This is a genomic window from Polycladomyces subterraneus, assembly GCF_030433435.1.
GTDB classification, from domain to species: domain Bacteria; phylum Bacillota; class Bacilli; order Thermoactinomycetales; family JIR-001; genus Polycladomyces; species Polycladomyces subterraneus.
Genome location: NZ_JANRHH010000028.1, coordinates 1 through 57,671, shown reverse-complemented (window position 1 = coordinate 57,671; position 57,671 = coordinate 1). Strand labels below are relative to the sequence as shown.

Below are 57,671 nucleotides of genomic sequence, written 5' to 3'. Positions count from 1 at the left end.
CCTGTCACAAGGACAGGATGGGCTGGGTGATCATTTCGCTTACTGTTGGTTTTGCTGTTTACGGCTTTGGGACTGTTGGTTTTGTTGACGAACTTGTTGAGCGTTCGTTTGAGCACCAGCAGCACCGGCCGATTCAGTAGCGAATTCGGTTTGGAACGCCTGACGGCCCGCAGACTGTTGGTTTTGTTGGCGCACGCGTTGAGCGTTCGTTTGGGCACCAGCAGCACCGGCCGATTCAGTAGCGAATTCGGTTTGATACGCTTGGCCCGCAGACTGACGGTTTTGCTGACGGACCTGTTGAGCGTTGGTTTTCGGCGTACCTTTTTGGTACATGGATGATCACCTCCGATCAGTATTCTCCCCGTCCAAACGCGATTCAGTCATGGAATATCGAACCACAAACAGGAAATAAGCGGAAATTCACTACGGGTATTTGAGGAGGACATAATGAAAGACCGGATGTTGTTGACCTTGTTGCATGCATTGCCCAAAAAAACGATATCCCGGTGGATGGGGCGTTTCGCACGCAGTCCGGTAAGCAAACGCTTTATTCCTTATTACATCAAACGATTTGACATCAACCTGTCAGAAATCGAAAAGCCATGGGAAGAATATGAAAGCTTGATGGAGTTTTTCGTTCGACGACTGAAACCGGGAGCGCGGCCGGTCGATCCTTCTCCTGATACGGTAGTGAGCCCGGTGGACGGTACCATTTCCCAGCTCGGAACAATCACCCGAGACACGCTGATCCAGGCAAAGGGGTTGGATTATCAGTTGGAGGACCTGTTGGGGGGAGATGGTGAGCGGGCTAAACAATTTGAAAACGGAACATTTGTTACCATTTATCTGAGTCCGCGCGACTATCATCGGATTCATGCCCCGATTAAAGGGCGTATCCAGGGTTTGACCTACATTCCGGGCACGCTGTTTCCGGTCAATACATTCGGTGTTCGAGCCGTTCGCGGTTTGTTCGTGCGCAATGAACGTTTGATCACCTATCTGACTTCCCCGGAATTGGGAACGGTGGCCGTTATCAAAGTGGGTGCGACTAACGTGGGGAGTGTCAAAGTGACATACGACCCGGAAATCGTCACCAATCGGCCACGCCAAAAGCAATTGGAGAAGAAATCATACGATCCCGAACCGGAATTGGAAAAAGGGGAAGAAATGGGACGGTTTGAGTTTGGTTCCACTGTCATTTTGTTGTTTGAAAAAGGAAAGATACAATGGTGTCGGGATTGGCGTCCAGAGGATCCAGTTCAAATGGGCCAACCCATCGCCAAGGCGGCTTCACGGATCTGACACACATTCAAGTGAGCGCAAGTACCATCAGATGAACGGCACACCCTAATCCGAAGAGGGGGAACGGCGGTGTTTGGGCACACGCAAATCCCGTTACAGCGATTTCCATATTATTTCCCGGTCGTTACCGGCATTCTCGCGGTGCAAACGGTGTTGTTCGCCATGATGACATTGCAGGGCGGGACGACCGACCCGGAGGTGCTCATCCGTTACGGTGCCTACGAAAGCACGCTGGTGTCGCAAGGTGAATGGTGGCGACTGGTTATTCCCGTGTTTCTTCATATCGGATGGATGCATTTTTTGTTCAACAGTTTTGCCTTATACCTGTTGGGACCGCAGTTGGAATGGTTGATGGGGAGGATCTGGTTTTTGCTGTTGTATCTTGCTTGCGGAACGATCGGTAACCTGGTTACTTATTGGCTGGATTATTCAGTCATTACGGCCGGAGCGTCAGGGTCCATATACGGCCTGTTCGGTGTTTATCTGTATCTGTACTGGCGACGTTCAATTGATCCGGAAACCGGAAAGGGATTGGTGGCGCTTGTCGGGATCAATCTGTTGATCAGCTTGTTTCAACCCAATATCAACTTGGCGGCTCATTTGGGCGGGTTGTTGGCGGGTTTTCTGCTGACGGAACCTTTGTTGCGGTTGCGTAGACATTCCTAAGGTATCACTGTACTCCGATTCACCTGGGTGCTCCTTTTCCCTCTCGCCTTGTTTCTAGAGCGTGTTAGGTGAATGCTGTCCAATTGCTTTCACAGCATGCTCCACCAGCGCCCTGGAAGGAAGGAGATCATGGCCGCTCCAACCCGGAGCGAAGGACGCAAGCAAGTACGTTTCGCTGAGAGGGAGTTGCCCGCGATTCATTCCTGCGCTTTCCGAGTCTTCGCTCATACCAGACACGCCCTAAACTTGAGGGTTGCTCACCGGAAAAGACACCCGGCTCTCCAACAGAACCGCCGCCTCGCTCGCCATCCCGTTCATCCCCAGCATTTTTTACCTTGGGGGATATCGCTTAATGCTGTGCATGCTGGTTACCCTATCAATGGGTGATTTGCATGGGCATACTCAACAGATTGAATCGACTGGATCGGCAAGCTTGGTTGTTGTTGGCGATAAGTGGATTATTTGCTGTCTCCACTGCGTTGTCCAACACGTTCGTCAATGTGTATCTGTGGAAGCTAAAACGGGACTATGGCTTGATCGGTTGGTTTAACCTGCTCCAGTATGCGGCGATGGCGGTCACGTTTATCGTGGCCGGCCGCATAGCCAAAAGTGTCGATCGGGTGATCGTGATCCGTTGGGGAGTGGCCGTGCATGCATTGTTCTATTTATGTGTGCTGTTGCTTGGAGACGGATCGGCCCGATACATTTCTTGGTTGGGCACCCTGCTCGGAATCGGAGCAGGGCTGTTCTGGTTGGCGTTCAACGTTTTGTACTTTGAAATCACCGAGCGGAACAACCGGGATGTGTTCAACGGGATGAACGGATTTTTGGGGTCGGTAGCCGGAATCGTAGCCCCGCTGTTATCCGGTTGGATCATTACGCGCGTGGACAGATTGACGGGGTATCGTATCGTTTTTGGCCTTTCCATGGCCATTTTTCTGGCGGCGGTCGTGGTCAGTTTTTTGTTGAAACGCCGCAAAGTGGAGGGGGAGTACCAGTTGGTCAGCGTACTCCGGCAGTCCTTTAGCATGAAAGAGCGATGGCGGTGGGTGATGGCAGCCAGTGTAGCTCAAGGGGCACGTGAAGGGGTGTTTGCTTTTCTGGTAGCACTGCTCATTTATGTCACCACGCAAAACGAGATGGTATTGGGCAGTTTTCTGACAGTCAGCTCACTGGTTTCCCTGATCGCTTTTTTGTTGGTGGGCCGTTATCTACGTATCCAATGGCGCGATGAAAGCATATTTGTCGGTACTTTGATGATGGGTGTGGTCGTCCTGCCGTTTGTCTGGAAGGTGGACACATGGTCATTGTTTCTGTTGGGGGTGGGAGCAGCCCTGTTTTATCCCCTCTACATGGTGCCGCTGACATCCACCGTCTTCGATGTGATCGGTGAAAACAAGACAACGGCCCGTCTGCGGATCGAATATGTGGTGGCGCGGGAATTGGCATTAAATTTGGGAAGGGTACTGAGTCTGGCGTTATTTTTGTGGTGGGTGAGCAAAACGAATGATTGGGAAGAGCTGCGTTGGCTGTTGCTGATCATCGGTTTTGTCCAGGTCTTTGTTTGGTGGACACTGCGACACGTGCCGCCAATGCCGATGACCACCAAACCGAAACCAGGAAGCTCCTAACCGGTGTGAAGCCTTCTCCAGTCAGCGACGAATACGCCCCGGCCGAATCGGCCGGGGCGATCCATCATGGGTGCCCGACGGGTGGGATCAAATTTTTCGTGCCCACCGACCTGTGACAGGGTAGGAATACCACCGTCCGTTCCAGGTCTGGATCACCGCCCAAACTGTTAGGATAAAAGCGGACAGTGCTACGAGTGGGAAGAGCAGGAATCCGATCAGCACCAACATCAGCACTTTGGATGTAAACAGCGCGACCAACACCCCGACATGAAACATAAACGCCTCTTTAGCATGATGTTCCACAAACGGGGATTTGTCTTTAACCAAATATACCAACAGCGGCAACAGCAACGGAAAAAACACCAGACTGGCATGGCACAGGATTGACCACACTTTGTCCCGATTATCAGTTGATGTGGGTCGCATATTCGTTTCACCACCTTTTTCCTATCTTACCCGGCTTTTTGTTATAATGTACATGGATGACAAAAAATTATTGTATCTCAGAAAATATCGAAATAGTCAAAAGAGAGGGGGGACAGCTGCTGTATTATTTTGCCTACGGTTCATGCATGGATGAGTCGAGTTTTGCCAGAACCGTCGGAAAAGACCAGTATCAATTGCTGGGCGGTGCCCGGTTGAAGGATTATCGTTTGGCATTTCCCCTCTACAGCCACTCCAGGGGAGGTGGTGGTGTGGGCGACATTTTCCCGGATCCGGGTGGTGAAATGGAAGGGGTGTTATATCGATTGAAGCCGGCCGCATGGCCGCCGTTGGATGACAGGGAAGGGGTCTCACAGGGACACTATCGGCGAATGAAGGTGGACGTCATCCGGGACAGCCGTACAATCCAGGCGGTGACGTACACGGTGGTGAACAAGTCGGATCGGGAATTTCGCCCCAGTCCATTGTATTGTCAGTTGATTATGAATGGTGCCAAGCGGCATTTGAGCGACGCTTACTGCAAGCGATTGATACGGGAATGGAAAGAACGGTTCGGCATGGAATGGCCGATCCGAGGATGAGGGGGAGATGTTGTTGAACGGTCAGGTGACCATGAAGGAGATGGCGGAGCAGGCTCAGACATGGCGGACGGTTTGGGAAGCACGGGATTCGTACCAAGCTGTTTGGCGCAGATTGTTGTCAGCGGGTCAAATCGAGGAGTTGGTGTTCACCGGTTGCGGATCGTCCTATTATCTTGCCAGTTCGGCGGCAGCCGCATTTTCCAAATGGACGACTTATTCCGCCAAAAGCGTACCTGCATCGGAGTGGCTTTTATATCCGGATCAGCACGCATCGGGCAAGCGCACACTGTTGGTGATCATCTCCCGATCCGGTACGACGACCGAGTGTCTGTTGGTGGCGGAAGCGGCAGAAAAAATGCAGGGTGTACGTACGTTGGCTGTTACCTGCCACCCTGACAGCGCGTTGACCCAACGTTGTGATGATACGCTGGCAATACCCGCCGGACGGGAAGAAAGCGTTGTGATGACCAAATCCTTCACCAGCATGCTGTACCTGCTGCTCATCAGTGGCGCTTTGCTGGGCGAAAATCGGTATGCCCAAGCTGAACTGGCGGGATTACCTGATCGTATAGCCGCTTGGACGCAACTGGAAGCAGAGGGGAAGGCTTTGTCCGGACAAGATTACCGGACAGTGGTTTGTTTGGGGGCGGGACCATTGTACGGAATCGCTCAGGAAGCCGGATTGAAGGTAAAAGAGATGGCCGTTCAACCTTCCGAAGTATATCATCCATTGGAATACCGGCATGGGCCCAAATCGATCGTGAATGATCAAACGTTGATCGTCTTGTTTGCTTCCGACAGGGGGCGGGAGTACGAACCCCAGTTAATGCGGGAATTGAAGCAGTTGGGCGGGCGCGTTTGGGTAATCGGAGGGAGTGCGGATCTGTTTTCCAACGTGGACCGTCACACGCCACTGGAGAAATCGGCGGGAGATTGGACCCGTGGCCTGCTCGGACTTTTACCCTTGCAACAATTCGGCGTGCATTACGCCATCCGGCGCGGATATGATCCGGATCGCCCGCGTCATTTGTCCCAGGTGGTGCAGTTGTAGATGGAATCAGTTTGGCTCGGCATTGATGTCGGCGGCACCAATGTGGTGATGGCTTTGGGAGATAGGAATGGCAATGTTTTCGCCAAAAAACGGATCCCCACTCTGGCGGCGGACGGGGCGGCCAGGGTGCTCAAGCGGATCATCGATGCAGTTGAGGCTATGTTGGCGGAAACAGGGACGCCGATTTCCCGATTGGGTGGCATCGGTTTGGGTGTTCCGGGATTAGTCGACGCGAAGCGTGGTGTGGTCCGGTTGGCGGTCAATTTAAATTGGCGACAGGTGGCGGTATCTGAGGTGTTCCACAGGCACTTCGGGGTGCCAGTTCGCGTGGACAACGACGTGCGGGCAGCTACGTTGGGGGAGTATCAATTTGGGGCTGGCAAGGGTTTTCGCCATTTTTTATGTTTGACGCTGGGAACAGGGATCGGTTCGGGAATGTTGTTGGATGGTCGCATCTATGCAGGTGCAACCGGTAGTGCAGGAGAAATCGGCCATATGGTGGTGGAGCCTGAGGGGATGGCGTGTACGTGCGGCAATCGCGGTTGTCTGGAGACGATCGCATCAGGTTCCTCGTTGGTCCGGTTCGTACGGGAACGGATGGCCGATGGGGTGGAGACAAGTCTCGACGATGGTAAAGTACTCACGGTGGAACGCATCGGCTCAGCGTTCGATGCTCAGGATGCGCTGGCACGGGAAGCGATCAGCCGTGCCGGGAAGTATTTGGGTTTTGCGTTGGCCAATGCGGTGAACTTGTTGAACGTGGAGCGGGTGATCATCGGGGGAGGTGTCTCCTTATTGGGTGGCCGGTTGTTTGGGTTTATCCGAAATGAGTTTCAACGTTGTGTGCTACAAGGGGTGGGTGACGGCGTAGAGATCGTCCCGGCTGCGCTGGGGGATGAGGCGGGTGTGGTGGGCGCACTGGTGTTGGCCCGTCAGGCGGCGGGAGTGCCCTCGGATAAGCCCGCCACGACTTGACTTGTATCACGGAGAGGGAATTCGATCAACGAAAAGGGACAACCGGCTCAATAAACGATATGGAGGTGAAAAAGTGACGAATCTGCGGCGCCGCAGTACGTTTGACCGACGGTATGAACGTTTTGTCCGTTCGTTGCGGGAACAAATCGTGACCGGTCAACTGAAACCCGGTGACTTCATTCTATCTGAACATGAATTGGCCGAATTGTACGAACTGAGCCGCGGCTCGGTGAGAAAGGCGCTATCGGAGCTGGTGTCCGAGGGATTGTTGCTCAAAATCGCCGGCAGGGGAAACATGGTGACTTATCCGCGTAAAGGAGACATTCGTCTGTCCAAGATCAAACTGGGCTGGTTTTCCCCTTCTTATGAGTTACCTGTGGTGCGTCAGTTGCTCCAACAATTTGAAGAGCGGTTTCCGATGTTGCGTGTTCAGTTGGTGCCGATTCCGACCCCGGAGTATGTGGAGACATTGATGGAGTGGAATGCGACGGAAACAGTCATCGATGTGTTCGTGCTTCCCGACTTTTTCTTTCTGCGGTGGGTTCAGCAAGGCTGGGTACATCAGCTCCATCCCTATTTGCCTGAGGAAATGCAACGGGAACCATCGACCTATCCCCCATTATTGAGCATGTTTCAGCATGACGATGTGCAGTATGCCACACCGTTTGTCTTTTCACCGGTGGTGATTGGTTACCATCGACGGATGTGGGAAGAGGCGGGCATCCGGGAGCACAACCCGATCCGGGATTGGATTGGGTTGGTGGAAACAGCGCGAAGATGTTCCATTCGGTCACCGGACGGTGAATGCGATCAGTACGGTTTTTGTTTCTCCGCTTCCCGCAATAGATGGCCGGTGTTCCTTTTGCAAAACGGGGGACAGTTGGCTGATGCCGGCGGCAGGCTCCTTTTGGATCATCCCCGTAATGTTGAGGCGCTTCGTTTTTGCGTAGACCTGATGTATCAGCATCGCGTCGCTCCCATTTTTTCACATGGAAGCGACCGTTTGGCTGAGGATCTGTTTATTCGTGGACGTGCAGCGATGATCCTGACGACGTATTATTTCATGAACGAATTCCGATATCAGGGTATGGACTGGGACCTTTTGACTCCCCCGATGGGGCGGGAAGAGGCGACACTGCTGTTGGGCAACGGTCTGGCTATCAATGCGAACTCGCCCAATCGGGCTGCCGCCGAAGCATTGGTCGATTTTTTGACGAGTCGGGAAACGCAAAGCGAGATCAAGAGGCAATCATGTACGATTCCGGCACGTAAGGATGTAGCCGAAGATCGCACATTATGGCGATCTGACGTTCACCCCGAACAATATCATGTGTTTGTCGACGTGTTGCCCTATGCGCGATCCATTCGGGATTTGGGGGTCACGGAGGAACAGTTCTCTTTTATGGAAAAAGAACTGCATTTGATGTGGGCACGTGTGGAGTCTCCTGATGTCGCGTCTCACAGAATCACGGAGGAGTGGAGCCGCCGCTCGGCATTGCCGACGTCATCATCACATTGATTTCCTGGTGAATGCATGCGGTTCCTTAGCCGCTTTCCCAGTTTGGGAAAACGGCTTTTTTGGTCATGAAACCGTCACATTCAACCGGGGTCCCAACAGGCAAAATGAATATGGGGCCGATCAGTATGTAAGGAACGTGCCCGGTTTATCCCGATTAGAATCGGACGGTGAGAATCATGCATCATCGGAAATGGTACATGTGGATCGCGTGGTTGTTGTCGGTGACGATCGTCGCGGGGTGTTCCCATTCGCACGCGCGATCTCAACCATCCTTCAACCACCCTCATCCCGCTATCGGTGTACATGTGCAGATGCATACAGCAAACACAGCAGCTCATGACGCCTTGCTGAAACAAACACTGCTGAAAACATATGGAAACAAGCATCCCCTACGTTGGGGAGAACACATGCCGGGGATCTACCAGCGGTTTGACACCAAGGAAAAAATCGTCGCCCTTACCTTTGATGCCTGCGGTGGTAAGGAAGGGAGCGGCTATGACAAAAAACTGATCGACTATCTGATTCAACAACGGATTCCGGCAACGCTGTTTATCAACAGCCGCTGGATCGACGCCAATCCGGAACGCTTCCAGTCTTTAGCCCGTAACCCGCTGTTTGAGATCGAAAATCACGGTTATCTGCATAAGCCGTTGTCGGTAGATGGGCGATCGGTCTACGGCATAGGCGGGACCCAGAATGTGGCGCAAGTGGTGGATGAAGTGATGATCAATGAACGGAAAATTGAACGGCTCACCGGACGTAAACCGATGTTTTTTCGTCCGGGTACCGCCTATTTCGATGATGTCGCTGTTAAGATTGTGCATCGGTTGGGCTTGAAGCCGGTCAACTACGATGTGCTGGGCGATGCCGGGGCGACATACAACACTGCGCAGGTGAAGCGGGCACTGTTGAGTGTCAAACCTGGTTCGATCGTGCTTCTGCACATGAACCAACCCCACGGTGACACAGCCGAAGGAGTGATCCAAGCGATTCCTTTGCTGAAAAAACGAGGATATCGTTTTGTCCTTCTTCAAGAGGTGGCGGGTCAGTTGCGCTCTTGATCGGAGCATAAAAAGAATGGCCTTTTTTAGAAGCCATTTCAAAAAGAATGAAATCTCATTGTGATAAGTGAATATGCAGGTCGTTTCCGGGTAACAACCTTCAGGAACCCTGCAAAGCGGAGGAACGGACCACGAGGAGAAACGCGGGCTAGATGTTTGAGCGATAGCCAGTTTTGTCCGCGATCGTGGTCCGTTTTGAAAAGCGCAAAGCACAAGAATATACGAATTGACTATTGAGCGAATCGGAAGCAACCCATCACCGCCCCGCGTTCTGTCAGGGCAGTGATTTGCGCTTCATTTATTTCGTTATATTTTTTGACAATTCAAAAAAGAGGTGATACATTGGAAACAGGTGAAATACAACTGAAATGGAAATTTCCATCATACCGTGAAGGGAGAGGGGGGGCGTGAATGCGAGTAGGGGTGGCATCCACGGAGATTACTCCACCAGTCGGGATCCAGTTGGCGGGGTACGCGTTCCGGGATCGTCCAGCAGAAGGTGCAAGGGACGAGTTGACGATGCAGGTGATGGTAATCGAACATGACGGCACCCGCGTGGGTATGGTTACGGCGGATGTGATTTGGTTTGATGCCGAGTGGTCAGACGAGGTTCGTCGTGCCTGGATAGCGGCCGATCCCCAGTTGACCGATGTGTGGTTCGCCGCGTCGCACACACATGGCGGTCCGCAAACGGCAAAGGGGATGCACCCACTGTTGGGGAAACCGTCTGATCAATATCTCGTCTGGTTAAAACAGACGGTTCTCCGGTTGGCGGATCAGGCAGCCGCCGATTTGGAGGACGTCACGCTGTTTTCTGCGCAAGGGAGGTGTTCCTTCAGCGTCAACCGACGCCGACTGGAAGACGGTCGGGTCGTGATGAAACCGGAGGATAGTGGACCGCGCGACGACTGCGTTACGGTGGTCGGGTTTCGTCGTGAGGACAGAACTTGGAAGTCATTGTGGTTCCATTACACTTGTCATCCGACGGTGGCAGGCGGATATGATTTTACCGCCGACTACCCTGGAGCGGCACGTCGTTGGATTGAAACTGCCCTACCAGGTGTCCAGGCGATGTTTTTGCAGGGATGCTGTGGGGACATCCGACCGCGCTTGGTGGATGAACGTGGTGCGTTCTACCGCGGAGGTCCGGTTGAAGTGGAACGATTGGGCCGTTTGTTGGGGAGGGAAGTGGTGCGCCTCCTGACGGATATGGAAACCGAGGTTCCGTATCTGTCAACCGAATCTCACAAGGTGGAAATGCCCTTGCAAACGGTTGCTCCACGTCCTTTCCTACCCGACATCGAAGCAAGCCGCCTGTACCCGGCGTGGCGGGAGTTGGTTCGCGGGAAGACGGGGTTGAGGCCGGTATTGCACATCAGACGGTTGCAGATCAGCGAGCGGGTCGTTCTGTACGGGTTCAGTGCGGAAATGACGGTGGAATATGGACTGTGGCTGAGAAGGCGTTTTCCTCGGCACCGCATCATCCCCGTCGGTTATGTAAATGGATGTGTGGGGTATCTTTGTCCGGCGCGTTATGTGGATGAAGGCGGATACGAAGTGGAGGAATCGTATCTGTATTTCGGTCTGCCCGCGCCGTTTTCCCGTGAAGCAGAGGAACGGGTCAAACGGGGAATCGCCGCGCTCCCCGGTTTGCGGAACGATCAAAAAGAGGAGGCAGGATCGTGAAAATCTCCGTATTTACGGTGTTGTTCAAAGACCGGAGCATCCATCAGACGTTTCGCATCTGTGCGGACTTGGGCGTTGATGGGGTGGAGCTGTACGGAAGAGAACCGCATTTGTCGGAGGAGACTTCCGCTGCGAGGGTGGAGGAGATCAAGGCATTATCGAAAGAATACGGACTGCCGGTGATCGGCATCGGCACGTATCTCGGCCGTTTCTCAACGGATAACGATGCGGACTGCCAACGGGACGTGGAACGATTGGAGTGTTTTTTGGAACACGCCGCCGAGTTGGGATGTCCGCTCATTCGTGTGGGATGCGGCGGTCCGCACGCATTTCGCGCACATGAGTACCATTTTCTAAAAGGGGCGGAATGGATCCGAAAGTGTGCCGATCGCGCCGCGATGTACGGTTGCAAATTGATGATCGAAATTCATAACGGCTCGCTGGTGGAAACGGTCAACGATGCGCTGCGTTTCCTGCGGTTGGTGGACAGGGACAATGTCGGTTTGATCCATGATGCGGGGAATATGGCGATTACTGATACGGATTTCGGCAAATCGTCGATTCACCAATTGAAAGATCACCTGTTTCATGTTCACGTCAAGGATGTAGCGCGGGTGCCCTCTTCGGATGTAGCCGGCGGATTTCAAAACCTGACTCGTCACGGAATGGAGCATTTCCAACAGCGCTTGTTGGGAGAGGGAGATGTGGACCACCGTCCGGTGGTGGAGGGATTGATGGAGATCGGCTATACGGGATATCTGTCGATTGAATCGCATGCGCCTCTGCCCGATGTGGATCGTGCCAGAGCGGATATCGCGGCATTGCGCAAAATCATTGAGGAAGTCTCCGCAAAGAGGGCTAATGCCAGATGATTGGGTTGCTTGTACATGACAGAGGGAAGACGTCGTCGTATTCTGTTTACCTGGAAGAAATCCTATTTCATGCCGGATTACCCTTTGCCCGTCACGAAACAGTAGCGGAAGCGATGCAGAATGCACCCGCTATGCTACTGTCGATCGGCCGACCGATGTGTTCCACGGCTGAATATGAGCGATTGGCACGTTTTATTCAGATGGGAGGCACGTTGATTCAGATCGGGGACGGCACGGGTTTGGACAAGGTGTTGGGCGTCCGATACACGGGATCATTTGAAGAAGAGGGGTGGTTGACGGGAGTCCCAGACCATCCGGTCACCAGGGAATGTTCTTTGCCGCTTCACGCCTTCGCCATCACTGGGATGAAGGCACTCACCGCGATGTCGTTGGGCACGATCGTCTCACGGGACGGAGCGAATTTGGGAGACGGTATCGCTGTACGGCAAACGGGTAAGGGCTTGGCTGTGGCGATCGCACCGGATGTGGCAACCACGATCGTCCGTATTCAACAAGGGATACCTGTCGAGCGGGACGGGGTGGCCGCACCCGATGGTACCGCACCGATCGACGACGGGATTCTAAAAGCGGAAGACGGAATGGTGCTGGATTGGGAACGGGACCGACAACCGTTCGACAGGGGAGCGCCGTTTTTCCAAGTACCGGTGGCGGATGAATGGCGGAAACTGTTGGTCCGCTTCATCTGGTGGGGAGCAGGACGGCGGGGTGTGCCACTGCCCATGCTCTGGTATTGGCCGGGCGGTTTATCTGCGGTGGGGCATCTCTCGCTGGACTCGGATTTGAACGAGGACGAGGCGGCGATGACGACATTGCGGGTGCTCGACCAAGCCGACGTAAAGGCGACATGGTGCGTGATGTATCCGGGTGGTTACCGTTCAACGACCTATACGGCCATCCGTTCGCAGGGCCACGAGCTCGCCCTCCATTACAATGCGATGAAAGATGATGCGCGTTCCCGGTGGGGGGAGGACGATTTCGATTTCCAATGGCATTGGTTGCAGGAGCGTTCGGGTGTTCCGATTGTGACCAACAAAAACCATTATCTGCGCTGGGAGGGAGAAACCGAATTTTACCGGTGGTGTGAACGAAGGGGCATTCGGGTGGATCAGACCAAGGGGCCGACCAAACAAGGAGATATCGGGTTTCTATTTGGCAGCTGCCATCCGTGGTTTCCCATCGAGCAAACTGGTGACGGCATGCGTCGAATGGATGTGTTGGAAATTCCTTTGCTGACACAGGATCTCGTGTGGACCGTACCGTTTGAGGTATGTCATCCCTTGTTGGAGCAATGCGTGCGACATCACGGCGTTGCCCACTTTTTGTTTCATCCGCACCACATTCACACGAAGCCGGAGGTGGCGCGGGCGGTGATCGCACTGACTGAGGCGAGCAGAGAAATGGGGCTGGCGTGGTGGACCGCGGAGGCGATCGATCGCTGGGAGCGGCTCCGGCGTCAGGTTGATTTGGATTGCCGCAAAAATGAGACAGATGGGTGGGAAATTCATGTCCGATCACCTCATAAGGTATCGGATGCCACCCTGCTGATTCTGGCTCCGGACGGTCAGGGAAGCGAGATTCCACCCTTGTCATTCTTCGGTTTGACGGCGGATCGCGTGCGGTTGAAGCGGATTGACGGTTTTGATTTTTACGAGGTCAGGGGAGTGATTCAAGCGGGGGACGCGTATGTACGAGTGGGAGGCGATAGCCGATGAAAACAATGCGGTTACTGCCCGAACCCAAACGGATCTGGTTGCGCGCGGGAAAGTTTGTGCCCGACCCGTCCCAATCGCCTGCGGTTTCGCTGGATACAGCCTGTGAAGCGCGATTGATGCGCAAGGTGCGTGGTCTCTCTGACACAATTCGCGTGGAGGCCGTACCCGATTTTTCTCTTGTATGGGGAGATCCCGCCCCCATCGCGGAAAAGGAGCGTCCTCGCCATCCGGAAGGGTATGCCTTGTCGGTGGACGATGGTGGCATCCGCCTGGTTGCTCCCACCGCCCGGGGGTGGTACCACGGTTGGCTTACCCTGCAACAATTACGGGAGGAGGACGGCGGGTTTCCCGCATGTATGGTCTTGGACGAGCCATGTGTCTCCCTGCGCGGCATTCATCTGGATTTCAAGGCCGGGGTGCCGACGATGGCATATTTGGAAGAGACGATCATCGAACTGTCCCGTTACAAGATCAATATGTTGCTGGTGGAATATGAGGATCGCGTCCCGTGGGGGGATGAAGAGTGGCGGCATCCCCACGCATTGACGTTGACCGAGTTGGAACGGTTGCAGCAAGTCGCCCACGATCATTTCGTCGAGGTGATGCCGTTGCAGCAATCGATTGGTCATCTGCACTACATTTTGCGACATGATCGGTGGGCGCGGTTTCGCGAATTGCCGGATCAGATCGGGGATCTCTGCCCGTCTCATCCCGAAGCCGCCGCCTATGTGGAAGCGCTGGTCGAACAGATGATAGCGGCACACCCGCGGTCCCGTCATATTCACCTCGGAGCGGATGAAACCTTCCACTTGCACAAGTGTTCCCGGTGTCGTGAACAGTGGGGGGAGGATGGCCGTGAAACCAATTACGTCCATCATATCAACCGGATGGCGGCACTCGTCCGTCGCCACGGAAAGATCCCGGTCATCTGGGATGATATGTTACGAGGTATGTCCGACCGGTCACTGGATCAGTTGTCCCGAGACATTTGCTTGATGGTTTGGTGTTATTATACAGGTGACCGCATTCACCGTCAGATAGACCAGCATGTCGAGCGGTATCGGACATTCGGGTTTCATCTGTTCGGTGCGGGTTGCATCCAAGGGGCGGACGAACATGCTTTCCATTTGCCAAACTACAGGTCACGGGCGGACAACTTGGCAGATTGGGCACAACGCCTGGCGCGCGGGTCGTGGGAAGGGGCGGTGGGGACGGCATGGGCCCGGTATACGAGTGTCCATCCCCCGACCGAACCATTTCCGGTGATCTGGTACGGAGCGTTGTTGGCGGCCGAATGTTTCTGGACGGGACGATCACCGGACTTGACGAGGGTGGACGATACCGTCAGCCGTCGGATGTTCGGGGCGGAGACGACCATCCCCTTCCACCGCATCAATCCGGGCCATTATGCCAACGGGCTGTATGACGACCCGGAAGCGATGGAGTTGTTGAACCGTCATGCCTTGCGACGTCGTCGGGAAGCCAAAATGTTTCACTTGATGGCCAAACTGCGGCATCTGCAATTGTGGACTCAGCACGCATTGGAGCATGGATACCGGATTGACAGAGGATGGAGTACGCGCACGGAAACTGCCAACGTGTGCGGATACGTGAGAGAAGTGTTGCGGATGGCCGATGAGTGGGAACAGGAAGCACTGCCTGTTTTCACTACTTTTTACCGCCAGCAGGATGCCGAGGAATGGCTGGCCTCCCGTCTGGACCCAATCCGGCGTCAGGCGAGTGATGCGTTGAAGCGATGGCAGGATGGTGAGAAATAAGGAAAGACAAAGCGAAACGTTCCCAAGCGATCGGTTTTGGATGTGAGGAGAGGAAACATAAACGGGAGGTAGCAAGTAGCTACCTCTCTTTTTATCTCTCCATAGAGATGATTTTGTCATATTCTTCTCATTCCCAGTGAGACATTGGCAAAAGACTGAGCAATCAATCATTTCATCTTGAAAGAGCATTTCTCCGGGCCTTTTCTTCAGTTTGTGCATCTCCGGATCCAATATTTCATAACACTGAAGACGCTCGGCTATGGAGCAGCTTCTCGTCAATCTCATCGTACTGGGATTATATCTTGGGAATTATACTCTTGTGACATCCTCCCTCGAATAACTTCGGGGGCATCCTATTAGGATGTCTACAGTTAAGCACTGTACTTCGGTTCAACTCTTTATGGATAGGAATGTCAGTTCAAATATAGCAAATAAGGGGATTGATCATCCCCTCAACTCAAAAAATCATTCAAACAGAGCGTTTTGCTTTGATCTCCTAAACTCTCTGTTTCTTAGAATGAGGTCCCGCCCCGGTTCAATCCCATCTCAATTCCTGGAACGTGTGGGTGCGTGCCGACTCTCGCGCCTTTAAGCAGAGTAGAGCACTGTCAAGGCCGGCCTGCAGGGGTGACAGGGAGGCGGCTGTTCCTCTCATCACCTCGACAAAGTTGTGGGCCAGTACGGCATCTCCGCCGAAATGTTCCCCGTCGTCTCCAATCTGATGGGTTTCCACGCGCTTGGTGTGATGCAGATGAACGGTGATGCGGTTGGTATAGAAGTCGAACTCCAGCGTGCCGCGGAATCCGATCAGCCGGCAGGAACGCGTACCTGCTCGCTGTCGGACGACAAAGTTTTGCGAGTAAGCTACATGCATGCCGGTATCATACTGGATGATCGCACTGCCGGAATCTTCGTTGCCAGTATCGACAGCAAAACAGCAGTATTCGCCGGCCGGTGTCTCGTGAGCGGCTCGATGGACGCAATACATACTTTCCGGACATGTGTCCCGTTCGTCACAGTCTCGGCATTTGAGCCCGGCCGGTTTTGTCCCCTTGAAGATTTGTTTTGAGGTTACTGCGCAGATGCGGACCGGTTTCCGTTCCCCAAGCAAAAACTGAATGTAGTCGAAATCGTGTGTTGCCTTTTGCAGAAAAAGGCCTCCCGTTTCGTTCTCGTCTCGGTACCAGTGATGGTAGTAGACGCCGCCGTAGGGAACATTGTTGATAGCTTGCACGTGTTCAACGGTACCGATCCTGCCCGAATTCACAATTTCCTTGGCCAGTTGCACGATGGGGGCGGTCCTGAGAGGGAAGGAGACGACCACCGTTGTATCCGTCGAGTCGGCCACGCTTTTCAGCCGGATGAGGTCCTCCATGCGGGTAGCGACGGGTTTCTCCAAAAAAAGCGGGATGCCGTAAGGCAACACATCCGCCGCGATGGTAGCGTGCATGGAACATCGGGTGCCGATCAAAAGACCGTCCAATTTGTTCTCGGTCAGCATCAGACGGTAATCCTCGTAAAAGGTGACATCTTTCAATGAAGGATCGGCCGCGCGGATTTCGTCATTGCGTACGTCGGTAATCGCGACAACGCGGCAATCTGGGTCCACTTTTCGAATTTCCGCCAACATGTTTCGAATACGACGGCCGTATCCGATCACGCCCATTTTCATATAAATCGCTCCTCGCAAAAGCCGAGACTATGACACGCGAACAGCCGTCTCTCGCCTTCGCTACGTATCCTTTCGTCTAGAGTGGATGGGAGGGCTTTTGCAATTGAAAACGGATTCTTAACAACGTCCTACAGTGCGTTGCCGATTTTCCTGTGTGCGACCTTTGAGAGAACGCTACGGTGATAATGAGGACAGATGATAATCCGATTCTCCTTTTTTCGCTTTGAGCAGCAGTCGGCGCAACTTGTCTCCTTTGACGCGGAAGCGTTCGATATGGTGTTCCGACCAAGCACTGCTGTAATTGGACAAGGCGAACAACCATGCTTCCAGCCACCTGCGTGCCTCCTGATCCCGTCCGTTCCACGCGCAATCGGCCATCTCGATCAAACAACGGACATGTTCCCACACCGAAGAGTCGGTCGAACGGACGGCCGAAGCGTACAAATCATAGAGTAGGTAGGCTGTCTGCACGGCGGCGAACGTGTCGGCTTGCCGCTGGGGATTGTAGATGATATTTTCCGCAATCATGCTTCGGGTGCTGGTTCGGACGGTCCAACCGTAACCTTTCTCAAAATCGGGATCTTCCAGCGTAAATCCGACGGGGCGAATCTGATCAAATCCGACGTTAATCCAGAAATTGGACACATTACGTTTGTCGTAAAGCCGGAATGTCAGGGTTGCCACCCGTTTCCCTTTCAGGTAAGGAGTGAGGTCCAACGTCACCTCTTTCCATGTTCCATCACTGTCCGTGGCCACATCTTGTTCCCACACCACTTGGGTATCGATCAATACTTGTTTGTAGTGATAGCCGGCGCCCAACAGGTTGCTGTAGGTGTCATAGTGGGAGAATATCAACTTCTGATCGGTTGCAGCGGGGGAAGGATGGATCACTTGCTGGATTTCTACGCGATCCCCGGCAAGCGTGGGAGTTCCTGCGGGAACGAAGAAGCTGAAATATCCCTTTCCGGAAGAAGCGATGTCATCGGACGATTCCGGTTCAAACTCCTTTTTCAATACATAGGTGACGACGCCTTGGACGCGGTCCTGTGCCATCATATACAATCCGGTACGAACCACTTTCTCTACATAGTAGGGTGTGGGATTGGCCGGTGTGGCGGACAACTTGCTGGCATACACCATCAATACATACGGCAGTTGGTAGGGTTTCAGCAAACGGCTTAGATGATCCAACTGATCTTCCAGGGTGTCGGTTCGTTGCGTGTTACGGTACGGATCATCCCGGTAGGCCATGATGATACCGTCAATGCAGGATGCATATTGATCAACAAACTGCGGTGTGATATTGGGGAAATACATCTGGGGCAGGAATTGCAGGTACGGGTTTTGTGCACGTGCGGCGTTCTGCATTTGCTGCACATATTCGGGAGTGTAAAAATCGAGATTGTGGCTGAAATCGTCGATCGCCCATGCTTTCAGATTATCGTATTGGCAAGAGAGACGACCGATCGCATCCGCCCATGCGATATAATCCGTACCGTAGGGTTCCGATCGTTTGGTGGTGGACTCGCTGGGGGGTACTAGATACACCCAAACGTCGATACCTGCTTGTTTGGCCGCTGGCAGGAATTCTTTATGCAAGTCGTCCCAGTCTGTTTTTTCGTGCCAAATCAAATAGAGGTACGTATTGACGTTGAGTTCCCGTAAGGCTTGAATCATGCCGGGCGTATCCACATGGCGAACGCCGTCGGCACGGAACTGACTTTCTCGCAGTTCTCCGGCGTAATCTCCCAAAATGTTATGGATGTAATAGGGTTTCAACATCCTTTACACACTCCTTCTGCCGGATTCGGATGGGTCCCCTCAGCACCCCCGTTCCTTTTTAATGTTCCGTCACTGGTTCGGGTGAAAAAATAACCGTTCGGCCTGTTTTCGCCGATTCATACATGCCCAGAACGACCTGCAGGGCGCGGTAGCCGTCTTCTCCGGTGATGAGCGGGGATCTCCCATCTAGTATGGCTTCCGTGATATCCCGCAGTTGTTGTTCATGATAGTGGGCACCGATCGCTTGGGGGTCGCTTGCTCCGCTGGTGCCGGCGGCTGTGGCGAGATCGGGTTGGGGCGGTTGATTCCCCTCAAACGTCCAGGTGACGATGTCGGTACCCACGATGCGGACTGCCCCGCGTTCGCCGTAGATATGGAGTTCCGGGGCGAATCCGGGATACATGGCGGTAGAGCCTTGAATCAATCCGACTGCGCCATCCATAAATTGAATCCATCCCACAGCCGTGTCTTCGGCACGGATTGCGTGTACACGCGTGTGCACAACCCCGGAAACCGATTGCACCGGTCCTAACAACCAGCACAACAGATCGATCGAATGAATCGCCTGATTCATCAGGGCGCCGCCGTCCATCTCGGGTGTGCCTCGCCAATCCGCCGAGGCATAGTAATGCGGTGTCCGGTGAAACCGCACATGTACCTCGCCGCTCAGGATCTTGCCAAACTCACCATGGTCGATCATCTTTTTTACTACTTGGTGGGCTGGTTCAAAACGACGCTGGGAAATGACAGATAGTGTGACTCCTTTTTCTTTGGCAGAGCGGATCACCTCTCGGGCATCCTCCAGCGTGAGTGCGAGCGGTTTTTCAATAACAACGTGCTTGCCTGCCTCGATCGCCTCCAGGGCCATCGGCGCATGCATACCGCTGGCGGTGCAGAGAATCACCGCATCCACATCGGGACGGGACAGCATGTCCGCGTAATCCGCATGCCACGCCGCACCTGTCCGTTTACTGACAGATTGGGCCTTCTCCGGAGTCCGATTAAACACGGCGACCAGCTTCGCCTGCGGAATGGATTGGATGGCTTGGACGTGAAATTGGGAAACGGAGCCGCATCCGGCCAGAGCATATCGAACCTGTTTCGTGGTCATCCCCTCCTTGTGTTAATTCATGGAAATAGATTGTAATAAAAAAATAACATTTGAAAGAAAAGTTTGTCAAGACAAACGATTGTGCTGGAAACGCAGGGTATGTCGGAAATGGTTGAATATACCATAGTTTCATCATAATATGAAAAGACCGGGGGAGAAGATTTGGAAAAGGAGGGCAAGTGTTGGATTTGGATGGATTTCTGATCACTTTGCTGCTGTTATTTTTGTTAGCTCTATTCATTATTTATTTCGTCATGATTTACGCAGTGGTTTCTTTATGGAAACAAGTCAAAACGCTGAAGTCGCGTATGGCTGATTTGGAGCTTCGTATGCAGGGGATGCCGCAGCCTGGCCGTGAAGCTACCGAAGAGTCGGTACCGCCACCTTCGCCGGCCGATGTCCCTCAACCCCCGCACTTGACCTGGGACTCGTCAGTTACGTTTCCTACTGCACCCTCTCGGCCAACTCCTGATCCTACTTGGCCGGGGGTTACCGGAGGTTCTCCCGCTCCTTCCCGCCCAACCAAACCGTTGCGCACCCGTGCGGAGTGGGAGTTGCTGATCGGAGGGAAATGGTTGAATCGGGTCGGTGCCGTTGCTCTGATGATCGGTTTAGGCTTTTTCCTCAAATATGCGTTTGATCACCAGTGGCTGAATGAAACGGCCCGCATGTTGATCGGCACATTGGTGACCGCCGCATTGCTGGGTTTGGGTTCCCGATGGCACAACAAAGGGCTGCCCATTTTTGCGCAGGGATTGTTTGGAGCTGGTGTGGCGATCGGTTACTTGACAGTGTACGCGTCGTTCAATTTTTATCATCTGGTACCGCAACCCGTGGCGCTCTTGCTGATGTCGGCCATGACGGTCCTTGCCTTTTGGGTGGCGATCCGTCATAATTCGCTTGCCATTTCCGTGCTGGGTTGGGCCGGCGGATATCTGACTCCCTTTCTGCTCAGCTCCGAAAATCCCAACGATATTGGATTGCTGGGCTACATCGCCCTGTTGTCAGCGGGATTGTTGTGGGTGATCCGGAGAAAAACGGTGTGGCTCCCATGGTTGTTGCCGATGACCGCAGGTGCCACTTATCTCCTGTATGTCGTGTGGTTCGCATTCCTTTCCCGTCATGATCAGTGGTGGATGGAAATCCTGTTCCTCACCTTGTATTGGGCGTTGTTTACCTGGTTTGACACCATCCGTGCCGACCGAGGTCAACATCTGTCCGAAACGGCGCAGATAGTGGGGCGTATCGTTGCCGGGGTGAATTCGGGGTTATTCGTGAGTCTGTCCTATGCTGCTTCATATCAGGAATACGAAAAATGGGACGGCTTATTGTTGTTATCTGCAGGTGTGTTGTATTTCTGGTTGTCGTACATTGCTGACAAACGGAGATGGGGATCTGCCGAAGCCATTCAGTACCGGATGTCGGCTTTTACCTATGCGGCTGTGGCGACAGCGATGTTTTTCTCTGGTGCGACACTGGGCATCCTCTGGGCGATCGAAGCGGCCGCAGTGGCCCGAATGGGAGCAGTACGGCAGTCGCGAATGGACTGGGCTGCCGCAAGTGGATTGGCCTTCTTGGCATTTTGGATGTGGATCGATCAGAGTGCTTCTATTGATATCACCCAAATATGGCCGCTGTTGAACCAGCAAACGCTGTATTCAGGGGTATTGGCGGCTTCACTTGCGATCGGTGGTTGGTGGGCCCGTCATTTACCGGGAAAAACGAGAACGATGGTGTCCCGAGCGTGGCATGCTGTGGGAGCGTTTACGCTTTTATACTGGATCTCGTTTCAGTCAGATGTGTGGTCCTTTTATCTGGAAAAGGTGGCGAACCATACATGGGCAGAGACGGATGAACGGTTATGGACTGTGATTGCCTGGCTCCTCTACGCACTGGTAATGGCTTGGATCGGTTCCCGGTTTCGGTTGGCGGTTCCGGTTTGGGCGGGAGCGGGTCCGTATGTGCTGGCCGTTTTGTGGGCGATGGTTTTAGGGGAAGGGTATCCTCATGACGTGAGTACATTTGTACCGGTGATCAATATTCGGTTTGCGGCATTTGTCTGTTTGGCAGTCGGCGGATGGCTGTTGAAACGGCAGTTGCAGACAGCTCCCGGTATCGCACCATTTGCTCGTTGGGTGTCTTTGACGGCACACGTGGCGATTTTTCTGCTGATCTGGGAACTGTTGTCCACTGAAACGATGGACGTATTTGACCGGTTGATTGTTTCTGTCCAGCCATCCAAAACCCACACCATTCATTATTATGAAAACCTGCAGCAACTCTCTCTTTCCGGCGTATGGCTGCTTTACTCGATCGCACTGATGGTGATCGGGATCATCCGCCGGGTTCAGACGGTTCGAATGGCGTCAATCGTTCTGTTCGGAATCACAATCTTGAAGATTTTCATTCTGGATTTGTCCTTCCTCGATACGTTGTACCGCATTTTTTCCTTCATCGGATTGGGGTTGATTCTGCTTTCGGTCTCGTTTGTCTATCAGCGGTACAAGGACGTTCTGCAACTGGGAGGAGATAAGAAAGAACATGTCGATGGATGAAAACTTCATGGGTATACAAACACGGGAGGAGGCTTGAAACTGCTGCTGTCATAGTGGTGTGGGCTTAGATTTTCGTCTTCGCGTCGAAGCTTTGGCTAGGTCGGGTCTGGTGAATACTGTCCAATTGTTTTCCCGGCTCACTCCACCTCCTGCAAGAAAGCAGATATGGCCGCTTCAGACCCGGAGCGTAGGACGCGGGAAAGTACGCTTCGCTTAGAAGAAATTGCCCGCGATTTCATTCCTGTGCTCTCCGGGTCTTCGTTAGGCCGGGCTTGGTAAGTTGCTCGCCTATGACCAGACACATTCTAGAAACGCTCACGGAAAAAATCAGCCCCGTACCTACTAGCGACTTCAGTTGAAGCGTTGTGGTGACAAGAGGGAATAACCACACTTGGAACGATCCTCTGGTAAAATGGATGAAAAAAGAAAAGGAGATCGATCGTCAATGGCATATTTTGCGGCCATATTGCACATGGAGAAACCGGAACTGAATCAGAAGTATCGACCGGATCATCTTGCGTATCTGGATCAATTGGCAGAACAGGGAAAGATTTTTGCGAAAGGACCATTTGCGGACGGTTCGGGAGGAATGGTGGTGTACATCGCCGATTCGCTGGAGGAAGCAAGAGAGATGGCGGAACGCGACCCGTACGTGGTCCATGGCGTCCGGCGTCTGGAACTGCATGAGTGGAAGATATAATGGTTGGTATCACCCACCCGGCTCCAAAAGGGTGGGTGAATTGCTGTGGGAGAAACTCATTGGGGTATGATTCAGGTATTGTCGTTTCTGTAACCTTCCTATTTTTTCACTGCACCCTGCATTCCGTAGATGAAATACCGCTGCATCAGCAGGAAAAAGATGATGATCGGTGTCACCGAGATGACAGCACCGGCGGCCAACGATTTGACATCAAATCCGAATGTGCCGGCCAAGTAGGCCAAGCCGAGTGACAGCGGATAAAGCTCGGGTGATTTCAGTACGATCAGCGGCCAGACGAACGAATTCCACACCGAGATGAAGGAAAAGACACCAAGAGCGGCAGTGGTGGGAGCCGTCAGCGGCATCATGATGCTCCACCACATGCGAAAAGGGCCGCAACCATCGATAATGGCCGCCTCTTCCAACTCTCTTGGAATGGCGAGATAGGCCTGTCTCATGAGGAAGACGGCAAATCCCCCCAACAGTCCGGGAACGATGATCCCCCAGTAGCTGTCGGTCATGTGCAGCGTTTTGATCAAGAGGAAACGCGGGATCAACATCACTTCGGGCGGAATAAACATCGTGGCGATCATGCCGTAAAAGATGAAGTTTCGTCCGAAAAAACGCATCCGTGCCAGCGGGTAAGCGGTGATGGATGCGAAGAGGAGGTGAAGCGGCACCATGACGCCAACCAGGAAAAACGAATTAAACATGTAACGGGGGAACGGGATATCGTTCCACGCCTGATGGAAGTTGTCCCATACCGGCGGATCAGGAAGCCACTGGGGCGGAAAGCTAAACACCGGTTGGCTGTCCGATTTGAAGGCGGTGGAGACCAGCAGGATGAATGGGCCGATGAACAGACAGGCGATCGCCGTAAGTAACACATACATCCCCGTGGTTTTTGCCATCCGTTTCATCCGGCTCCATCTTCGGGTTGATTTGTGGGTCATTGCATGCGTTCACCTCCGTGGGACAGTCGGAAATTCAAAAAGGACAACACCAGCAGTATCACCCACAACACCATGCCGACCGCGCTGGCATAGCCAATGTTCAACTTTTGGAAGGCGAGATCGTAGATGTAGTAGGTCAAATTGGTCGTGCTGTCCAGCGGTCCGCCCTGGGTCAGCATGTACACGCTGGTGAACACCTCCATAGCGCCTTTGCCGGCCATGACCACACATAACGCAACAAACGGTCGCAACATCGGGATGACGACGTGCCAAATGACGCGCAGGCGGTTGGCGCCGTCCACCCGGGCCGCCTCGATCAGATCCTGCGGAACGGACTGCAACCCGGCTAGATAAATGATCATGTAAAAACCCATTGCTTTCCAAGATTCCACAAGGGCCACAGCGAAAATGGCCGTATTCAAGTCCAACAGCCAACTAATCGGTTTGGACAAAATGTCCAACGTTATCAGCAGATAATTGAGCAGACCGCTTTCGTGATAGAGATAGTTCCACGCGATAGAGACCGTGACCATTGATGTGACTACAGGTAAGTAATAGGCGACTCGGAAGAGATGGATGCCTTTCAGTTTTTGGTTGACCAGAATGGCGAGAAATAGCGGGATCACCACCAACATGGGAACTATGATCACCATGTAGGCAAACGAGTTTTTCAGCGCCTTCCAGAACGTTGGATCATTCAGCATGTCGTGATAGTTTCGCAGCCCTACCCACTCAGGGGGAGAGAGAACGTGGTATTTGGTGAAAGAGAGATACAAAGCGTTGAATGCAGGGATGTAGTCAAAAATAACGAAAAACGCCACCCCCGGTAGCAAAAACAGATACGGCACCCAGGAAAAACGGCGGAGGCCAAGACGGGTACGGCGTCGAAGGGGGGCTTGCGACTGCGGGGCCGGTTGTGTCGGTATGGGCATCGACATCACTTCGCCTCCTTGTACGAAGATGAAAAGCGGTCGGCGTGTTTGATTGCTCCATTTATCAACTAGAAGAAGAGTGGCCTTTTTCCACAGCGACCTTTAAGCGCAACCATTCAGGAGCAAAGGGGGAAAAGGCTCACCCGATGTATGGATGAGTCACATCCGAAACAACGGTTGATGAAACAAGGGACGGTTTTCCCGTCGGGTGCATTGGCACAGTTGACGGAATGGGGAAAACGCGTCCCTGGACGGTCGGTCCTGTAGTTTTCACATACGAAGCATCAATGAGACTGGGCGAGGCTTTCGTTCCATTGCTTCACGGCATCATCCAACCCTTGCTTGACCGATTTTTTCCCCATCAGCACCGCGCGCATCTCCTCATCAAAGGCATCGCGCAAATCCTGTTCGTTCTGAATGCCCAAGGTGTCACTGACGACGTCTTTCATCGAAGCGACCATGATTTTGCGGGCTTCATCCTGTTTGGTCTTCACTGCGAAGTGGGTGAAGAAGGGATCTTTCAGCGTTTGTTCGGTCGACGGGAAGATGGGGACCAGTTTGCAGAATGCCAATTGATTTTCCGGACTGGTGACAAACTTGGCGAAATCGGCCGCTTCTTTCGGATGGGCACTCGATTTGGGTATGACAAGAGTTTGAATGCCCTTGAGCGGGATAATGCCAGCTTTGCCTTTCATCGGCGGGGTCACTTTGATGTTTTGAAAGACGTTAGGTGCGTTTTTCTCAAGTTTTGTCAGGTTGAAGGCTCCCTGCATCGTGGCGATGGCGATCTGTTCGTTCTCCAGGTTTTGCGGCAGGGAACGCTCCTCCTTGCCGATCACGCCGCTCGAGATGGCACCGGTTTTGTAGGCATCGACGAATTTTTGGATGAATCGGACGTGTTGCGGAGAATTGAAGACGGCTTTTTTCTTGTCGGGACTCAGGATCGGCAATCCTTCGGCGACCATGAGCATGATGTTGGGGAACGTGTTGGAGCCGTATACATTGGGGAGTTTCTGGTGAATCAATTTGCCGTGTTGGAGTGCTTCATCCAGATTGGCGGGCGGTTTGTTCGGATCCAATCCGGCTTTTTTGTACAGAGCGGTGTTGATCATGCCGATGTACGGACCTGCGTGATACCACGGCACGGCCATCAGTTTGCCGTTGAACGTGAGGCCTTGGCGCAGGTTGGCGAAATAGACATTCAGGTCGTTCGGCTGTAGCAAGCCGTCAACAGGAGCAAGGGCGTTTTGGTCAACGAATTTGGGCAGGTTCATGCTGTCCAAGTTGACGACGTCAGGAGCTTCACCCGCGGCAAGAGCGGCCAGCAGCTTTCGTTCCACTTCTTGTCCGGGGACGTCCACCCATTTGATTTTCACATTGGGATGGGCCTTTTCGTATGACTGGATCAGACCTTGAATATAATCGGAGAAATCCTTTTTCAAGTTGATTGTCCAAAATTCCAGCGTAATGGGCCCGTTCGATTTCTTCGGATTGGCAGCGTCGTTTTTCGGGATGCCGCAGCCCGCGAGGGCGCCGAGCAACAATACGAGGACTACGAACAGTGCGATCCGGGATACCCAGGATTTCACCCTCATCACTCCTTCATTGGTATCGATCATGCGGTGACCGGACAGTGAGGCTGGTGGACGATGAAACGGTGTTGACCCCCTTTTAGTCCATCCTCTCCCTTCACCTGTCTCCTATATGTATATGGTCATCTATGGGAAAATTATCATAACATTCCTACTTCGTCAATCGGGTAAAACTTCAGAAGATTCAATTGACACTTGGGAAGGGATTGGATAAATTTGTAGACAGGTAAGATACAACCTGGTTGAGGAGGGATATGGTGGAAGTTTGGGAGGGGCGTTTGGCGAAAGACGGCGGCACGCCGGTGATCGAGCCGGGGAGTCTGCCGACGGTTTCGGATGCGAGCGGCAGAACGTTTGGCGAGGAGGAACTGGCGGAGTTGACCGAGGTGATCCGCTCGGGGCGGCTGGGCAGGAATGAAGGGACCAAAGTCAAAGCGTTTGAGCAGGCGTTTGCACGGCGGTGGGGCGTCCCGCATGCGACTGCATCCACGTCGGGGACAGCTGCCCTCCATTTGGCCATTGGTGCGATCAACCCCGATCCCGGCGATGAAATCATCACCACCCCCATCACCGATTTCGGCACCATTATCCCGATCCTGATGCAAAATGCCATTCCCGTCTTCGCCGACATCGATCCGGAAACCTGGTGTCTCGATCCCACCTCGGTGGAGCAGCGCATCACCGATCGCACGCGGGCGATCATTCTCGTGCATCTATTCGGCCGGCCGGCTGATCCCGACCCGATCCTCGGCATCGCCCGTCGTTATGGGTTACGGGTGATCGAAGACTGTTCGCAAGCGTTTTTGACAGAATCCAAAGGACGTCTGGTCGGTACGATCGGGGATATTGGTTGTTTCAGTTTTCAACAATCCAAACACATGAGTTGCGGTGACGGCGGCATGACAATCACCAAGGATGAGGAGCTTGCTTGGCGGATTCGCCTGTTTCAAGATAAGGGATGGCCGAGGGAAGGGAATTTGCGCACTCATCTCTTTTTGTCTCCCAATTACCGGATGACGGAGTTACAGGGAGCGGTCGGTCTGGCCCAGCTAAAAAAACTGGATGATGTGGTGCGGAGGCGGGAGGAACGCGCCCGTCAATTGACGTTGGCATTGTCGGATGTGCCGGAATTGCGCCCGATCCGGCTGGGGCCGGGTGATCGTGCAAGCTATTGGCTCTATCCGATGCATGTCGATACCGCATCGCTTGGTGTAAGCACAAAGGAGTTGGCCTATGCCCTTCAGCAGGAAGGATTGCCTGCACGTGCCGGGTATGTGGAACCGATGTACAAGGTTCCGGCGATTCGGGAACGTCAAACATACGGGCGGTCTGGCTATCCTTTCGTCGGGGCGCGGGAAAAAGAAGTCGTCTATCCAGACGGTTTATGCCCGCATGCCGAAGCGATGGCAGAGCGAATGATCCTGTTGGCATGGAACGAAAGATACACTGAAGAGCATGTACGTGCGATTGCCAGCGGATTGAAAAAAGTTGTTTACCATTATCGGCAACAGAGACATCAGGGAGGCGCTGCTGGATGAGCCGATTGGCGATTGACGGAGGCGATCCGGTACGGACGGAACCGTTTCCCGCGTGGCCGGTGTTCGGGGCTGAAGAGGAGCGGGCTCTGATTGAAGTGTTGCGGTCAGGAAAATGGGGGGCCTTGGACGGTTCCAAAGTAAAGCAGTTTCAGGAACGGTTCGCTGCTTTTCAGGATGCGAAACACGGCATTTGCGTCGTCAATGGTACATTGGCGTTGGAGGTGGCATTGCGTGCGGCCGGTGTGGGTCCAGGAGACGAAGTGATCGTGCCATCGTACACGTTTATCGCCACGGCCACATCGGTTTTGGCGGTCGGGGCCCGTCCGGTTTTCGCCGATGTCGACCCACAAACGATGCAGATCGACCCGGCGTCAGTGGAAGAACGGGTGAACAGTCGGACACGGGCCGTCATTCCCGTACACTTGGCGGGCCATCCCGCTGATTTGGATGCCATCATGGCGATTGCGCGGCGGTACGGCCTTACCGTGATCGAAGACGCGGCTCAGGCGCACGGGGCGGCGTGGAAAGGGCGCAGGGTCGGTGCGATCGGTCACCTCGGTACGTTCAGCTTTCAATCGAGTAAAAACATCACGGCTGGAGAAGGTGGAATCGTGGTGACCAACGACGATGCACTCGCTGCCTGCGTCTGGTCGATACACAATGTCGGCCGCGTACCGGGTGGTTTGTGGTACCAACATGAAAGCATCGGATGGAACTTACGGATGGCTGAGTTTCAGGCCGCCGTTTTGCTTTGTCAATTGGATCGGGCGGAGGAGCAATTGCACCGTCGACAGGTGAACGCGGCAGCACTGTCCGGTTTGTTGGCACATATCGACGGGGTGGAACCGCTCACTGTTGACTCACGTGTCACTTCCCATGCATGGCACATATACCTCTTTCGGTATGACTCTACGGCGTTCGGGGGGATGGACAAGAGTACGTTCATCCGATGTCTGCAGGCAGAAGGGATCCCGGCGGCACCGGGGTATATCCCACTTCACCGAAACCGGGCGATGCGTCAGGCGCTTTGGGAACAATTCGGTGTGAGAGAAGAAGACATCCCTCCATGTCCGTCGGCAGAGCGCGCTTGTGATGAAACAGTGGTATGGTTGCCGCAGTCGGCGTTGATGGGTACATCCCAAGATTTGGCCTCTATCGCACAGGCGCTCGAAAAGATTCAGGCGGTTGTCAATCAAAGACGGCAGGCAAAGTAACGGTAACCAGGGAGTGGCGGGTCATTTCCGTGGGGGGCAATGCTTTCTCGGTGAGCGACGAACTAGGGCGTGTCTTGTAAATCCATGGGGGAGCAAATGCTTACCCAGGTGAGCGACTGACCAAGCCCTCCTGAGCGTATAACCGGAAAGCGCAGGCATGAAATCGTGGTCAATTTCCTCTAAGCGAAGCGTACTTGATCAGCATGCCTTAGTGTATTTGTAGAACTCATTTCAGTGAGCGACTTTGGAGCGTATGCGTTGCAGGAGCGAGAGGGAATGGGTACCCGATGTTCATGCATATTTGTCAATAGTTCGGATGGTGGAAAGGTGAGAATGATGACGGTCTTTTCGCGTCTCAGCGTGTTGACGGATGAAGTGTCCCAGGATTGGGACGAAGTACTCGCTTTTGTCGAAGAGTGTGCACTTTCCTATGTAGAGCTTCGGTCCGTGTGGAGGGCCAATGTCATGGACATGGAGCCGGATCGATTGCGCCATCTTCGTTCCACGTTGGCTGAGCGGGGGGTACGGGTGTCCGGCCTGGCTTCCCCCGTGTTCAAATGCGCATTGGACTCGAACCGGCCGGTGGAGCGTGGCGACACCTTTTTCGCTTCCGAAGGCACGGTGAACGACCATATGGACATGTTGAAACGGGCACTGGAAGTGGCCGGTTTTTTTCAGGCGCCCGGCGTTCGTATCTTCTCATTCTGGCGGGAACGCAACCCGGATTTGTACGTGGATGAGGTTGCGGAGCATCTCCATCAAGCAGTCCGGTTGGCTGAGGAAGCGGGCGTGACCCTGTGGTTGGAAAACGAACCTTCCACCAACGGGGGCTACGCCGACGAGGTGGCGCAGTTGGCGGCCAAGGTGAATTCCCCGTTTTTGCGTGTGTTGTGGGACCCCGGAAACGAACGATACGGGGGGAGGGTACCGTTTCCCGTCGGGTATGAACAGGTACGGCCTTGGATCGGGCACGTCCATCTGAAAGACGCCATCTACACATCGGAACAAGGTGGGCAATGCGTACCGATCAGCGAAGGGGAGGCCTGCTTGGAAAAGCAATTGTCTGCATTGGAACGGGATGGGTATACCGGGTTGTACACGGTGGAAACCCATTACGTCCCGGAAGGCGGTACGCCGGCGGACGGTACACGTCGATCGTTTTCCGGATTACGTCGAATCTGGGAGCTTGCCTGATGGGGTGAGGGCGTGCCTGGTGAAGCGAGAACGTTTTCCCAGGCGAGCAAACTTGGCCGAGCCGGGAAACGAAGCGGACAAGATTGCAGGCACGTCCTGGCAATCTACTTCACGGGGGGTAACGAGGTGGTTTCGTCCGTCAAGCCCTTGTTCACCAAACAGGTGGATCGGCTCAAGGTGCGAGTATATGCCAACCGTCGGGAAATGGGACAGGCGGCGGGGGAATCGGTGGTAGAGCGTCTGCGTCTACTGCTGAAGGAGCAATCCGAGGTGCGCATGGTGTTCGCCGCAGCCCCTTCCCAATTGGAGATGCTGAATACTTTGTGTCAGGCCGAAGGAATCGATTGGTCGCGTGTCACCGCGTTTCACATGGATGAGTATATCGGATTGCCGGAATCGTCACCCCAACGATTCGCCCATTTTTTGCATCACCATCTGTTTGACCGTGTCCATCCGGGAATCGTGCATGTGATCGAAGGAAACCGTGATCCGTATGTCGAATGCGAGCGTTATGCCCGATTGATCAGGGAAAAACCGCTGGACATCGTTTGTTTGGGTATCGGAGAAAACGGTCATTTGGCCTTCAATGATCCGCCGGTGGCCGACTTCGAAGATCCGGAGGTGATCAAACGCGTGGCACTGGACCCTGTCTGCCGCAGACAACAGGTGAATGACGGTTGCTTCGATGACCTGGACTCTGTTCCCACTCATGCGTTGACCCTGACCATTCCGACGCTCATGTCGGGGCGGTACCTGGTTTGTGCCGTACCCGGAGAAAGCAAACGAATCGCAGTCGCTAAAACGTTGAATGAACCGGTCAGTACTTCCTGCCCGGCCTCCATTCTCCGGTATCATCCGGATTGTACATTGTATCTGGATTTGGAATCGAGCGGTGTTACCCATGACCTGTCACATCATTGAGGGGAAGGATTGGTTGACAGGAAAGCACATCCGGTTGACGATCCGGGAAGGCCGCATCGCCGAGGTGGTGGAACCGGAGAAGGTGTCGGATGACGCCCCGCTGGTGGCTCCCGGGTTGATCGATTTGCAGGTAAATGGTTACAAAGGGATGGATGTAAACGCCCCTCTGTGCGATATGAATGACATCCGGCGGTTAACAGCAGTGTTATGGGAGACCGGCGTCACTACCTTTTTTCCAACGGTGATTACCAACAGTGAAGAAGCAATCACATTCTCCCTCCGTACCTTGGCGCATGCCTGTCGGCAAGACGCAATGGTGGATGCATCCGTCGGCGGGATTCACTTGGAAGGGCCATTTGTCTCGCCGGAAGACGGTCCGAGAGGGGCCCATGATCGCAAGTGGGTGCGCCCGCCGGATTGGGAGGTTTTTTGTCGGTGGCAGGAAGCAGCGGAAGGGAGAATCCGTCTGATCACGCTTTCTCCCGAATGGCCTAACAGTTCGCGTTTCATCGAACGGTGCGTTACGAGCGGTGTCAAAGTGGCGATCGGTCATACGGCAGCAACTCCAGAGCAAATCAGGGAAGCGGTGGCGGCGGGAGCGACTTGGAGTACCCATTGGGGCAACGGTGCTCATGTGATGTTACCACGCCATCCCAATTATTTGTGGGAACAACTGGCTGCCGACGAGCTTTGGACCAGTTTCATAGCCGACGGACATCATCTCCCTGATGCCGTCATCCGCGTCATCCTGCGGGTAAAGGGGGAAAAAGCGGTGCTGGTCAGCGATGTGGTTGCACTGGGCGGTATGCCTCCCGGTCAATACCGAACCCCCGTCGGGGGAGAAGTGGTGTTGACCCCGGATAACCGCTTGCATTTGGCTCATGACGAGCGGTTGCTGGCCGGATCGGCCTGTCCGCTGATCGATGCTATTTCGCGATTGGTGGTCAGGGGATTGGCCCCGATTGAAACGGCTTGGTCCATGGCTTCCGTTTCTCCTGCACGGTATATGGGGTGGCCGGTTAACGGAAAATGGCGGGTGGGCGATTCCCCTGACCTCGTCCAGGTCATATGGGCGAATGAGGGGCGTTTGACCATTCACTCGACTTACAAGGGAGGGCAACTCGTGTACCGACGCGTTTCTTGACACTCCACACGGCTGAAGCATCAGGCACTCCCTTTGGTCGTCGTGGCTTTCAGGCAGCTTTTTACGAGGGTTTGGGAAATCCGTAAGGGAGCAAATGCTTTCACAGGTGAGCGACTTCATCCCGCCGAGCGAAGACCCGGAAAGCGCAGAAATGAAATCGCGGGTAACTTCCTCTCAGCGAAGCATACATTGCCCGCATCTTGCCTCCGGGTCGGGGCGGCTATGACCTACTTCCATGAGGGCGCAGGTGGCGTTAGCCGAGAGAGCATTCACCAGACACACTTTAGTAAGGTTCGTCTAACTGGATAAACATGGTGGTTTCGTGTATCATCATAGCAGACAATGCCACAATATCTTGGACAACTGGGAGTGGACTCCATGTCGGCACACATTTTCGTGACGCGCGAGCTGTTTCCGGAAGTGACGGAGCAATTGAAACAATACGGACAAGTGACGATCGGTGCTCGAGACCGGGATTTGTCGCGGGAGGAGCTGTTGGAAGGGATTCGGGGCAAAGATGCGATCCTGTGTATGTTGACTGATCGGATCGACGCGGAAGTGATGGATGCTTGCCCCAATTTGCGTGTGATCAGCAATTATGCCGTCGGATACAACAATATTGACGTCGCCGAAGCCACCAAGCGGGGTATCCCCGTGACCAACACCCCTGATGTGTTGACAGAAGCCACGGCGGACCTGACCTGGGCGTTGCTGTTGGATGTGGCGCGCCGGGTGACGGAGGGGGACCGCTTGACCCGTTCCGGCCGCTGGAAGGGTTGGGGACCTCGTTTTATGCTGGGGAAAGACGTGCATGGTTCTACATTGGGCATCATCGGTTTCGGGCGTATCGGCCGGGCGGTTGCCCGCCGTGCCCAAGCCTTCAACATGCGCGTGCTTTATTATTCCCGAACACGACTCACCCCGCAGGAGGAAAATGAACTGGGCGTCATCTACCAACCCTTGGACGAGCTGTTGGCGAAAGCAGATTTCGTGTCGCTTCATGTGCCGTATACGCCAGAGACCCACCACCTGATCGGGGAAGCGGAATTGTTTCGGATGAAGCGGACCGCCTATCTCATCAATACCGCACGTGGTCCGTTGGTGGACGAGCGGGCGCTGGTGAGAGCGCTGCAAGAAGGGGAAATTGCCGGGGCTGGACTGGATGTATACGAAGACGAGCCCCGTTTGGCGGAGGGATTGGCCGAGTTGGAACAAGTGGTGTTAGCCCCTCATCTGGGCAGTGCCACGTTGGAAACACGGATGAAAATGGCGAAGTTGGCCGCGGAGAATCTGTTGTCCGTTCTCCGCGGTGAGAAGCCTCCTCATCTTGTCAACCCGGAAGTGTGGGAATGATCGGATTTCGTTCGGTTGCGGGATTGGAGCCAAAAAACCGCCGTCAATGATATCAGCAACAAGGTGACGGCGGCCCCACCTTCCAACCCGAACCTGCCGCCGGTCACCCAAGCGGGCCCCGTTTCTCTTGTAAACAAAACGGGATGTTCGATCAGATGCAGCCCGGAAACGGGAAGCGACAACATTTCCTGACACAGATTCCATGTAAAATGAAAACCGATCGGTGCCCACAATCCGCCAAAAGCCTCTTTGGCCGTCCCCAGCATGACACCTGCCAAAAAGAGATTGAGCAAAGCGAGCCAAGAGAGGTTTGGATTACCCAAATGGAGGGCACAAAATAGTAGAGACGCGGAGAAGATCCCGATGATGCGTCCCCATTGGCGTACCATGAGGGTTTGTATGTAGCCACGGACCAGGATTTCTTCACCCAATGCGATGATCAAAAAGCCAGACAGTGCGGATGTGAAATCCGTCACCGTCGATGAGGAGATGTAGAATCTGTCCACTGTCAGCAAGCCGTTTGCCAAGAGGAGTACAAACGGAACGGCGATTCCGAATGTTCCCCAACCGGCTCCGCGAAGGAATGAGCGAAACGGGGACGGTTCCGCAAAACCCAACTCATCAAGCGGCTTTTTTTCCAACCATATCCATGTCAGAAAGGCGGCCAGCACAAACGCGGCATTCTGTCCTAAGATCACGGGCATCAGGGAACGATTCACAGGATAGAGGGGGAAGAGCAATGAAACGAAAAAGACGATACCCAACATCGACAACAGGAACACGAGCAACAATTTTCCGACCAGTTTTAGCACGTTCATCCCATCTTCTCCTTTTTCGTCTCGTGATCAATCATGTCCCTTTGGACATTGTAAGACGTTCAAGCCGCCTTTGCAAAAAATGGTCTTGCTCTCTTGGACGAACGCAACAAATGTGCTAAGATATTCTTCAGCTGCAATCAACTTTCGATTGGCGAAAAAAATCCTGCACAAATGAGGTCATGAAATCGCTTACTTCCCGAAAGTGGTATCAGCATCATTCGTAATTTCATCGGGGTGAGCGATCCTGCATTTTCTTTGCGCGGTTGTAGGAAGTGCGTGATAAACAACACAACTGGTTGCATATGAATGGAACACGACACTGGGCGGGATTCCGGCCGCGACAAAGAGGATGGTCTTGTCGATAAGGGAGGAATCGGTATGACTCAACAGAAAAAAGAAGTATTGTTGACCGAAGAAGGTCTGGCCAAAGTCAAGGAAGAGTTGGAATACCTGAGAACGAAAAAGCGGCATGAAGTCGCCCAACGTTTGAAAGAAGCCATCGCGCAAGGCGACCTCAGCGAAAACTCCGAATACGATTCCGCCAAAGAGGAACAAGCTTTTGTGGAATCCCGGATAGTACAGTTGGAGAACATGATACGCAACGCCAAAATCATCAATCAGGATGCGCAAAACAAAAACTACGTCAGCATTGGAGCCAAAGTGACGATCCAGGAGTTGCCAGACGGGGAAAAGGAAACGTATGTCATCGTAGGCAGTGCGGAATCTGACCCATCAGCAGGCAAAATCTCCAACGAGTCGCCGATCGGTGCCGAGCTGATCGGAAAACGGGAAGGCGAAATTATTAATGTCCCGGTTCCGTCAGGTACGATCCAGTTCAAAATCCTGGAGATTAACTGAGCTGTCATATCGAGAACCGTTTTCCAAGCCATGTGTTTCCGGTGACCGATTCGCTGGACGAGGCGGGAAAACGGTTCTCATTTCACCTCCATCGTTTGATGGAGGTGTTTGTTTCATCGTTTTATTTTGAAAATAAATTTTATTCAGTTTTTATGATTGGAGAGGAGAGAAGCGAATGAACAAACAACCGGAAGCCGGGCTGTTTCAGCCCGAAAAGGTATTCATCGGCGGATACAGTGAGGAAGAGAGACGACCGGATCCGTTTGTGGCTGTTTCATTTGCGGATGAGCGAAGCGCCAAGGCTGCATACGTCCGATTGAAAGAAGGAGAAAAAGATTGGCGGATTCGCATAGAGTCGTCCGGGGAAAATGTGCGCGTGGTGTTGGAGCAGGAGGGAGCGTCACCACTGTATGTGGAGGATATTTGGAAAGATGAGACTTGGCACTTTTTCTCGTCATACTACCATCAATCCACCTGTGTGCTCTTGATGATGGCGGTGGAGGAGGAAGTGCGCCCGGATTGGTCGATCCGTTTAGCAAAAGAACAAGTCCGAGTGGAGTGAAGATGAAACATGCTGAGAAGTGAAAGTCCCAAGTGTCCGAGAGTGGTGACGATTGTGGCAATAACGTCAAGCACGACCTCTTTCCGGACGTGCTTGACACCATCAGTCTGGGGTGGTTGGGATCAGTAAGCGATTGTGAAGCGCTTGGGATAAAACGGGGAGGGGGGATTCCTTGTCAAAGCCGCTCTCCTCAGTATAAAACCATCATTTCCCAATCATAATAACATGGAGACATCACCGGATTCAGGGGGGAGCGGCATGAAAAAGCGCGTCGTCATCACTGGGATGGGAGCATTGACCCCGATCGGCCAAGATGTAACCAGCTTTTGGGAGGGATTGCAGGAAGGGCGGAGCGGTGTGCGGTCTATTTCGCGCTTTGATCCAACCGGATTTCCGACGACGATCGCGGCGGAGATCCCGGATTACGATCCGCTCGATCATTTTGAGGCCAAGGTGGCGCGCCGGATGAGCCGTTTTGCCCAGTATGGGCTGGTGGCTGCTCGTGAAGCGGTTCGGCATGCACAACTGGTGATGGATCGGGTCGATCCGGTGCGCGTCGGGGTGATGGTGGGAACCGGAAGCGGCGGGTTGGATCGCATTCAGGAGGAATACCAAAAGGTGTTGCAAAACGGCTCCCAAAAGTTGTCCCCGTATTTGGCACCCGCTATGCTGGCCAATATGGCGTCGGGTGAAATCGCGATCGCACTGGGGGCCAAAGGGCCTTCTGCGGCTGTGGTGACGGCTTGCGCGACGGGAAGTAGTTGCATCGGTGAAGCGATGCGGATGATCCAATATGGAGAAGCGGATGTGATGATTGCCGGCGGTACAGAGGCGCCGATCACACCGCTCGGGTTGGCTGCCTTTTCCCGGATCCGCGCATTGTCCAGGCGAAACGGGGAACCGCAAAAGGCTTGTCGTCCCTTTGATCGGAACAGGGACGGATTTGTCGCTGGAGAGGGAGCGGGGGTGGTGGTGCTGGAATCGCTGGAGCATGCTGTGCAAAGAGGTGTCCCGATTCTTGCCGAATTGATTGGATACGGTGCGACGACGGATGCACATCACATCACAGCCCCCTCTCCCGATGGCGCCGTTGCTGCCGAAGCGATGGACCGGGCATTGACTGATGCGGGTTTGTCGCCGGAACAAGTGGACTACATCAATGCACACGGAACGAGCACCCGCGCCAATGATGCGGTGGAAACGATGGCTATCAAGCGGGTGTTTGGGGAGGCGGCGTACCGAATTCCGATCAGCTCGATCAAATCGATGATCGGACATCTGTTGGGTGCGGCGGGGTCGGTGGAACTGATCGCATCAGTAGAAACGATTCGACATGGCGTCATTCCACCCACTATCAATTGTGACACGCCAGAGGAAGGGTTGGATTTGGATTACGTCCCACATACGGCCCGAAAACGGGATGTGCAGGTGGTCATGAGCAATTCATTCGGTTTCGGGGGACATAATGTCAGTCTGATCGTCCGGCGATGGGACCCAAGGGACGAATCCCTGATCACCAGCTGAAAAACGACTGAAAGTGGCCCAATGATCCAGGTGGGTCTTTTTCCTTCGCTTCAGCTGAAAGAATGCTCACGGGAAAAAGGCCACCCCAGAAAGTCAACATGGGTGGCTGTCTTTTTCCGACTATTCGCTGTCTGATTCCTCGGATTCTACGTAGTGTTTCAGTGCAGCCATCTTGTTTTCCCAAAACCGCTCGAAATAGGAAAGCCAATGCTTCAATTCGAGTAGTGGCTCCGGTTGGAGACTGTATCGCGTCTCCCGCCCGACTTTTCGCTGCTTCACAAGTCCTGCATCCGACAAAATGCGCAGATGTTTAGAGACAGCCGTTCGGCTCATCGGGAAGTGCTCGCTGATCCCGGTGACATGCATCTCTTGATCGGCAAGCAACTTTAAAAGCTGACGGCGGGTAGGATCGGCAATCGCTTGAAATACGTCATGCTTCGGTAAGGCAGCACCCATCTTATGCCTCTACCACCTCGCGGAGTTTTTCGGTCACGATCGACTTCCAACCATGATCCATTCTGTTGTGTGCTTCCGAATGATTTAATCCCGATTCCGGGATGGTTTCATCAGGTTCTCCCCAACCCGAATGAGTCAGGGTAAATTGTGTTTTGCCTTCCAGCTCCTTCAATTCAAACGAAACGCGCCAACCGAACTCACCCCAAGCAAAGGAAAGTCGGTGTGGAGGATCGATCTCCATCACTTTGCATGGTGTGGGTCCGAAAGGGGTCTGCAATGTGAATTCATACCCTACTTTTGGCTGGAAATCATTGGGCATTAACCATGCTGCGATGCCTTCTGACGTGGAGACAGCTTCCCATACTTTTTGAATAGGTGCCTGAAATACGGCTGTGTGACGGATTGCTGGAAGTCTACCTCTGTTATTTCCCTGCATTTTGAGAGCCCCCAATCCATTTGATATGAAACCATTAGGTTTCGCATTGATTATATGAAACCAATTGGTTTCACGTCAAGTGTTCGAGAGGGGGAGAATCAAAGGGGATCGGTGTTTTTCAATGGCATTTGGTACCTTTGCAATATATAATCCTGCCTCTGATGGAGGCAGGATTGGGTGAAAATCCGTGAGTTCCGATTTTCCGTTTTTAGCTTCGCGCACGACGGGAAATAAAGAGGATAACCTTTTCCGCCAACCAATCTTTGAGCAACATCGTTTGAGCAGCGAGGAAGAGAGACGCAGGTATCGCGAGGGGAGACGGTTTTTTGCGATTCCCTAGCTGTCCGGACGCTGCAACTGGTGGATCAAATGGGTAAGCGGTCGGGAAGTGCGGTACTCCACCCATTGGCGTTGTGTGTTGCGGACCAGCAGTCGCGGGGCATCCCACGTTGAGGAAGGTTGCGTGACGATCACCTCTTTGATGGGGTAGCCGATGGGAGAACGCGGCAATACAACCGGCGACGGGAATCGGAACAGCAGGTAACGCGACGGAAGTTGGTAGGAACTGAGTCCGGCCATTTGTTCGATACCGTTCAACACACGTTCCAGTTCATGATGAGTGATTCGGGTGACAGGGACCGGAACAAGCTGTTGATTGTGGACACGATAGGCTTTCACATACGCCACTTTGGGTACCATCGGCGACATAAACGCGTGCGGAGCCGACGGTAACCACAAAAGAATCGCTGCCAACAAACCCCAACCCGCAAGGCGGGTAACCTTCATCACAAGCGCCTCCTTCAGTGGTCGATTCGCCCTTAGTTTGGAAAAAGAGGAAAGGTTTCATACCCCCATCCGCCGAAAGGGTGAAAGAAAAGAAATCGGAGAAGGACTCGGAATACCGTCAATTCGCACGACGGGAAGGAAGGAGACGATGGTGAGCTATCCAGGTTTACTGGAATCGTTGGGATAAATGAGAGTAGTTGGTGACGGTGGAGAGGATGGTCGAAAGCTGCATCTCGTCAATGACAGTACTCGTGCACATACAACGCTATGAAATCAATCATATTGATATTGTAGGGTGTCAAAATGAAAAGATCTTTCTCATTGAACTTCCGTTTGAATGCATCCCACTTAATTCATCTCAACATGTTTTTTCTGACGATAAGAGCGGATTTTTGTTCCTTATACATCAATCAAGAGGTCCTGCAAAATCAATTAGGTCATTGACAAAGTCCGCGGGCTCCGATTTCCCATAAGCGACCTTTGGCTGCAGAAAGAGGAGAGAGGGAAAACAACTCACCCGAAATCGCGATGGTAGACTACTTTTGTCAGCAGTCTCAATCAATAGAGCAATGTAGAACAGGCATCATCATTCCGTGGTCTGGTGACGGGGAAAAAAGCAAAAGGAGGCACCACGGATGTTACCCAAACATCATGTCGCAGCGGCCGGAATTGTGTGGGACGATACCAAAGGAGTACTGCTCATTCAACGTGCCGACAACCATCATTGGGAGCCACCGGGTGGCGTGGTGGAGTTGGATGAAGCGCTGGATACGGCAGTGATTAGAGAGATCCGGGAAGAAACCGGGATCGAGGTCAAAGTGATTCGTTTGATCGGGGTGTACAAAACCATCGGTCGAAACGATACTCATGTGGTTAGTCTCGTCTTTTTGTGTAAGCCGGTAGGCGGCACGTTGCAACTGAGTTCCGAAACGGTCAATGTCGGTTATTTCCCGATTGAGATGGCGATGAACATGGTCAAACGCAAATGGATTCGCATTCGGTTGGAAGACGCAATCCGCGAATGGAAAGATGTTCCGGTTCGATCCTACCTTCACCCTGAGAAGTGAAAAGCCGACAAACGGATTCGTCCGTTTGCCGGCTGTTGATTGGGAACGAGGTTAACCGGAAGAAATGAGTGCTGTGTCGGATTACTTATGAATGATGTGCGGTTTGACGCTGCGAAGAAATGCTTCCACTTTGACGCGGTCTTCCAACGGCACGTTGTATTTGCGCAAGGCACCGTTCAAATGCTTAATCGCTATTTCGTAGTGCTCATGCGTGATGTTCATCCCCTTGTGGGATTCGCGCAGGGTAGCACCTTCGTATTTATGGGGACCGCCCAGCGCGTAGCTCATGAAGTAAGAGATCTGGTGCTTACGGAGTTTTTCCATGTCTGTGTATCGAAAATAATGGCTGACTTCTTCATCTTTGATCATCCGATCGTAGAACTCGTTCACAACGGCTGCAATGGCTTTTTCTCCACCCAGCTTCTCGTACAGGGTTGCCACTTCTGTTTCCCTCCATTTCAAAAACAAAGACAAATGATCTATGAGTCCAATCATGGATCGGAGGCGGGAAAAAAGTCGAATAAGACACACAGGATGTCTTAACTGTAACAAATAGGGGATTTGATAGATGTGAAATAAATCACACCATATGATTTTTTCTGTTTAACCGATTTGTGTGTGCGGGCAATCGACTAGCTCCTTTAATCGGTGAACGTGAACCACGAGATGTCCCTCTTGCAGATGGACATGTCCCTCTCGTTTCAGGCGGTTCATCACACGGCTGACCGTTTCGCGTGTGGCACCGATCATCTGCGCGAGTTCCCGGTTGGTGTACCGCTCCTTCAGGCAAATACCCTGTTGATGAGGCTCGCCCACGGTACGGGCCAGACGGAGGAGTAAAAAGATCACGCGCTCGTATGCGTCATGAACGATGGACTCGTTCAGTTGCTGTTCCAAATCGCTGATTTGCTGTCCCATGGTTTGAATTAACCGAATAGTGAGCTCGGGATGAGTACGAAGCAATTGTTCCATGTCTTCTTTGGGCATGACCAAGAGGTGAGAGTCCTCGACCGCTTGGGCGTCGGCATGAAAACAAGCCTCCCGAAAAAAGCCAAAGTGCGGGAAGAAATCTCCGCTGTGACAATAGGAGATGAACATCTTGCTCCCTTCCGGGTCTGTTCGGTATATTTTGATTTTCCCCCGATAGACGATAAAGACCTTGTCGATTCTTTCCCCCCGCAAACACACGACTGTCCCCCGTTTGACCTTTCGTTCGATCAGTGTGTGACTCACCGTTTCCAACGCTTCAGTATTGATGCCGTGAAACAGGGGCAATGTTTGTAAAAAACGCGCGATGTGGTTCAACGTGGATCACCTCCGGGGTGTCCGGCAACCGCGTTCAGCACCAGCTCTCATCTAGAGTGTAAGTGATTTTGCGGTACATAGCAAACCTGCTGTCCTCTCGTGCGACGAACGGATCATGTTTCGATTATGTAAAAAAATCCTATTGAAACAGAAAATGGGCCCCGGCGCGGGCATCGTTTCTCGACCGGGGACCCTGGGTATTTATTTTTCCGGAGATGTTTCTGGTGCTTCCGTCTCCGTCCCCCACTGTGTTGCTTCGGACAAATGCGGATTCATTCCCCACATCTCCTGGATCGCGGCGGTGACGTGGGTGTGGGGGTCATTTTCTGCTGGATACGCAGCCATCTGACCATCCTGCAATTCAGTCGGGCGTGTTGATTTTTTCGGCTGTTTCACGAACATGCCTCCTTAGGCAGTGGGTTTTCCGTTTGCGGATTGGTATAATGCAGAAAAGAATCTGCTTTTTTCATCGTTTCACCGTTGGACCGGCGTTATGTAGAAAAATTTCACCATCGAAAACGGAAGAGGGATCGAGATGACGGGAACGATTGTTCTGCATCCCGTAGACTCGGCGGGATGGGGGATGGGCTGGGATGACCCCACCCGATTTTCCGGTTGCAAACGGGTGGATTATCTGGTTCCCGGCACGCGCATGGCCAGGGAACTTCACCGTCGCTACCTGCCTTTCCTACGGGATCAACGGGACGTGCATTTCGGCACATTTGACCAATTTGTTCGCGAGTTGTTGCAGGACCGGCGCAAGCGTCTACTTTCCGCCATTGAGCAGGAATGTCTGGTGCAACAGGCTGTCAGCACCGCTGATCGGGAAGAACCATATACATACTTTCGCGGGTGGAAATCGCGTCCGGGTTGGATTAAAAAGATGGAGACTTGGATCGGAGAAATCAAGCGGTCTGGCGTACTGCCCGAACGACTGATAGCGCTTTGGCACGATCGCGGTCCCAAAGAACGTGAATTGGCGCGAATCTATCGGGCCTATCAACAGTTGCTGTCAGACAGCGGAGCGTTCGACCACGAGGAGGCGTACTACCAAGCATTACAAGCATTACGACAGGGACAGGCACGATTGCCGGAGTATGTGGTTGCTGAACATTTTCACGATCTGTCTCCTCTGCAGGAGCAGTTGCTGATCCAGCTGGTCACCTCTGGTGTCCCAGTTGAGTTGCATTTGGTTTGGGACGAGACGCGTCCCCGTTTGTTCAAAGAGACGGAACAAACCATGGAACGCTTGCGGCAACGCGGCTTTTCCGTAAGACGGGTTTCGGTTGAACCGACCGAGGAGCGTCGAGTTACTGCATTGGAACATATGGTCCGCACAGCGTTTGCCGTCCGTCCGGAACGACAAGCGGCGGATGGAGCGGTGGAAGTGTTGTCCGCCCCCGGTGTGGAGCAGGAGACCCGGATGGTGGCGGGCAGTGTCAAACGATGGTTGTCGGAGGAAAACGGCTCGTTATCGGATGTGGTTTTGATCGTACCGGACCTGGATACATACTTGTCCCCGCTCGTACGAGCGTTGTCGGAGGCGGGACTGCCCGTCGCATCGCCGTGGACGGTACCGCTTCGCCATCATCCGGTGATGGAGACGATCTTGACCGCGATGGCCGTTCGTATGGGACGGGAAGAGGAGCGCATCGCCCTGATGCAGAGCCCGTTTGTGCCATGGGGAAGTGAGGCCGATCGACGGTTGTGGTTGAAGGCTTACGAACGGTGGAATGCGCCACAGAGCTTGGCGGAATTGGAATCATGTATGGGTCGAGCAGAGATCATCCCCGACGACGGAAACGAGACGGAACCAGCGGTATGGTCGGGCTTGTTGGCGTTGTATCGCTGGGTGGAAAGCATCCCGTTGAACGCTTTGTGGCGGGATTGGTTGGCGTGGTTGGAATCATGGGTGGCTGAGCTGGAACAGCCGTCCCGGTATCGCACGTTGGCGAAAGACCCGCGGATGTTGCCGTTTCTGGCGGAAGAGATGCAGGCATTCGCCTTGATCAGGGAAATCGTTCAGGAATGGAAACACGTCGACCCGTCTGGATTTGCCGGGGAAGCATTAGAATTGCGCACGTTGGCCGGCATGCTGGAACGGGCGGCGATGCGGAAACGGGTGCGCAAAAAGCCGGGACGTCGTGGTGGGCTTCGCATTTTGGAGCCCAACCAGATCCGCTGGGACCGATACCGGGCAGTATGGGTGCTGGGATGTGCGGAAGGGGAGTGGCCACGCCCCATCCACGATGACTGGCTGTTGCCGGATGAGGAGCGTGTACGTCTCCGCCAAGAAGAATTGCGCTTGATGACCTCTGATCAGCTGCGGCATCGGCAATTATTGCCGTTTTTCCTATGCGCTTCGTCTGCCGAGTCACACTTGGTTTTTTCCTATCCGCATGCGGATGAATCCGGATCGTCGCGCTTGCCGTCCCCATTTTTGCAAGAACTGTTGGCGGTGTGGACAGAGACGGATGTGATCCACCAGCGGCGGGATGTATCCCATATGCTCCCCGACCGATTCGAGGCGTGTTTTTCTAGGAAAGAAGGATTGGCTCGAGCGGTCTCGCTGTTGTCCCAAAACGGAACAGCCGATCCTGTGACAGAACGAAAGCAAGCGATCACCTTGCTGAAAAACGAAGCGCGCAGGCAACCGGAACGTACTTGGCATTGGTTGGAGCGGTTGCGGGTAGAACGTGTGCGTCTCTCTGGAAATGCCGCTGCGTTTGCCGGTCAGTTGCGCCCGTCACTGTGGAAGAAACACGGTTTTTCCTTGCAGGATCGCGTCTGGAGTCCCGCGGAGTTGAATCAGCTGATGCAGTGCCCGTTCCACTATTTTGCCGACCACCTGTTGCAGGCACGGGAGCCTGAGCCCGCACGACGGGAGTGGGCGGCGCTGGATCGGGGACATGTTTGGCATCGGGTATTGAGCCACTTCTGGCGCGGATGGGAGGAAGTACGCCTTTCTCCGGATACATGGGAAAAGGCGATGGAGCGGTTGGATGTGCTGGTGGACGCGTTGTTCGAACAGTTGTTGACCGAGGCCGCAGCATTGGCCCGCGATCCTTTCCGTTTGGAGGTGGAAAAGGAGCGGATCAAACAACAACTGTCCGCCGTTTTGTCACATGAATGGCATTGGCGCGGGGTGGACGGCTCCGGCATGCGTCCGGTTCATCTGGAGTTGTCTTTCGGCATGACCGATCCTAACCTGATCCACCGTGGTGAAATGGATCCACAATCGACCCCACATCCGGTACGGATTCACCTGCCGGGAGATGTGACGATCCGGGTGCGTGGAAAAGTGGACCGAGTTGATGTGGATGGAGAAGGTTATTATGCCGTGTATGACTACAAATCGGGTGCGGTGGTCGATCCCAAGCGGATCAGGGAAGGAGCGCATTTGCAATTGCCTTTGTTTCTCTGGGTGGTCCAGCAAGTGTTGGGTCTGGACCCCGCTAAGGCCGTGGGAGCTGCTTATTACACGCCAGGCACACGGCAGAACGGCAAACCGCCCACCAATAACCGAAACCAAGGATTGTGGCGGAAGGAAGCGACGGAACGTACGGGCATCCATACGCGGGTGAAGGGATTGCTGGATGAGGAGGAATGGACGAACACGATGGAAGCGATCGGGCAACGGCTCAGCCGTCAGCTTCGTCGAGCCGAAAAGGGGGATTTTGCGGTTGAGCCGACGTGGGAGTGCCCTTCGCATTGCCCTCACCGGACGATTTGCCGTTGGGATGTCACGTTGTCACTGGCAGAGAAAGGGGAAGGAGAGGAATGACCCACTCGTTCACGCCGGATCAATGGGAAGCCATCAACACACTGGATGTGGACTGTATCGTTTCTGCCGGTGCGGGATCAGGTAAAACGCGCGTACTGGTGGAGCGGTACCTGCGCATCTTGTCCACCCATTCGGATGATCCCGATATCTTGGATCATATCGTTGCCATCACCTTCACGGAAAAAGCTGCCGCGGAGATGAAAGAGCGTATTCGTCTGGGAGTGACGGAGCGGCTGGAAGCTGCTCGGAAAAATAACACCGCTGAAGAAGCGTGGTGGTATCGCCTTCTGTCGGAAATGGAACGCGCCCGCGTGATGACGATTCACGCATTTTGTGCCCGTTTGCTGCGGGAATATCCGATCGAGGCCGATGTGGATCCCGATTTTACCGTGATGGATGAGACGGAAGTGGCATGGTGTCTGGCGAATGCCTCTGAACGGGCAGTTTCCGCTGTACCGCAAACAACCGAATTGAGTGAGGAAGTGAAACGGGCGTGGGAGACATGGGTGACCGGAGTGGGAATCACCCGTGCCGCCCGTGAATTGACCGCGTTGTACCGGCAGATGACGGGGATGGGCTGGGGGCCTGGGGAGTTGGCCGAGCGGACGTACCGAGACCTAGAGAAACTGACGGATCGGTTAGCAGAAGAAGAACGGGAGATGTCGCTCTCGTTGTTGTCTGCCGGTCGCGCGCTGATGGAAATCACGGGCGGAAAACGCGTCCAAGCGTTCCAGATGGAATGGCCGGAACTGGAACGGCGTTGGCTTGCAGCTGGTTCCCGGATGGAGAAGCGGGATGTGCTTACACAGTTGGAAGCGTTGTTGAGCGGGAACTGGGGGCGAAAAGAGGAGATCCTTCTGCCGCGGGACCGGATGAAGCAGCACCTCCAGCGACTAAATGAAGTCGTGGACGGATGGCTGTCGCTCCCGGAAGAGCGACGGTTGATCGACGCCGTCCTGTGGGCGGTTTCCTTTCTGCACGAAGCGTACGAATCGGCGAAACAAAGACTGGGCGGGTTAGATTTCGACGAATTGCAATTGCGTGCCTGTCGGCTGTTGGAAGACCATCCACATGTGCGTTTGGAAGTGAGTCGGCGGATTCGGTATCTGATGGTGGACGAATTTCAGGATACCAACGAATTGCAGAAGCGGCTGATCGATTTGCTTTGCCGGGAACCCGACGGACGGACGATCCCGGGCAAACGGTTCGTCGTCGGTGATCCCCAGCAGTCGATCTACCGGTTTCGTGGCGCCGATGTATCCGTGTTCGGAAAAACGAAAACGGAACTGTTGTCCGAGGGCGGGAAAGCCGTTTCGATGCGGAATAATTTCCGCTCCCATCCTGATGTCGTGTCGTTTGTCAATGCCTTGTTCACCCGGCTGATGCCTGATCATCCCGATACCGGCAGTATGTACGAACCGGCAACCGCACGCGGCAGCTCAGATACCAATCCGCCCTGCGTGGAGTGTTTGGTCATTCCCCAAGCTGAAGAGGGGGAACGCGAGGATCGGCATGCCCGGGAAGCTCGGTGGTTGGCCCAACGCATCGGGGAGATGATCGAAGAGGGGACGCGTCCCGGTCAGATCGCTATCTTGTTTCGAGCCATGACCCATGTCAAATGTTATGAACGGGCGTTGGCAGAAGTGGGGGTACCGTTTTATGTAGTGAAAGGACGCGGGTTTTACGACAGGCAGGAAGTGCTGGATGTGCTTCATTTCCTCAGGTTTTTGCACGATCCGGACGATGTCCTGTCATTGGTGGGTGTGTTGCGATCCCCGTTTTGTGCGGTTTCGGACGAAACCATCTTTCTGTGTGTTCAAGCGGGGGCCTGGTCGATGTCACCGGCGTCTTGGCCGGAAGTGGACGGCCTCGCCGAATCGGAGCGGATGAAATTGTCCCGTTTTGCAGCACTGTTGGAACAAGCCCGTTTGCGCATCGGACGTGTTTCGGTGTCGGAGCTGATCCGGTTTCTATTGGACGAGAGCGATTACCGGCTGGTGGTGTGGGGAACGCCGTCCGGCAAACAGGCTAACGCCAATTTGGACAAGCTGATCCGATTGGCTGGCACCCGGCGCGATGCAGCGGCATTTTCTTTGACCTCTTTTTTGCGGATGATGGATCGGCTTCGCGAAGAACCTGTCCCGGAAACGGAAGCGTCGGTGGAATCCGACGACGGCGACAGCGTGAAACTGATGACCATCCACCAGGCTAAAGGCTTGGAGTTTCCTGTTGTCTTCATACCGGATCTCTCTTGGCGTCGCAACCGCCCGACACCGGAGCTGTTGGCGGATGCGGAAGTGGGCTTGGCGGTCCGTCTGCGTACCCCGCATGGGGTTAAACAGGAAACCTACCGCTGGCGTCAGCTCCAGGAGCGGGAAGAGAGATTGGAAATCGAGGAATCGGTTCGCCTGTTTTACGTGGCTGTCACCCGTGCCAAGCAACGGCTCGTGCTTAGTGGGCAGCCGGAAGAACACAAGCAAGCCAAAAAAGGAGAGCCTCTCCTTTCCGTCGATTCGTGGAGCCAATGGCTGGACGGTGTGCTGGGGTGGGAGAACATCGATGAAGAAACGGGCAAATGGACATTTCCCGACGGGGAAACGTGGATTCGCGTCCGCCGGGTGAAAGCCGGGGAGGCGGCTGCTCTGCCGTCGGCTCATGCCGAGTTGGACTCCGTGCTGTTGACATCCCGTACTTGGTTTGAACGGAAAAGTGGTGAGAATGGTGAGACGGACAACTCACCATGGGCACTGATTGAGCCGCGCCGGTTGACAGAGCGTGACGGTTTGGGTATCAGTGTGACCGATTTGATGACGCTGTTCAATTGTCCGCGTAAATATCTCTACAAACGGTGGATTAACGTCCCCACCGAGGTGGAAACTGAGCGGAATACCATGGAGACGGATGAGGAAGTCTCACCCGTACCGTTGGCTGCCACATTGATCGGCAGTGTGGTCCACCGCGTGATCGAGTGCTGCCCCGACGATGTCTTCCGGGCAGATGAGTTGGTGGAGGTATTTCGGTCCGCAGTGGTCGAGTACAATGGGTACCGGGCAGACATTCCCGCATTGTGGGACGAAGTTCGCCCGCTGTTGCAAACTTATCTGGACAGCCGTTTCCATCTCCAACCCAAGCGGGAGGATTGGAAGGAAGTACCTTTTGTTCAACGCGTCGCCGGATTGGAAGTGGAAGGGATTATCGATCGTCTGATTCAGCACGAAAACGGCGAATGGGAGTTGGTCGACTATAAAACCAACCGGGTGACCGATCATGGTTGGGATGTGCTGGCCCGGGAGTACGAGCCGCAATTGCGGCTTTATGCGTGGGCTGCCCATAGCCAGTGGGGTGTGCTGCCCCGACAGGCGGTACTGGTGTTTCTCCGTGCCAACCGTGAAGTGACAGTGAAGGTGACGCCCGAATCGATCCGGGAAACGGAGGAACAATTGCACAAGGCAGCCGAATGGTTGTTGAACGAAGATGATCCCGACCGGTTTGAACCCCGTCCCGGTGCGCGTTGCGCCGCGTGCGATTTTCGGGAGATCTGCCCAGCTGCGGAAACTGGAGAGCGCATCCGTTTCATGGAAGTATGAACGGGAAAAACCAAAACCACGAAAATCGCGTTATGGATGAAGGAGTATGTGAAAAAGGGTGTTGCGGCCGTCCGACACAAGGAATTTACCGGACATGGAACCGCAACACCCTGGGAGTGGAGGAGAGGAGATGAAGATCCAAACGATCACACTTGTCCGAAGATGGGTATCCCGTCAGTGGGCCAAACCATGGGTTCGTCGGCTGACGTGGGGATTGGCCGGTTTCGTTGTCATCTTTTTGATCGGCATCAATATCGCGATCGCGATGACTGATGTCGACTCCTTAGCCAAGCCGGTGGATCAGCCGACCATCATTTATGACCGATATGGGCGGGTGGCCAGCAAAATCATGATGTCAAACCGGGAAGGGGTGAAATTCCGGCAGATCCCCCCTTACTTGATCCATGCGGTGATTGCTACAGAGGATCGTCGGTTTTACGAACACGGGGGCGTTGATTACATTGGCACTCTGCGGGCATTATGGGTCAATTTGCTGTCCGGGAAGACGGTTCAGGGCGGCAGTACTTTGACCCAGCAACTGGCCAAGAATGAATTCTTGACACAGGATCGCACGTTGGAGAGGAAATTGAAAGAGTTTTTGTATGCCAAGAAAATCGAACGCACTTATTCCAAAAATCAAATCCTCGAGATGTATCTCAATCGAATCTATTTCGGTGAAGGGGCCTGGGGGATCAAACAGGCTGCACGCACCTATTTTGGCAAGGACGTCAGCCAGCTGACGCTGGGTGAATCGGCGATGCTGGCGGGGATGATCAAAGCGCCTTCCGCCCTGTCTCCCTACAAGCATTTCAATCAGGCGATGGAGCGTCGGAATGTCGTTTTGCGATTGATGAAAGATCAGGGCTATATCACTGAACAGCAGATGAAACAGGCGGAAAACCAAGACATCGTGCTGGAGCGGAAAAAGCGGGATCCGTACAACGGAAAGTACCCATGGTACGTAGATGCCATTATTCAGGAAGCCATCAGCAAATATGGGCTGACGGCCAACGAGGTACTACACGGAGGATTGCGCATTTACACGGAACTGGACCCCCGTATGCAACGGGTGGCGGAAACTGTGTACAACGACGACAGTCTGTTCCCGCAAAGCAAGGCGGATCAGCTGATCCAGAGCGGCGCCGTTCTGTTGGACCCGTCCACAGGGGGTATCCGGGCATTGGTTGGTGGCCGCGGAGAACACGTTTTCCGCGGATTCAACCACGCGACACAGTTGAAACGTCAGCCGGGCTCGGCGCTCAAACCGTTGGCGGTGTACACCCCGGCGCTGGAACAGGGTTGGCAGATCGGATCGGTTCTCAAAGACGAACCGATGGATTTCGGTGGTTACCGCCCGCAAAACCACGATGGACATTATCTCGGCCGTTTGACGATGTATGAGGCCGTGATCGATTCCGCCAATGTTCCGGCAGTTTGGCTGCTGCAACAAATCGGTATCGACAAAGGAATCGGTGCGCTGGAACGGTTTGAAATCCCAATTACCAAGGAGGACCGTCAGTTGGGTCTGGCGTTGGGCGGTTTGAGGGAAGGGACTTCGCCGCTTAGAATGGCGCAGGCCTACTCCGTTTTCCCCAACAACGGTCTGATGGTGGAAGCCCATACCATTCGCAAAATCGAGACGGCGGACGGAGAACAGTTGGGGCGCTGGTATAAAAAAGTGACACGGGTGACCAGTAAAAAAGTGGCGCAGTCCATTACCTACATGTTACGCGGTGTTGTGTTGGAAGGAACCGGGAAGCAAGCACGAATTCCAGGAAGGGAAGTAGCAGGAAAAACTGGTACCACACAAATGCCGGGTATGAACGATGGGAACAAGGACAACTGGTTCGTCGGCTACACGCCGCAACTAGTGGGGGCGGTATGGCTCGGCTACGACAAAACGGATGCGCAACATTTTCTCCGAACTGCCGCAGGGGATAGTGCGGCAATCATTTTCCGGGAAATGATGTCCCGTGCGTTGGCAGGCCAACCGGCCCAGGCATTTCGTCTGGACACCGTTCACCTGAGCAAACCGCCCAAGATCGATCGCAGCCCCAAACCCCAGCCCAAACCGCAAACACCTGAGGAAAAGGCAGCCAAAAAAATCAAGGAAGGCTTGAAAGATTTGTGGAAGCAAGAGGAAAAACGGATCAAGGAGAGTTTGAAGAAGAAAAAGCATGAATGGGAGAAACGATTGCAAGAGTGGCGGTTGCATTGATTCTATGGAAATGATTTTGGAGCCGTCTCCCGGCTGGTGGGAGACGGCTTTCCCCAAGCTGTTATCACTCCCGTTCCAATGCACTGTTGCTTTGAAAAATCTTGGTATTGTGTTAAAACAAAGATATACTATGATATACTATTATGCATGAGATCGGCAAAAAGGAGAGAGCCATGATGGAATGGCTACATGAATTTTTTCAGGCACTGATAGCGGGTTTTGGACGCATTATTCTTACCGCGATGATTTTGTGGATGGTCTCCCTGATAGTCCTGTTGTTTCGGGAGCTGTTCCGACCGGGAGACATTCATTTTCGCAGTTATTTGTACCGTGTGTGGAAATGGCTGTTGTGGAGTTTTGAAATCGCTTCGTACGGCGGTGTTATCGTGGCACCGGTTCTCATGTACCGAACGGAGGAATACCTGAAATACGGCATGCTGCTGTTTGCGGCGCTCGTCTTTTCTGCCGTACTCATTCATCTTAGGAGAAATACGAAATTGTTTACATGGCGTGCGGCGGAGCATTCGAAAGAAAAGACGAATAAATGACCGATCCAAGGAATGCCAGAAGTCGTCTCTCATCTTTTTCGAAAGCGTTGTTAGAAAGATGGGAGACGACCTATTTCTTTTGCCAATCACTTCTATAACAGCTGCTGTCGTTTTCCAACGGTCTTTCCCTGTTCTTTCCTCCATTTAGCAGACACGAGCGGATGAAGCGTCTCACCCTGCATGGGTTAGCCGCCATCGCGAAGTTGACGAGCTTTTGTCAATCCTCTGAGAATCTCCCACTGCCTCTTTACTTTCCATCTGCCTTAATAGATAATTAAAGGAAAAACTTCGGATATTGAACGGGTGAAACTGGCAATGCCGATTGAGCAGCTCTTGGAGAAAGCGGCACGATATCTCAGTGAAGAAGATCTGAAAAAAGTGGAGAAAGCATATCAATTTGCGAAACAAGCGCATGAAGGCCAGTTTCGCAAATCGGGCGAGCCGTATATCCACCACCCGGTAGCTGTGGCCGAGATCCTGGTCGATCTACAGATGGATGCGATCACACTGATGGCTGCCATGTTGCACGATGTGGTGGAAGATACGGGTGTAACGCTGGACACATTGAAAGAAGAGTTCGGGGAAACGGTGACGCAATTGGTGGACGGCGTCACGAAACTGAAAATCCGGATGAATTATAAATCGACCGAAGAACACCAGGCGGAAAACCACCGCAAGATGTTCGTGGCGATGGCGCAAGACTTCCGGGTGATCCTGATCAAGCTGGCGGACCGATTGCACAATATGCGCACGCTGAAGCACTTGCCCGAGGAAAAGCAACGGCGCATCGCCAACGAGACATTGGAAATTTTTGCGCCGTTGGCTCATCGTCTGGGTATTTCCCGGATCAAGTGGGAGTTGGAGGATACGGCGCTACGCTATCTCAATCCCCAACAATATTACCGGATCGTCAATCTGATGCGCAAAAAACGGGCAGAGCGTGAGCAATATATCGAACAAGTGGTCAAAACGATCCGGGAACGGCTGGAACAAACGGGAATCGAAGCAGAGATTTCCGGTCGTCCCAAGCACATTTACAGTATCTACAAAAAAATGGTGACCCAGCACAAGCAGTTTAACGAGATTTACGACTTGCTGGCGGTCCGTGTCATCGTTGACACCATCCGTGATTGTTATGCAGTGTTGGGGATTATTCACACCATATGGAAACCGATGCCTGGTCGGTTTAAAGACTATATAGCCATGCCTAAGACCAACATGTACCAGTCGCTGCACACTACCGTGATCGGCCCGAAAGGAGAACCGATCGAAGTTCAGATTCGGACCAAGGAGATGCACCAAACGGCCGAATATGGGATCGCGGCTCACTGGGCATACAAAGAAGGGCAAAGTTACCAACCGGGCTCCTTCGAGGATAAATTGAAGTGGTTCCGCGAAATCATGGAACTGCAGCAAGAGGCTAAGGATGCCAGGGAGTTCATGGAAAACCTGAAAATGGATCTGTTTTCCGACTCCGTGTTCGTATTTACCCCCAAAGGGGATGTCATCGAACTGCCGGCCGGATCGGTTCCGTTGGATTTTGCCTACCGCATTCACACCGAAGTGGGCAACAAATGCATCGGCGCCAAGGTGAACGGGAAGATCGTACCACTGGACCACAAGTTGAAAACAGGCGATATAGTGGAGATTCTCACGTCGAAGCACAGTTACGGTCCCAGCCAGGACTGGTTGAAGATCGTTAAGTCGTCCCATGCCCGCAACAAGATCCGCAGTTGGTTCAAAAAGCAGCGCAGGGAGGAAAGTGTCGCCAAAGGGCAAGAGATGATCGAGGCCCTTCTGAGAAAGCACGATTTCAACCCGAGCGAGGTACTGACGGCCGATAGGTTGAAAGAAACCGCTGCCAAATTTAACTTTCAGGATGAGGAAGATATGTATGCCGCTGTCGGTTACGGCGGCATCTCCACGGCACAGGTCGTCAACAAGCTGACGGAAGGCTTGAAGCAGGAAGAGGATGCAACCCCCGTCGTTCTGCCCGAAGTGAAAAACATGCCGACCCAGCGCCGAAAAGTGGCACAGGGCGTTCGGGTCAAGGGCGTGGACAATCTGTTGGTGCGCCTGTCCCGATGTTGCAACCCCGTACCGGGCGACGAAATCATTGGGTTTGTCACCCGGGGACGTGGTGTGTCCGTTCATCGCAAGGACTGCCCCAACATCCAATCAGTCGAACCGGAACGCATGATCGGCGTGGAATGGGAAGGCGAAGGCGAGCAATCCTATCATGTGGACATCGAGATTTCCGGTTTGGATCGGCAGGGATTTCTCCACGAAGTATTGCAGGCCGTATCCGAAACAAAAACGCATTTGACTGCTGTCAGCGGTAAGGCTGATCGCCACGGCATGGCGAAGATTCACATGACATTGCTGATCCGAAACATTCACCATTTGCAGTCGGTGGTGGAACGGGTCAAACGCATCCGGGATATCTACAGTGTGCGACGCATCATGCAGTAGGTAGAACAGGAGGGTGATTGTGAGGATCGTATTGCAACGGGCGAAGGAAGCCAGGGTCAAGGTGGAGGGAAACATAGTCGGCGAAATCGACCACGGCTTGGTCCTGCTGGTCGGGTTCACCGACGGTGACGATGAGGATGACCTGAGATATTTGGCAGAAAAGGTGGTACACCTTCGGATTTTCGAAGATGAAGAAGGTAAGATGAATCGCTCCCTGTTGGATGTGGAAGGGAGTATTTTGTCGGTTTCGCAGTTTACGCTGTACGGTGATTGCCGAAAAGGGCGTCGGCCCAATTTTATGGCTGCGGCCCGGCCGGAAGAGGCGACTGTCCTTTACGACCGGTTCAATCAACTGCTCAGAGAACACGGCGTACGGGTGGAAACGGGCGTGTTCGGCGCTATGATGCAAGTGGAGCTGATCAACGACGGGCCGGTCACCATTCTGCTGGAAAGCAAGCCCAAGTAAACCCGATCACAGTATGTTATAATGATCTGGGCAGTCACAGAACGTGTGGGATACGTGAGGAGGAGCAATCGAGATGACCACGTCCAACCCGATCGAAAAAATGGCTATCAACGCCATTCGCGTGTTGTCGATCGACATGGTGGAACAGGCCAATTCGGGCCACCCCGGCATGCCGATGGGGGCGGCACCGATGGCATACTTACTGTGGACCAAATTTATGCGTCACAACCCGGACAACCCGAAATGGTTCAACCGTGACCGTTTTGTTCTGTCCGCGGGACACGGTTCGGCCATGCTGTACAGCTTGTTGCATCTGACCGGTTATGATCTACCCATGGAAGAGTTGAAGCGGTTCCGCCAATGGGGCAGTCGGACACCGGGTCATCCGGAATACGGGCACACTCCGGGTGTAGAAGCAACGACCGGTCCGCTCGGTCAAGGAATTTCGATGGCGGTGGGGATGGCGATGGCGGAGCGCCATTTAGCGGCCAAATTCAACCGGGAGAACTTCCCGGTCGTGGATCACTACACCTACGTCATCGCCAGTGACGGCGACCTGATGGAAGGTGTGGCCGCAGAAGCCGCTTCGTTGGCTGGCCATTTGAAACTGGGCAAGTTGATCGTTCTGTACGATTCCAATGACATTTCACTGGACGGCGATCTGGCGCTGGCGTTCAGCGAAGATGTGAAAAAACGCTTCGAGTCCTACGGTTGGCACGTGCTGAAAGTGGAAGATGAGGATGATTTGGATGCGTTGAGTGCAGCCATTCGTGAGGCGCAAGCCGTCAAGGATCGCCCGACCTTGATCGAGGTGAAAACCACCATCGGGTACGGCAGCCCCAACAAAGCGGGTACGCACAAAGTGCACGGGGCGCCGCTCGGAGCAGAGGAAGCCGCGTTGGTGCGGAAGGCATACGGCTGGCCGTCCGACGAGCCGTTCTTTGTCCCGGAGGAAGTGCGCCAACACTTTGCCGAATGGAAAGAAAAAGCCAAACAGGCGGAAGCAGAGTGGAACCGCCTCATGGAAGCGTACCGCGAGGCATATCCGGAACTGGCCGCAGAGCTGGATCTGGCCATTGCAGGTCGACTGCCGGAGGGATGGGATCGCGATCTGCCGGTCTACCCTGCGGATGACAAGGGAATGGCCACCCGCAAAGCGTCAGGTGAAGCGATCAACGCCATTGCCAAAAACGTGCCGACCCTGTACGGTGGCTCGGCTGACTTGGCTTCTTCCAACAATACGACGATGAAAGAAGAAGGGATTTTCGGCGCCAAAGACTATACGGGGCGCAATGTGTGGTTCGGAGTGCGGGAGCACGGCATGGGTGCGGCCCTCAACGGGATGGCCCTGCACGGTGGTGTCCGTCCGTACGGTGCCACATTCCTGGTGTTCTCCGACTATCTGCGTCCGTCCATCCGGTTGGCGGCACTGATGCAGCTCCCGGTGACCTATGTCTTTACTCACGACAGCATCGCAGTCGGGGAAGACGGGCCCACACACGAACCGATCGAACAAATCCCGTCTCTTCGACTCATTCCGGGGTTGAAAGTCATCCGTCCGGCGGATGCCAACGAAACGATGGCAGCCTGGCGGTTGGCTATGGAAGAACAGGATGGCCCGACGGCGTTGATCCTGACGCGGCAAAGCCTGCCGGTATTGGAGGGAACGGCCGAATTGGCCAAAGACGGCGTGCGGCGTGGTGCCTACGTACTGTCCGAAGCAGCGAACGGTAGTCCGCAAGCGATCCTGATCGCGACTGGTTCCGAAGTCAGCTTGGCGGTGCAGGCGCAAAAGAAATTGGCTGAAAAAGGGATTCACGTACGTGTGGTCAGCATGCCTTGCCGTGAGCGGTTTGAACAACAACCCGAAGCATATCGGCAATCAGTTCTGCCAAAAGAAGTTTCTGCTCGCGTCGCCATCGAAGCGGCACATCCGATGGGATGGGACCGCTACGTCGGCGAGCTGGGAGCCGTGATCGGGGTGGATCGTTTCGGTGCATCCGCTCCGGGTTCCCTGGTCATGAAAGAGTACGGCTTCACCGTCGATCATGTGATCGCACAGGTAGAGCAGCTGTTGGGTTGAGAAAAAAAGCCGGCTGTCTGAAGTGCCTCCCTTAAAGTAGACACGCAATAAAAAGTGTGCGTAAATCTACTTAAAAGGGGGGCTTTTCCATGGCCAAAAAGGGGCAAAAGTTCGGTTCGTTCAGTCAGGAGTTTAAGTTGAAAGCAGTCAAAATGTATCATGAAGAACACAAGGGCGTGGAAACCATCGCTAAGGAATTGGGATTGCCATCCCATTCGTATGTGAGAAGATGGCTAAAAGCCTATGCTGAGAAGGGACCGGAAGGTTTGAAAGATCAACGGACAATGCCGGCCAAAGAAGGTAAGAAAAGAGGAAGGCCTCCTAAAGCGAACAGTTTAGGAGAACCTGCGACTTCGGGCAGAAAATGAGTATCTAAAAAAGTTGTTGCTTCAAGAGGGGTGGGATGTTCCAAAACGTTGAGGTTCAACATCATTCACCAACTTAAGCACAAGTATCCTGTTCAACTGCTGTGTAAGATCGCTCAAGTATCCCGGAGCGGCTATTACAAGTGGTTAAAAAGACAAACCTGCCGTCGAGATCATGAAATCAAACAGATCCTTTCATTGGAGTACCACAGGCTGAAAGGGATATACGGATACCGAAGAATGCGGATTCTTTTGAAGCGAAAATACGGAATACACGTAAATCACAAGCGTGTGTACCGCCTGATGAAGCTTTTGCAAGCAGGCTGTCATTCGGAGAAGAAGACCCTACACGCACTATTCATCGTACGGTAATGAA

General features: G+C 53.7%; 48 protein-coding genes. 33 read left to right on the top strand and 15 right to left on the bottom strand.

The window, feature by feature from the left end; genetic code table 11:
• Positions 1-39: 39 nt before the first annotated feature.
• The gene (locus NWF35_RS05815; RefSeq protein ID WP_301238147.1) at positions 40-333 is read right to left on the bottom strand and encodes a gamma-type small acid-soluble spore protein; all 294 of its coding nucleotides are present in this window, start codon (positions 331-333) and stop codon (positions 40-42) included.
• A gap of 114 nt (positions 334-447) precedes the next feature.
• Between NWF35_RS05815 and asd the strand changes: the two genes are divergently transcribed.
• The 3 genes from asd to NWF35_RS05800 all read left to right on the top strand — a co-directional run bounded on the left by asd (position 448) and on the right by NWF35_RS05800 (position 3,599).
• Complete coding sequence (gene asd / locus NWF35_RS05810) at positions 448-1,302, top strand: archaetidylserine decarboxylase (protein ID WP_301238146.1); 855 nt, start codon at positions 448-450, stop codon at positions 1,300-1,302.
• Between the two features lie 69 nt (positions 1,303-1,371).
• Positions 1,372-1,968 (top strand): rhomboid family intramembrane serine protease, encoded by a 597-nt coding sequence (locus NWF35_RS05805; RefSeq protein WP_301238145.1) that lies wholly within the window; start codon positions 1,372-1,374, stop codon positions 1,966-1,968.
• A gap of 392 nt (positions 1,969-2,360) precedes the next feature.
• Complete coding sequence (locus NWF35_RS05800) at positions 2,361-3,599, top strand: MFS transporter (RefSeq protein WP_301238144.1); 1,239 nt, start codon at positions 2,361-2,363, stop codon at positions 3,597-3,599.
• Positions 3,600-3,686: 87 nt separating this feature from the next.
• Here the strand turns inward: NWF35_RS05800 and NWF35_RS05795 are convergent, their stop codons facing one another.
• On the bottom strand, positions 3,687-4,025 hold the full coding sequence (locus tag NWF35_RS05795) for a DUF4870 domain-containing protein (protein WP_301238143.1): 339 nt from the start codon (positions 4,023-4,025) through the stop codon (positions 3,687-3,689).
• A gap of 56 nt (positions 4,026-4,081) precedes the next feature.
• Between NWF35_RS05795 and NWF35_RS05790 the strand changes: the two genes are divergently transcribed.
• The 9 genes from NWF35_RS05790 (at position 4,082) to NWF35_RS05750 (ending at position 15,299) form a co-directional block, all read left to right on the top strand.
• Entirely contained in the window at positions 4,082-4,624 is a 543-nt protein-coding gene (locus tag NWF35_RS05790) for a gamma-glutamylcyclotransferase family protein (protein WP_301238142.1), read from the top strand.
• A 7-nt stretch (positions 4,625-4,631) separates the two neighbouring features.
• Positions 4,632-5,675 (top strand): SIS domain-containing protein, encoded by a 1,044-nt coding sequence (locus NWF35_RS05785; protein ID WP_301238141.1) that lies wholly within the window; start codon positions 4,632-4,634, stop codon positions 5,673-5,675.
• Positions 5,676-6,650: an ROK family protein gene (locus NWF35_RS05780; RefSeq protein ID WP_301238140.1), complete on the top strand. Its 975-nt coding sequence runs from the start codon at positions 5,676-5,678 to the stop codon at positions 6,648-6,650.
• Positions 6,651-6,723: 73 nt separating this feature from the next.
• The gene (locus NWF35_RS05775) at positions 6,724-8,169 is read left to right on the top strand and encodes an extracellular solute-binding protein (protein WP_301238139.1); all 1,446 of its coding nucleotides are present in this window, start codon (positions 6,724-6,726) and stop codon (positions 8,167-8,169) included.
• A 176-nt stretch (positions 8,170-8,345) separates the two neighbouring features.
• Entirely contained in the window at positions 8,346-9,230 is an 885-nt protein-coding gene (locus NWF35_RS05770) for a polysaccharide deacetylase family protein (protein WP_301238138.1), read from the top strand.
• Between the two features lie 411 nt (positions 9,231-9,641).
• Positions 9,642-10,916, top strand: coding sequence for a hypothetical protein (locus tag NWF35_RS05765; RefSeq protein ID WP_301238137.1), 1,275 nt, complete (start codon positions 9,642-9,644; stop codon positions 10,914-10,916).
• Positions 10,913-11,788 carry a sugar phosphate isomerase/epimerase family protein gene (locus tag NWF35_RS05760; protein ID WP_301238136.1) on the top strand — a complete coding sequence of 292 codons (876 nt, stop codon included), beginning with the start codon at positions 10,913-10,915 and terminating at the stop codon, positions 11,786-11,788. Before NWF35_RS05765 ends, NWF35_RS05760 begins: the two co-directional genes overlap by 4 nt.
• Complete coding sequence (locus NWF35_RS05755; RefSeq protein WP_301238135.1) at positions 11,785-13,521, top strand: polysaccharide deacetylase family protein; 1,737 nt, start codon at positions 11,785-11,787, stop codon at positions 13,519-13,521. Before NWF35_RS05760 ends, NWF35_RS05755 begins: the two co-directional genes overlap by 4 nt.
• Positions 13,518-15,299 carry a family 20 glycosylhydrolase gene (locus tag NWF35_RS05750; protein ID WP_301238134.1) on the top strand — a complete coding sequence of 594 codons (1,782 nt, stop codon included), beginning with the start codon at positions 13,518-13,520 and terminating at the stop codon, positions 15,297-15,299. Before NWF35_RS05755 ends, NWF35_RS05750 begins: the two co-directional genes overlap by 4 nt.
• 535 nt (positions 15,300-15,834) lie before the next feature.
• On the opposite strand, the gene NWF35_RS05745 is transcribed toward NWF35_RS05750, so the two are convergent.
• From NWF35_RS05745 to NWF35_RS05735, 3 genes are all read right to left on the bottom strand, one after another.
• Positions 15,835-16,971, bottom strand: a complete 1,137-nt coding sequence (locus NWF35_RS05745; protein WP_301238133.1) for a Gfo/Idh/MocA family protein — start codon at positions 16,969-16,971, stop codon at positions 15,835-15,837.
• A gap of 174 nt (positions 16,972-17,145) precedes the next feature.
• Positions 17,146-18,753, bottom strand: a complete 1,608-nt coding sequence (locus NWF35_RS05740; protein ID WP_301238132.1) for a hypothetical protein — start codon at positions 18,751-18,753, stop codon at positions 17,146-17,148.
• A 58-nt stretch (positions 18,754-18,811) separates the two neighbouring features.
• Positions 18,812-19,864, bottom strand: coding sequence for a Gfo/Idh/MocA family protein (locus NWF35_RS05735; protein WP_301238131.1), 1,053 nt, complete (start codon positions 19,862-19,864; stop codon positions 18,812-18,814).
• 182 nt (positions 19,865-20,046) lie between these two features.
• On the opposite strand from NWF35_RS05735, the gene NWF35_RS05730 reads away from it, so the two are divergent.
• Positions 20,047-22,419: a DUF2339 domain-containing protein gene (locus tag NWF35_RS05730; RefSeq protein WP_301238130.1), complete on the top strand. Its 2,373-nt coding sequence runs from the start codon at positions 20,047-20,049 to the stop codon at positions 22,417-22,419.
• A 445-nt stretch (positions 22,420-22,864) separates the two neighbouring features.
• Positions 22,865-23,119, top strand: coding sequence for a YciI family protein (locus tag NWF35_RS05725; protein WP_212772867.1), 255 nt, complete (start codon positions 22,865-22,867; stop codon positions 23,117-23,119).
• A 98-nt stretch (positions 23,120-23,217) separates the two neighbouring features.
• Here the strand turns inward: NWF35_RS05725 and NWF35_RS05720 are convergent, their stop codons facing one another.
• The 3 genes from NWF35_RS05720 to NWF35_RS05710 form a co-directional block, all read right to left on the bottom strand.
• Positions 23,218-24,039, bottom strand: coding sequence for a carbohydrate ABC transporter permease (locus NWF35_RS05720; RefSeq protein WP_301238129.1), 822 nt, complete (start codon positions 24,037-24,039; stop codon positions 23,218-23,220).
• A gap of 29 nt (positions 24,040-24,068) precedes the next feature.
• The gene (locus NWF35_RS05715) at positions 24,069-25,010 is read right to left on the bottom strand and encodes a carbohydrate ABC transporter permease (RefSeq protein WP_301238128.1); all 942 of its coding nucleotides are present in this window, start codon (positions 25,008-25,010) and stop codon (positions 24,069-24,071) included.
• 278 nt (positions 25,011-25,288) lie between these two features.
• On the bottom strand, positions 25,289-26,593 hold the full coding sequence (locus NWF35_RS05710) for an ABC transporter substrate-binding protein (protein WP_301238127.1): 1,305 nt from the start codon (positions 26,591-26,593) through the stop codon (positions 25,289-25,291).
• Positions 26,594-26,853: 260 nt separating this feature from the next.
• On the opposite strand from NWF35_RS05710, the gene NWF35_RS05705 reads away from it, so the two are divergent.
• The 6 genes from NWF35_RS05705 to NWF35_RS05680 all read left to right on the top strand — a co-directional run bounded on the left by NWF35_RS05705 (position 26,854) and on the right by NWF35_RS05680 (position 33,960).
• The gene (locus NWF35_RS05705) at positions 26,854-28,134 is read left to right on the top strand and encodes a DegT/DnrJ/EryC1/StrS family aminotransferase (protein WP_301238126.1); all 1,281 of its coding nucleotides are present in this window, start codon (positions 26,854-26,856) and stop codon (positions 28,132-28,134) included.
• On the top strand, positions 28,131-29,348 hold the full coding sequence (locus NWF35_RS05700) for a DegT/DnrJ/EryC1/StrS family aminotransferase (RefSeq protein ID WP_301238125.1): 1,218 nt from the start codon (positions 28,131-28,133) through the stop codon (positions 29,346-29,348). The genes NWF35_RS05705 and NWF35_RS05700 overlap by 4 nt, the downstream gene beginning before the upstream one ends.
• A 333-nt stretch (positions 29,349-29,681) precedes the next feature.
• The gene (locus NWF35_RS05695) at positions 29,682-30,542 is read left to right on the top strand and encodes a sugar phosphate isomerase/epimerase family protein (RefSeq protein WP_301238158.1); all 861 of its coding nucleotides are present in this window, start codon (positions 29,682-29,684) and stop codon (positions 30,540-30,542) included.
• 126 nt (positions 30,543-30,668) lie between these two features.
• Entirely contained in the window at positions 30,669-31,463 is a 795-nt protein-coding gene (locus NWF35_RS05690; protein ID WP_301238124.1) for a glucosamine-6-phosphate deaminase, read from the top strand.
• A 13-nt stretch (positions 31,464-31,476) separates the two neighbouring features.
• Positions 31,477-32,607, top strand: a complete 1,131-nt coding sequence (locus NWF35_RS05685) for an N-acetylglucosamine-6-phosphate deacetylase (protein WP_301238123.1) — start codon at positions 31,477-31,479, stop codon at positions 32,605-32,607.
• Positions 32,608-32,985: 378 nt separating this feature from the next.
• Positions 32,986-33,960 (top strand): 2-hydroxyacid dehydrogenase, encoded by a 975-nt coding sequence (locus tag NWF35_RS05680; protein ID WP_301238122.1) that lies wholly within the window; start codon positions 32,986-32,988, stop codon positions 33,958-33,960.
• Here NWF35_RS05680 and NWF35_RS05675 read toward each other — a convergent pair.
• Complete coding sequence (locus NWF35_RS05675; protein WP_301238121.1) at positions 33,930-34,778, bottom strand: CPBP family intramembrane glutamic endopeptidase; 849 nt, start codon at positions 34,776-34,778, stop codon at positions 33,930-33,932. The two genes, NWF35_RS05680 and NWF35_RS05675, sit on opposite strands and share 31 nt — an antisense overlap.
• A gap of 378 nt (positions 34,779-35,156) precedes the next feature.
• Between NWF35_RS05675 and greA the strand changes: the two genes are divergently transcribed.
• The 3 genes from greA to fabF all read left to right on the top strand — a co-directional run bounded on the left by greA (position 35,157) and on the right by fabF (position 37,722).
• Entirely contained in the window at positions 35,157-35,636 is a 480-nt protein-coding gene (greA, locus tag NWF35_RS05670; protein ID WP_301238120.1) for a transcription elongation factor GreA, read from the top strand.
• Between the two features lie 175 nt (positions 35,637-35,811).
• Entirely contained in the window at positions 35,812-36,198 is a 387-nt protein-coding gene (locus NWF35_RS05665) for a hypothetical protein (protein ID WP_301238119.1), read from the top strand.
• 258 nt (positions 36,199-36,456) lie between these two features.
• Positions 36,457-37,722, top strand: coding sequence for a beta-ketoacyl-ACP synthase II (fabF, locus tag NWF35_RS05660; RefSeq protein WP_301238118.1), 1,266 nt, complete (start codon positions 36,457-36,459; stop codon positions 37,720-37,722).
• A 120-nt stretch (positions 37,723-37,842) separates the two neighbouring features.
• Here the strand turns inward: fabF and NWF35_RS05655 are convergent, their stop codons facing one another.
• The 3 genes from NWF35_RS05655 to NWF35_RS05645 form a co-directional block, all read right to left on the bottom strand.
• Positions 37,843-38,178, bottom strand: a complete 336-nt coding sequence (locus NWF35_RS05655) for an ArsR/SmtB family transcription factor (protein ID WP_301238117.1) — start codon at positions 38,176-38,178, stop codon at positions 37,843-37,845.
• Between the two features lies 1 nt (position 38,179).
• Positions 38,180-38,614, bottom strand: a complete 435-nt coding sequence (locus tag NWF35_RS05650; protein ID WP_301238116.1) for an SRPBCC family protein — start codon at positions 38,612-38,614, stop codon at positions 38,180-38,182.
• Positions 38,615-38,950: 336 nt separating this feature from the next.
• Positions 38,951-39,400 carry a hypothetical protein gene (locus tag NWF35_RS05645; RefSeq protein ID WP_301238115.1) on the bottom strand — a complete coding sequence of 150 codons (450 nt, stop codon included), beginning with the start codon at positions 39,398-39,400 and terminating at the stop codon, positions 38,951-38,953.
• A 635-nt stretch (positions 39,401-40,035) separates the two neighbouring features.
• Here NWF35_RS05645 and NWF35_RS05640 point away from each other — a divergent pair.
• Complete coding sequence (locus NWF35_RS05640; protein ID WP_301238114.1) at positions 40,036-40,467, top strand: NUDIX hydrolase; 432 nt, start codon at positions 40,036-40,038, stop codon at positions 40,465-40,467.
• 81 nt (positions 40,468-40,548) lie between these two features.
• Here the strand turns inward: NWF35_RS05640 and NWF35_RS05635 are convergent, their stop codons facing one another.
• From NWF35_RS05635 to NWF35_RS05625, 3 genes are all read right to left on the bottom strand, one after another.
• A complete protein-coding gene (locus NWF35_RS05635; RefSeq protein WP_301238113.1) occupies positions 40,549-40,908 on the bottom strand; it encodes a group I truncated hemoglobin in 360 nt (119 codons plus the stop codon).
• A 162-nt stretch (positions 40,909-41,070) separates the two neighbouring features.
• On the bottom strand, positions 41,071-41,772 hold the full coding sequence (locus NWF35_RS05630) for a Crp/Fnr family transcriptional regulator (protein ID WP_301238112.1): 702 nt from the start codon (positions 41,770-41,772) through the stop codon (positions 41,071-41,073).
• Between the two features lie 201 nt (positions 41,773-41,973).
• Positions 41,974-42,168: a hypothetical protein gene (locus NWF35_RS05625; protein ID WP_301238111.1), complete on the bottom strand. Its 195-nt coding sequence runs from the start codon at positions 42,166-42,168 to the stop codon at positions 41,974-41,976.
• A 139-nt stretch (positions 42,169-42,307) separates the two neighbouring features.
• Between NWF35_RS05625 and NWF35_RS05620 the strand changes: the two genes are divergently transcribed.
• The 9 genes from NWF35_RS05620 (at position 42,308) to NWF35_RS16820 (ending at position 57,667) form a co-directional block, all read left to right on the top strand.
• The gene (locus tag NWF35_RS05620) at positions 42,308-45,556 is read left to right on the top strand and encodes a PD-(D/E)XK nuclease family protein (RefSeq protein WP_301238110.1); all 3,249 of its coding nucleotides are present in this window, start codon (positions 42,308-42,310) and stop codon (positions 45,554-45,556) included.
• The gene (locus tag NWF35_RS05615) at positions 45,553-49,143 is read left to right on the top strand and encodes a UvrD-helicase domain-containing protein (protein WP_301238109.1); all 3,591 of its coding nucleotides are present in this window, start codon (positions 45,553-45,555) and stop codon (positions 49,141-49,143) included. Before NWF35_RS05620 ends, NWF35_RS05615 begins: the two co-directional genes overlap by 4 nt.
• Before the next feature lie 130 nt (positions 49,144-49,273).
• Complete coding sequence (locus tag NWF35_RS05610; protein WP_301238108.1) at positions 49,274-51,361, top strand: transglycosylase domain-containing protein; 2,088 nt, start codon at positions 49,274-49,276, stop codon at positions 51,359-51,361.
• Positions 51,362-51,537: 176 nt separating this feature from the next.
• Positions 51,538-51,909: a hypothetical protein gene (locus NWF35_RS05605; protein ID WP_301238107.1), complete on the top strand. Its 372-nt coding sequence runs from the start codon at positions 51,538-51,540 to the stop codon at positions 51,907-51,909.
• Between the two features lie 315 nt (positions 51,910-52,224).
• Positions 52,225-54,381 (top strand): RelA/SpoT family protein, encoded by a 2,157-nt coding sequence (locus NWF35_RS05600; RefSeq protein WP_301238106.1) that lies wholly within the window; start codon positions 52,225-52,227, stop codon positions 54,379-54,381.
• Positions 54,382-54,400: 19 nt separating this feature from the next.
• A complete protein-coding gene (gene dtd, locus NWF35_RS05595) occupies positions 54,401-54,847 on the top strand; it encodes a D-aminoacyl-tRNA deacylase (protein WP_301238105.1) in 447 nt (148 codons plus the stop codon).
• Between the two features lie 73 nt (positions 54,848-54,920).
• Positions 54,921-56,930, top strand: a complete 2,010-nt coding sequence (gene tkt / locus NWF35_RS05590; RefSeq protein ID WP_301238104.1) for a transketolase — start codon at positions 54,921-54,923, stop codon at positions 56,928-56,930.
• Between the two features lie 89 nt (positions 56,931-57,019).
• The gene (locus NWF35_RS05585) at positions 57,020-57,298 is read left to right on the top strand and encodes a helix-turn-helix domain-containing protein (RefSeq protein WP_301238103.1); all 279 of its coding nucleotides are present in this window, start codon (positions 57,020-57,022) and stop codon (positions 57,296-57,298) included.
• Positions 57,299-57,328: 30 nt separating this feature from the next.
• Positions 57,329-57,667 carry an IS3 family transposase gene (locus tag NWF35_RS16820; RefSeq protein WP_363321563.1) on the top strand — a complete coding sequence of 113 codons (339 nt, stop codon included), beginning with the start codon at positions 57,329-57,331 and terminating at the stop codon, positions 57,665-57,667.
• Positions 57,668-57,671: the final 4 nt, after the last annotated feature.

Excerpts from the sequence above, each read along its gene's own strand:
- NWF35_RS05735 (WP_301238131.1), bottom strand. The coding sequence starts at position 19,864 with ATGACCACGAAACAGGTTCGATATGCTCTGGCCGGATGCGGCTCCGTT.
- NWF35_RS05615 (WP_301238109.1), top strand. The coding sequence starts at position 45,553 with ATGACCCACTCGTTCACGCCGGATCAATGGGAAGCCATCAACACACTG.
- NWF35_RS05640 (WP_301238114.1), top strand. The coding sequence starts at position 40,036 with ATGTTACCCAAACATCATGTCGCAGCGGCCGGAATTGTGTGGGACGAT.
- NWF35_RS05620 (WP_301238110.1), top strand. The coding sequence starts at position 42,308 with ATGACGGGAACGATTGTTCTGCATCCCGTAGACTCGGCGGGATGGGGG.
- NWF35_RS05600 (WP_301238106.1), top strand. The coding sequence starts at position 52,225 with ATGCCGATTGAGCAGCTCTTGGAGAAAGCGGCACGATATCTCAGTGAA.
- NWF35_RS05605 (WP_301238107.1), top strand. The coding sequence starts at position 51,538 with ATGGAATGGCTACATGAATTTTTTCAGGCACTGATAGCGGGTTTTGGA.
- fabF (WP_301238118.1), top strand. The coding sequence starts at position 36,457 with ATGAAAAAGCGCGTCGTCATCACTGGGATGGGAGCATTGACCCCGATC.
- NWF35_RS05815 (WP_301238147.1), bottom strand. The coding sequence starts at position 333 with ATGTACCAAAAAGGTACGCCGAAAACCAACGCTCAACAGGTCCGTCAG.
- NWF35_RS05765 (WP_301238137.1), top strand. The coding sequence starts at position 9,642 with ATGCGAGTAGGGGTGGCATCCACGGAGATTACTCCACCAGTCGGGATC.
- NWF35_RS05645 (WP_301238115.1), bottom strand. The coding sequence starts at position 39,400 with ATGAAGGTTACCCGCCTTGCGGGTTGGGGTTTGTTGGCAGCGATTCTT.
- NWF35_RS05585 (WP_301238103.1), top strand. The coding sequence starts at position 57,020 with ATGGCCAAAAAGGGGCAAAAGTTCGGTTCGTTCAGTCAGGAGTTTAAG.
- NWF35_RS05780 (WP_301238140.1), top strand. The coding sequence starts at position 5,676 with ATGGAATCAGTTTGGCTCGGCATTGATGTCGGCGGCACCAATGTGGTG.
- NWF35_RS05720 (WP_301238129.1), bottom strand. The coding sequence starts at position 24,039 with ATGAAACGGATGGCAAAAACCACGGGGATGTATGTGTTACTTACGGCG.
- NWF35_RS05675 (WP_301238121.1), bottom strand. The coding sequence starts at position 34,778 with ATGAACGTGCTAAAACTGGTCGGAAAATTGTTGCTCGTGTTCCTGTTG.
- NWF35_RS05785 (WP_301238141.1), top strand. The coding sequence starts at position 4,632 with ATGTTGTTGAACGGTCAGGTGACCATGAAGGAGATGGCGGAGCAGGCT.
- NWF35_RS05665 (WP_301238119.1), top strand. The coding sequence starts at position 35,812 with ATGAACAAACAACCGGAAGCCGGGCTGTTTCAGCCCGAAAAGGTATTC.
- NWF35_RS05650 (WP_301238116.1), bottom strand. The coding sequence starts at position 38,614 with ATGCAGGGAAATAACAGAGGTAGACTTCCAGCAATCCGTCACACAGCC.
- NWF35_RS05610 (WP_301238108.1), top strand. The coding sequence starts at position 49,274 with ATGAAGATCCAAACGATCACACTTGTCCGAAGATGGGTATCCCGTCAG.
- NWF35_RS05655 (WP_301238117.1), bottom strand. The coding sequence starts at position 38,178 with ATGGGTGCTGCCTTACCGAAGCATGACGTATTTCAAGCGATTGCCGAT.
- greA (WP_301238120.1), top strand. The coding sequence starts at position 35,157 with ATGACTCAACAGAAAAAAGAAGTATTGTTGACCGAAGAAGGTCTGGCC.
- NWF35_RS05695 (WP_301238158.1), top strand. The coding sequence starts at position 29,682 with ATGATGACGGTCTTTTCGCGTCTCAGCGTGTTGACGGATGAAGTGTCC.
- NWF35_RS05755 (WP_301238135.1), top strand. The coding sequence starts at position 11,785 with ATGATTGGGTTGCTTGTACATGACAGAGGGAAGACGTCGTCGTATTCT.
- NWF35_RS05795 (WP_301238143.1), bottom strand. The coding sequence starts at position 4,025 with ATGCGACCCACATCAACTGATAATCGGGACAAAGTGTGGTCAATCCTG.
- NWF35_RS05715 (WP_301238128.1), bottom strand. The coding sequence starts at position 25,010 with ATGTCGATGCCCATACCGACACAACCGGCCCCGCAGTCGCAAGCCCCC.
- NWF35_RS05725 (WP_212772867.1), top strand. The coding sequence starts at position 22,865 with ATGGCATATTTTGCGGCCATATTGCACATGGAGAAACCGGAACTGAAT.
- NWF35_RS05680 (WP_301238122.1), top strand. The coding sequence starts at position 32,986 with ATGTCGGCACACATTTTCGTGACGCGCGAGCTGTTTCCGGAAGTGACG.
- NWF35_RS05800 (WP_301238144.1), top strand. The coding sequence starts at position 2,361 with ATGGGCATACTCAACAGATTGAATCGACTGGATCGGCAAGCTTGGTTG.
- NWF35_RS05790 (WP_301238142.1), top strand. The coding sequence starts at position 4,082 with ATGACAAAAAATTATTGTATCTCAGAAAATATCGAAATAGTCAAAAGA.
- NWF35_RS05700 (WP_301238125.1), top strand. The coding sequence starts at position 28,131 with ATGAGCCGATTGGCGATTGACGGAGGCGATCCGGTACGGACGGAACCG.
- NWF35_RS05750 (WP_301238134.1), top strand. The coding sequence starts at position 13,518 with ATGAAAACAATGCGGTTACTGCCCGAACCCAAACGGATCTGGTTGCGC.
- NWF35_RS05770 (WP_301238138.1), top strand. The coding sequence starts at position 8,346 with ATGCATCATCGGAAATGGTACATGTGGATCGCGTGGTTGTTGTCGGTG.
- NWF35_RS05745 (WP_301238133.1), bottom strand. The coding sequence starts at position 16,971 with ATGAAAATGGGCGTGATCGGATACGGCCGTCGTATTCGAAACATGTTG.
- asd (WP_301238146.1), top strand. The coding sequence starts at position 448 with ATGAAAGACCGGATGTTGTTGACCTTGTTGCATGCATTGCCCAAAAAA.
- NWF35_RS05740 (WP_301238132.1), bottom strand. The coding sequence starts at position 18,753 with ATGTTGAAACCCTATTACATCCATAACATTTTGGGAGATTACGCCGGA.
- tkt (WP_301238104.1), top strand. The coding sequence starts at position 54,921 with ATGACCACGTCCAACCCGATCGAAAAAATGGCTATCAACGCCATTCGC.